General features: G+C 70.1%; 53 protein-coding genes and 4 pseudogenes (2 of these 57 only partly in view). 23 read left to right on the top strand and 34 right to left on the bottom strand.

Features of this window, described 5'->3' with window-relative positions; translation table 11 throughout:
* Both HCA58_RS09690 and coaD read left to right on the top strand, forming a co-directional pair.
* Nucleotides 1-24 (top strand): annotated as a pseudogene (locus tag HCA58_RS09690) (SAM-dependent methyltransferase); its annotated part reaches 123 nt to the left of the window's first position; the annotation flags it as partial.
* 82 nt (nucleotides 25-106) lie between these two features.
* Complete coding sequence (gene coaD / locus HCA58_RS09685) at nucleotides 107-565, top strand: pantetheine-phosphate adenylyltransferase (protein WP_346775934.1); 459 nt, start codon at nucleotides 107-109, stop codon at nucleotides 563-565.
* Here the strand turns inward: coaD and HCA58_RS24030 are convergent.
* A complete protein-coding gene (locus HCA58_RS24030) occupies nucleotides 454-771 on the bottom strand; it encodes a S24 family peptidase (RefSeq protein ID WP_346775933.1) in 318 nt (105 codons plus the stop codon). The two genes, coaD and HCA58_RS24030, sit on opposite strands and share 112 nt — an antisense overlap.
* A 401-nt stretch (nucleotides 772-1172) precedes the next feature.
* Here HCA58_RS24030 and HCA58_RS09680 point away from each other — a divergent pair.
* A pseudogene (locus HCA58_RS09680) lies at nucleotides 1173-1631 on the top strand (DUF4158 domain-containing protein); the annotation flags it as partial.
* Nucleotides 1632-1720: 89 nt separating this feature from the next.
* On the top strand, nucleotides 1721-1861 hold the full coding sequence (locus HCA58_RS09675) for a hypothetical protein (RefSeq protein WP_169597426.1): 141 nt from the start codon (nucleotides 1721-1723) through the stop codon (nucleotides 1859-1861).
* A gap of 177 nt (nucleotides 1862-2038) precedes the next feature.
* Here HCA58_RS09675 and HCA58_RS09670 read toward each other — a convergent pair whose 3' ends face one another.
* Nucleotides 2039-2653, bottom strand: coding sequence for a TetR family transcriptional regulator (locus HCA58_RS09670; RefSeq protein ID WP_205808138.1), 615 nt, complete (start codon nucleotides 2651-2653; stop codon nucleotides 2039-2041).
* An 85-nt stretch (nucleotides 2654-2738) separates the two neighbouring features.
* Here HCA58_RS09670 and HCA58_RS09665 point away from each other — a divergent pair, with 85 nt between their 5' ends.
* The 6 genes and pseudogenes from HCA58_RS09665 to HCA58_RS09635 all read left to right on the top strand — a co-directional run bounded on the left by HCA58_RS09665 (nucleotide 2739) and on the right by HCA58_RS09635 (nucleotide 8904).
* Nucleotides 2739-3680, top strand: coding sequence for an aldo/keto reductase (locus tag HCA58_RS09665; RefSeq protein WP_169597424.1), 942 nt, complete (start codon nucleotides 2739-2741; stop codon nucleotides 3678-3680).
* A gap of 544 nt (nucleotides 3681-4224) precedes the next feature.
* Nucleotides 4225-4764 (top strand): annotated as a pseudogene (locus tag HCA58_RS09660) (class I SAM-dependent methyltransferase); the annotation flags it as partial.
* 177 nt (nucleotides 4765-4941) lie between these two features.
* Nucleotides 4942-5655, top strand: a complete 714-nt coding sequence (locus HCA58_RS09655; protein WP_169597423.1) for a hypothetical protein — start codon at nucleotides 4942-4944, stop codon at nucleotides 5653-5655.
* A gap of 65 nt (nucleotides 5656-5720) precedes the next feature.
* Nucleotides 5721-6371 carry a LysE family translocator gene (locus tag HCA58_RS09650; RefSeq protein WP_169597422.1) on the top strand — a complete coding sequence of 217 codons (651 nt, stop codon included), beginning with the start codon at nucleotides 5721-5723 and terminating at the stop codon, nucleotides 6369-6371.
* A 723-nt stretch (nucleotides 6372-7094) separates the two neighbouring features.
* The gene (locus tag HCA58_RS09640) at nucleotides 7095-8252 is read left to right on the top strand and encodes a hypothetical protein (RefSeq protein ID WP_169597421.1); all 1158 of its coding nucleotides are present in this window, start codon (nucleotides 7095-7097) and stop codon (nucleotides 8250-8252) included.
* A gap of 310 nt (nucleotides 8253-8562) precedes the next feature.
* Entirely contained in the window at nucleotides 8563-8904 is a 342-nt protein-coding gene (locus HCA58_RS09635; RefSeq protein ID WP_169597420.1) for an RNA polymerase-binding protein RbpA, read from the top strand.
* Nucleotides 8905-8958: 54 nt separating this feature from the next.
* On the opposite strand, the gene HCA58_RS09630 is transcribed toward HCA58_RS09635, so the two are convergent.
* From HCA58_RS09630 to HCA58_RS09590, 9 genes are all read right to left on the bottom strand, one after another.
* The gene (locus tag HCA58_RS09630) at nucleotides 8959-9471 is read right to left on the bottom strand and encodes an FxsA family protein (RefSeq protein ID WP_169597419.1); all 513 of its coding nucleotides are present in this window, start codon (nucleotides 9469-9471) and stop codon (nucleotides 8959-8961) included.
* A 102-nt stretch (nucleotides 9472-9573) separates the two neighbouring features.
* The gene (locus HCA58_RS09625) at nucleotides 9574-10371 is read right to left on the bottom strand and encodes a polyprenol monophosphomannose synthase (protein ID WP_169597418.1); all 798 of its coding nucleotides are present in this window, start codon (nucleotides 10369-10371) and stop codon (nucleotides 9574-9576) included.
* A 10-nt stretch (nucleotides 10372-10381) separates the two neighbouring features.
* A complete protein-coding gene (gene lnt, locus HCA58_RS09620; RefSeq protein ID WP_346775939.1) occupies nucleotides 10382-11992 on the bottom strand; it encodes an apolipoprotein N-acyltransferase in 1611 nt (536 codons plus the stop codon).
* A 535-nt stretch (nucleotides 11993-12527) separates the two neighbouring features.
* Entirely contained in the window at nucleotides 12528-13859 is a 1332-nt protein-coding gene (locus HCA58_RS09615; protein WP_169597417.1) for a glutamate mutase L, read from the bottom strand.
* The gene (locus HCA58_RS09610; protein WP_169597416.1) at nucleotides 13856-14248 is read right to left on the bottom strand and encodes a hotdog domain-containing protein; all 393 of its coding nucleotides are present in this window, start codon (nucleotides 14246-14248) and stop codon (nucleotides 13856-13858) included. Before HCA58_RS09610 ends, HCA58_RS09615 begins: the two co-directional genes overlap by 4 nt.
* Nucleotides 14245-14997: an OAM dimerization domain-containing protein gene (locus HCA58_RS09605; protein WP_169597415.1), complete on the bottom strand. Its 753-nt coding sequence runs from the start codon at nucleotides 14995-14997 to the stop codon at nucleotides 14245-14247. Before HCA58_RS09605 ends, HCA58_RS09610 begins: the two co-directional genes overlap by 4 nt.
* The gene (locus HCA58_RS09600; RefSeq protein WP_169597414.1) at nucleotides 14994-16553 is read right to left on the bottom strand and encodes a lysine 5,6-aminomutase subunit alpha; all 1560 of its coding nucleotides are present in this window, start codon (nucleotides 16551-16553) and stop codon (nucleotides 14994-14996) included. The genes HCA58_RS09605 and HCA58_RS09600 overlap by 4 nt, the downstream gene beginning before the upstream one ends.
* On the bottom strand, nucleotides 16550-18118 hold the full coding sequence (locus HCA58_RS09595) for an amidohydrolase family protein (protein WP_169597413.1): 1569 nt from the start codon (nucleotides 18116-18118) through the stop codon (nucleotides 16550-16552). Before HCA58_RS09595 ends, HCA58_RS09600 begins: the two co-directional genes overlap by 4 nt.
* 4 nt (nucleotides 18119-18122) lie before the next feature.
* Nucleotides 18123-19232, bottom strand: a complete 1110-nt coding sequence (locus HCA58_RS09590) for a zinc-binding alcohol dehydrogenase (protein ID WP_205808133.1) — start codon at nucleotides 19230-19232, stop codon at nucleotides 18123-18125.
* A gap of 92 nt (nucleotides 19233-19324) precedes the next feature.
* On the opposite strand from HCA58_RS09590, the gene HCA58_RS09585 reads away from it, so the two are divergent.
* Nucleotides 19325-20728: a lysine 2,3-aminomutase gene (locus HCA58_RS09585; RefSeq protein ID WP_169597411.1), complete on the top strand. Its 1404-nt coding sequence runs from the start codon at nucleotides 19325-19327 to the stop codon at nucleotides 20726-20728.
* Nucleotides 20729-20821: 93 nt separating this feature from the next.
* On the opposite strand, the gene HCA58_RS09580 is transcribed toward HCA58_RS09585, so the two are convergent.
* The 5 genes from HCA58_RS09580 to HCA58_RS09560 all read right to left on the bottom strand — a co-directional run bounded on the left by HCA58_RS09580 (nucleotide 20822) and on the right by HCA58_RS09560 (nucleotide 26330).
* Nucleotides 20822-21016 (bottom strand): CsbD family protein, encoded by a 195-nt coding sequence (locus tag HCA58_RS09580; protein WP_169597410.1) that lies wholly within the window; start codon nucleotides 21014-21016, stop codon nucleotides 20822-20824.
* Between the two features lie 209 nt (nucleotides 21017-21225).
* Nucleotides 21226-22893 (bottom strand): CDP-glycerol glycerophosphotransferase family protein, encoded by a 1668-nt coding sequence (locus HCA58_RS24025; protein ID WP_169597409.1) that lies wholly within the window; start codon nucleotides 22891-22893, stop codon nucleotides 21226-21228.
* 38 nt (nucleotides 22894-22931) lie between these two features.
* A complete protein-coding gene (locus tag HCA58_RS09570; protein ID WP_169597408.1) occupies nucleotides 22932-24386 on the bottom strand; it encodes a polysaccharide pyruvyl transferase family protein in 1455 nt (484 codons plus the stop codon).
* 205 nt (nucleotides 24387-24591) lie between these two features.
* Complete coding sequence (locus HCA58_RS09565; protein ID WP_346775932.1) at nucleotides 24592-25101, bottom strand: Lrp/AsnC family transcriptional regulator; 510 nt, start codon at nucleotides 25099-25101, stop codon at nucleotides 24592-24594.
* An 86-nt stretch (nucleotides 25102-25187) separates the two neighbouring features.
* The gene (locus tag HCA58_RS09560) at nucleotides 25188-26330 is read right to left on the bottom strand and encodes an acyl-CoA dehydrogenase family protein (protein WP_169597407.1); all 1143 of its coding nucleotides are present in this window, start codon (nucleotides 26328-26330) and stop codon (nucleotides 25188-25190) included.
* A 272-nt stretch (nucleotides 26331-26602) separates the two neighbouring features.
* Here HCA58_RS09560 and HCA58_RS09555 point away from each other — a divergent pair, with 272 nt between their 5' ends.
* Together HCA58_RS09555 and HCA58_RS09550 are read left to right on the top strand one after the other, a co-directional pair.
* Nucleotides 26603-27511, top strand: coding sequence for a 5'-3' exonuclease (locus HCA58_RS09555; protein ID WP_205808198.1), 909 nt, complete (start codon nucleotides 26603-26605; stop codon nucleotides 27509-27511).
* A 116-nt stretch (nucleotides 27512-27627) separates the two neighbouring features.
* Nucleotides 27628-28644 (top strand): LacI family DNA-binding transcriptional regulator, encoded by a 1017-nt coding sequence (locus HCA58_RS09550; RefSeq protein ID WP_169597482.1) that lies wholly within the window; start codon nucleotides 27628-27630, stop codon nucleotides 28642-28644.
* A 51-nt stretch (nucleotides 28645-28695) separates the two neighbouring features.
* Here the strand turns inward: HCA58_RS09550 and HCA58_RS09545 are convergent, their stop codons facing one another.
* From HCA58_RS09545 to HCA58_RS09525, 4 genes are all read right to left on the bottom strand, one after another.
* Nucleotides 28696-29328, bottom strand: a complete 633-nt coding sequence (locus HCA58_RS09545; protein WP_346775931.1) for a GNAT family N-acetyltransferase — start codon at nucleotides 29326-29328, stop codon at nucleotides 28696-28698.
* 14 nt (nucleotides 29329-29342) lie between these two features.
* On the bottom strand, nucleotides 29343-30839 hold the full coding sequence (locus tag HCA58_RS09540) for an APC family permease (RefSeq protein WP_169597405.1): 1497 nt from the start codon (nucleotides 30837-30839) through the stop codon (nucleotides 29343-29345).
* A gap of 82 nt (nucleotides 30840-30921) precedes the next feature.
* Complete coding sequence (locus HCA58_RS09535) at nucleotides 30922-31893, bottom strand: GPP34 family phosphoprotein (RefSeq protein WP_240955796.1); 972 nt, start codon at nucleotides 31891-31893, stop codon at nucleotides 30922-30924.
* Nucleotides 31890-32162 (bottom strand): hypothetical protein, encoded by a 273-nt coding sequence (locus HCA58_RS09525; protein ID WP_169597404.1) that lies wholly within the window; start codon nucleotides 32160-32162, stop codon nucleotides 31890-31892. Before HCA58_RS09525 ends, HCA58_RS09535 begins: the two co-directional genes overlap by 4 nt.
* A 459-nt stretch (nucleotides 32163-32621) precedes the next feature.
* On the opposite strand from HCA58_RS09525, the gene HCA58_RS09520 reads away from it, so the two are divergent.
* Nucleotides 32622-33521: a helix-turn-helix transcriptional regulator gene (locus HCA58_RS09520; RefSeq protein ID WP_346775930.1), complete on the top strand. Its 900-nt coding sequence runs from the start codon at nucleotides 32622-32624 to the stop codon at nucleotides 33519-33521.
* Nucleotides 33514-33705, top strand: coding sequence for a DUF397 domain-containing protein (locus tag HCA58_RS09515; RefSeq protein WP_166488997.1), 192 nt, complete (start codon nucleotides 33514-33516; stop codon nucleotides 33703-33705). The genes HCA58_RS09520 and HCA58_RS09515 overlap by 8 nt, the downstream gene beginning before the upstream one ends.
* 113 nt (nucleotides 33706-33818) lie before the next feature.
* On the opposite strand, the gene HCA58_RS09510 is transcribed toward HCA58_RS09515, so the two are convergent.
* The gene (locus HCA58_RS09510; RefSeq protein WP_169597402.1) at nucleotides 33819-34757 is read right to left on the bottom strand and encodes an alpha/beta hydrolase; all 939 of its coding nucleotides are present in this window, start codon (nucleotides 34755-34757) and stop codon (nucleotides 33819-33821) included.
* A 118-nt stretch (nucleotides 34758-34875) separates the two neighbouring features.
* Between HCA58_RS09510 and HCA58_RS09505 the strand changes: the two genes are divergently transcribed.
* On the top strand, nucleotides 34876-35787 hold the full coding sequence (locus HCA58_RS09505) for a WYL domain-containing protein (protein ID WP_346775929.1): 912 nt from the start codon (nucleotides 34876-34878) through the stop codon (nucleotides 35785-35787).
* Between the two features lie 42 nt (nucleotides 35788-35829).
* Here HCA58_RS09505 and HCA58_RS24020 read toward each other — a convergent pair whose 3' ends face one another.
* The 6 genes from HCA58_RS24020 to HCA58_RS09475 all read right to left on the bottom strand — a co-directional run bounded on the left by HCA58_RS24020 (nucleotide 35830) and on the right by HCA58_RS09475 (nucleotide 44071).
* Nucleotides 35830-37533 (bottom strand): NAD-binding protein, encoded by a 1704-nt coding sequence (locus tag HCA58_RS24020; protein WP_169597400.1) that lies wholly within the window; start codon nucleotides 37531-37533, stop codon nucleotides 35830-35832.
* Between the two features lie 132 nt (nucleotides 37534-37665).
* Nucleotides 37666-39462 carry an IucA/IucC family siderophore biosynthesis protein gene (locus HCA58_RS09495; protein WP_169597399.1) on the bottom strand — a complete coding sequence of 599 codons (1797 nt, stop codon included), beginning with the start codon at nucleotides 39460-39462 and terminating at the stop codon, nucleotides 37666-37668.
* Nucleotides 39449-40060: a GNAT family N-acetyltransferase gene (locus tag HCA58_RS09490; protein ID WP_169597398.1), complete on the bottom strand. Its 612-nt coding sequence runs from the start codon at nucleotides 40058-40060 to the stop codon at nucleotides 39449-39451. Before HCA58_RS09490 ends, HCA58_RS09495 begins: the two co-directional genes overlap by 14 nt.
* Nucleotides 40057-41337: a SidA/IucD/PvdA family monooxygenase gene (locus HCA58_RS09485; protein ID WP_169597479.1), complete on the bottom strand. Its 1281-nt coding sequence runs from the start codon at nucleotides 41335-41337 to the stop codon at nucleotides 40057-40059. The genes HCA58_RS09490 and HCA58_RS09485 overlap by 4 nt, the downstream gene beginning before the upstream one ends.
* Before the next feature lie 35 nt (nucleotides 41338-41372).
* Nucleotides 41373-42923, bottom strand: a complete 1551-nt coding sequence (locus HCA58_RS09480; RefSeq protein WP_169597397.1) for an aspartate aminotransferase family protein — start codon at nucleotides 42921-42923, stop codon at nucleotides 41373-41375.
* A gap of 119 nt (nucleotides 42924-43042) precedes the next feature.
* Entirely contained in the window at nucleotides 43043-44071 is a 1029-nt protein-coding gene (locus HCA58_RS09475; RefSeq protein WP_169597396.1) for an ABC transporter substrate-binding protein, read from the bottom strand.
* Nucleotides 44072-44290: 219 nt separating this feature from the next.
* On the opposite strand from HCA58_RS09475, the gene HCA58_RS09470 reads away from it, so the two are divergent.
* From HCA58_RS09470 to HCA58_RS09450, 5 genes are all read left to right on the top strand, one after another.
* Entirely contained in the window at nucleotides 44291-45250 is a 960-nt protein-coding gene (locus HCA58_RS09470; RefSeq protein ID WP_240955886.1) for an iron chelate uptake ABC transporter family permease subunit, read from the top strand.
* Nucleotides 45247-46269, top strand: a complete 1023-nt coding sequence (locus HCA58_RS09465; protein WP_169597395.1) for an iron chelate uptake ABC transporter family permease subunit — start codon at nucleotides 45247-45249, stop codon at nucleotides 46267-46269. The genes HCA58_RS09470 and HCA58_RS09465 overlap by 4 nt, the downstream gene beginning before the upstream one ends.
* 77 nt (nucleotides 46270-46346) lie before the next feature.
* Nucleotides 46347-47156 carry an ABC transporter ATP-binding protein gene (locus HCA58_RS09460; protein WP_169597394.1) on the top strand — a complete coding sequence of 270 codons (810 nt, stop codon included), beginning with the start codon at nucleotides 46347-46349 and terminating at the stop codon, nucleotides 47154-47156.
* Entirely contained in the window at nucleotides 47153-49195 is a 2043-nt protein-coding gene (locus HCA58_RS09455) for a penicillin acylase family protein (protein ID WP_169597393.1), read from the top strand. The genes HCA58_RS09460 and HCA58_RS09455 overlap by 4 nt, the downstream gene beginning before the upstream one ends.
* Entirely contained in the window at nucleotides 49188-49796 is a 609-nt protein-coding gene (locus HCA58_RS09450) for a GNAT family N-acetyltransferase (protein ID WP_169597392.1), read from the top strand. The genes HCA58_RS09455 and HCA58_RS09450 overlap by 8 nt, the downstream gene beginning before the upstream one ends.
* Here the strand turns inward: HCA58_RS09450 and HCA58_RS09445 are convergent.
* The 7 genes from HCA58_RS09445 to HCA58_RS09415 form a co-directional block, all read right to left on the bottom strand.
* The gene (locus HCA58_RS09445) at nucleotides 49763-50470 is read right to left on the bottom strand and encodes a dihydrofolate reductase family protein (protein WP_169597391.1); all 708 of its coding nucleotides are present in this window, start codon (nucleotides 50468-50470) and stop codon (nucleotides 49763-49765) included. The two genes, HCA58_RS09450 and HCA58_RS09445, sit on opposite strands and share 34 nt — an antisense overlap.
* Nucleotides 50467-51108, bottom strand: a complete 642-nt coding sequence (ribA, locus tag HCA58_RS09440; protein WP_169597390.1) for a GTP cyclohydrolase II — start codon at nucleotides 51106-51108, stop codon at nucleotides 50467-50469. The genes HCA58_RS09445 and ribA overlap by 4 nt, the downstream gene beginning before the upstream one ends.
* A gap of 11 nt (nucleotides 51109-51119) precedes the next feature.
* Nucleotides 51120-52058 (bottom strand): lysylphosphatidylglycerol synthase domain-containing protein, encoded by a 939-nt coding sequence (locus HCA58_RS09435; protein ID WP_169597477.1) that lies wholly within the window; start codon nucleotides 52056-52058, stop codon nucleotides 51120-51122.
* A gap of 94 nt (nucleotides 52059-52152) precedes the next feature.
* Complete coding sequence (locus HCA58_RS09430; RefSeq protein ID WP_169597389.1) at nucleotides 52153-52977, bottom strand: class I SAM-dependent methyltransferase; 825 nt, start codon at nucleotides 52975-52977, stop codon at nucleotides 52153-52155.
* Nucleotides 52974-54020 carry a glycosyltransferase family 4 protein gene (locus HCA58_RS09425; RefSeq protein WP_346775938.1) on the bottom strand — a complete coding sequence of 349 codons (1047 nt, stop codon included), beginning with the start codon at nucleotides 54018-54020 and terminating at the stop codon, nucleotides 52974-52976. Before HCA58_RS09425 ends, HCA58_RS09430 begins: the two co-directional genes overlap by 4 nt.
* Nucleotides 54010-54444 carry a 6-carboxytetrahydropterin synthase gene (locus HCA58_RS09420; RefSeq protein ID WP_169597388.1) on the bottom strand — a complete coding sequence of 145 codons (435 nt, stop codon included), beginning with the start codon at nucleotides 54442-54444 and terminating at the stop codon, nucleotides 54010-54012. The genes HCA58_RS09425 and HCA58_RS09420 overlap by 11 nt, the downstream gene beginning before the upstream one ends.
* Before the next feature lie 3 nt (nucleotides 54445-54447).
* Complete coding sequence (locus HCA58_RS09415; protein WP_169597387.1) at nucleotides 54448-55428, bottom strand: zinc-binding alcohol dehydrogenase; 981 nt, start codon at nucleotides 55426-55428, stop codon at nucleotides 54448-54450.
* Between the two features lie 95 nt (nucleotides 55429-55523).
* On the opposite strand from HCA58_RS09415, the pseudogene HCA58_RS09410 reads away from it, so the two are divergent.
* Nucleotides 55524-56213 (top strand): annotated as a pseudogene (locus tag HCA58_RS09410) (CDP-alcohol phosphatidyltransferase family protein); the annotation flags it as partial.
* Nucleotides 56214-56359: 146 nt separating this feature from the next.
* A protein-coding gene (locus tag HCA58_RS09405) for a sulfatase-like hydrolase/transferase (protein WP_205808129.1) crosses the window boundary here: on the top strand, nucleotides 56360-57450 show its 5' portion. 754 nt of this gene lie beyond the right edge of the window; 1091 of the gene's 1845 nt are visible here — the first part of the coding sequence; the start codon lies at nucleotides 56360-56362; its stop codon lies off the right edge, out of view.

The raw sequence follows: 57450 nt of genomic DNA, 5'->3' as shown, positions 1-57450 counted from the left end.
CTGGACCTTTTCGTCCTCACCTGAGCAGCAACAAGACCTTGAGAAGATCACAGACAATCGTGGCAATGTGGTTGGGGTCGCGGTGACTGCTACATCGGATCGTGGAGTGGCGCCCGTACGCGTCTCGTTGGCGGTTTATCCAGGCACGTTCGATCCGTTCACCCCGGGACACCGCGACCTGGTGGCCCGCGCTCGGGTGTTGTTCGATCGGATCATCGTGTTGCTGGCGGTGAACGCCGACAAGCAACCAACCGCCGGGGCCACGGCCAGGGCCGTGCAGGTGCGCGACGTGATGCCGGCAGCCTGGAACAACGTCGAAGTGGACACCTGGGCCGGCCTGACCACTGCCTACTGCCTACGCCGCAGCGCCACGGTCATCGTCCGCGGCGTACGCACGGCCGCGGACCTTGGCTACGAGTACCAGCTCGCCGCGATGAACGAGCAACTCGGCATTCAGACCATCTGGTTGCCGACCCGTCCGCACCTGGCCGCCATTTCATCCACGGCCGCACGCGCACACCGATCGGCACAGTCGGCCCGCCGGTCGCATGACGCTGAGAATTGAGGCTCAGCTACCGTGACCGATCCGTCCACCACGACGACGTCCCCGTCTGCGATGCCAGCTTCGACCATTGAGTCTCCGCGGACATGCAGCGCGAACAGCTTCCGTGGCCGACGAGCTTCCTGGGCAGGGTCAGGATCACGGCCAAGATCTGTCGTTGACGAGGACTCAAGCCCCGGCAGGCCCGGAGGCGGCCCCAAGGTTGTCATCCTCGGACGACACCCCCGCGTTCGATCAGATGCGCCAATCGGCCCGCGTCGCCAGTACGGCCTATCAGGACGTCACCCCCGAGTCCGGTTCACTCAAGCAGCCGTCACCCCCAGCTTCACTGGGTGGGGTCGCAGATAGTCGGGCCCGCAACTCCAGCTTCAGCGGATGTCCTAGATCAACTGAGACGGGGCACGAGCGGCCAACACCCGAACACACAATAACAGTCATTATGATGTGCGAACGATATGTCCGCTTCATCCGAGATATTTATCGGATTATCGTTGGCGGTAATCCGATAAATATCTCTGTCTGGGGCGAGGAACAGGATCGCGGAAACTGGTAGGCCCTTGAGGACCAACGCTCGGGAATGCCCCGTTAGGCAAGATCGGCTCTGGTGGAGATGGCGCGGTTGCGGTCGTTCCCGGAGATCGGCCGGGTGGAGTTGATCCGGCATTTCATGCTCACGGACGCGGGCGAGGCGTTCCTGCGCAAGTTCCGGACGGGCCGCAACGTGCTCGGCGCGGCGGTCCAGCTGTGCGCGTTGCCGTGGCTGGGCTACGTCCCGGATGACGTGAGCTCGGTGCCGGCCGCCGCGGTGGGCCGGCTGTCGCAGCGCTTGGGCGTGCCGATGGGTGAGCTGCGTGACTACGGCGCCCGCAGCCCGACCCGTACCGAGCATCTGCTCTCCGAGCGGCGTCGCGCCGAGCTGGACCTGCTGCTGGTGTCGGACGCCTATCTGGGGCGTACCCCGCTGGCGTGGCTGGGGGTGGGGCCGACGTCGTCGAGCCCGGCAGCGGTTAAGGCGGAGCCGGAGAAGCTGGCGTACCTGCGCCGGCTCGACGCGCACACCCTCGATCTGTAACGCCATCGTGTGCTGGTCGACCGAATACCACGGACTGGGCGTCGCCGCGCTACGCCGGACCGGCCGCGAGGTCGACGACGAGGTATTTGGCCCACATCTGGCCGACTCACCACGAGAACGTGCACTTCTACGGCACCCACTCAGTCGACATCGACGGCGAACTCGCCCAGCTCGACGCCGACGGGTACCGCCCGCTGCGCTGCGGCGCTCTGCCCTCCTTGGACTGATCGGCGATGGCGGCCGGTGATGTCAAAACACCAGCGGTGGCGTCGCGTTTTCCGATGGTCCGGTGGCGGTGGCCACCCAGACCAGCAGCGAGGGTGCGTCGCTGACGAACTGGGCGGAGCGGTTCGTCGAGGCCGTCTGGCAGCGGCTATGACCCGACGAGACGCAGCCACCGATTTCTAGGCGCCCGGTCCTGCGGTGTTGGGTGATAGCTCGGCGAAGGTGAGCGCCAGTAGGTGGCCGGCCGATCGGGTCTCCGATTCCTCGGCCCAGGTGGCCAGCGCGATGTCCCAGCAGGCCAGGCTCGCCTGGATGATCGTCCGTGCGCGAAGCGTTGTGTTCTGCCCGGGCAGACGGGCGGCGATCAGCGGGGTGAGCATCGCCTCCCACTGCAGGTGCTTTTCCATGTTGCGGGCCCTCAGCGAGGGTGTGCTGCCAAGAACCCGCAACCTCCGCTTCATTCGTGCGTCCAGTTCCCCGAACTGCCCCAGCAGGGCTTCGTAGGCAGTCTGCAGGCACTGCCACACCGGTTCATCGTCCGGGCGGGTGGCGACCACCTCTCGGACGAGTTCGCCCCAGGGGGTCGAGTCGCCCAGGACGGCGTCCTCCTTGGCGGGGAAGTAGCGGTGGAAGCTGCGTGCGGAGATGCCGACGGTCTGCGCTATGTCCTCGACGGTGACCGCGTCGAAGCCGCGTTCCGCGGACAGGTCGACGGCCACATCGCTGATGCTGTTGCGCACCGCGTCACGGGTGATGTCCCGCAACCCTTTTGGCTGCCGCGTCTTCTCGACCATGGCATGCATCATAGCGCGCCATAGTTGACAGGATCTGACAGATTAGGCGTACAGTGTCATCTACGACGCCACGAAGGAGCCACTCATGGAGCAGCGTTCACTGGGCCGGCAGGGCCTCACCACCTCGGCCATCGGCTACGGCTCGATGGGCACCAAGATGGCCTACGGCCACAGCGATGACACCGCCTCCATCGCTGCCATCCGGCACGCCGTCGAGCTCGGAGTCACCCACTTCGACACCGCCGAGCTCTACGGCTGGGGCGAGGGCGAGAAACTCCTGGGCGCCGCCCTGGCACCGTTCCGCGACAAGGTCACCATCGGCACGAAGTTCGGCTGGACCAAGGAGTTCGGGTTCAACTCCCGACCCGACCACATCCGCGAGGTCATCGATGCCAGCCTGGTCAACCTCGGGGTGGAAACCATCGACGTGCTGTACCAGCACGTCGACGACCCGGCGGTGCCGATCGAAGACGTCGTCGAGGTCATGGCTGAGTACGTGGCCGCGGGCAAGGCTAAGTACCTGGGCCTGTCCAACACCAGCGCCGAGAACATCCGCCGCGCCCACGCCGTGCACCCCATCTCGGTGATGCAAGCCGAGTACTCCATCTTCTCCCGGGAGTCCGAGGCGCTGTTCCCGGTGCTGGACGAGCTGGGCATCGGCCTGGTGGCCTACTCACCGCTGGCCCGCGGGTTCCTCAGCGGAGCCGTCAAGCCCGGCGACGGCTACGGGGACGGCGACATGCGCGGGGCGGCCCCGTGGTGGGCGCCGGAGAACTTCGACGCGAACATCGCGATCACCGAGCAGCTGACGGAACTGGCGACCAGCAAGGGAGCCACCCTGTCCCAGCTGTCACTGGCCTGGCTGCTCGCTCGCCGCGAGGACGTCGTCCCCATCCCCGGCTCGCGCAGCACCGAGCGCGTCGCCCAGAACACCGCGGCGGCCGACCTCAAGCTGACCGAGGCGGACATGGCGCGCATCCAGGAGATCGCACCCGACGGCGGTATCGGTGGCCGGGTCACCTTCTGAGCGAGACGAGTTGCGTCCCCACGCCACAGGCGTGGGGACGCAACTCGGGGTGGCCTGCCCTCCCGGGCGCGAGGCAGTGTCACGGGCGATGCTCAAGCGGTGAGGCGATAGCCGGGCGCCATCACCAGCCGGCGCTGCGGCTGCCCAGAAACCTCAGGTTGAGGAGTTGACCAGGTGAGGGCCTAGGTCAACTGCTTACCGTCGTCTTGTACCCGAAGGCCACGAGCCTGCCGTGGTCCCATGCCGCCACAGACACGGACAAGCCTCCTCCTGGTTCTCAAAAACGGTCCATTCTGAGAAGAGATCCGGCATCCGGCCCGGTGCCGCCGATCCGGGCCGGATCCGTTCTCAAAACCCGTTCTCACGCAAGAGTGTCGCGGCGTGGTTCTGAGAAATGTTTACGCGAGCATTCCGGGCATGGTTGGTGCACTGTTTCACCTTCACGTTGTCCGCCCACGAGCAGAGCCCAAGGCCGGGGGCAGCAGTGAGAGGAAGGCGACGTTGCGCGCGGACGAATCCGGGGCAGATGCATACGCATGGTTGGGAACTGGTGGCGACCGGCGGTGCGGGGCCGGTCGCGGACGTCGGTTGCGGACCAGGCCACGTGACCGCCCACCTCCGGAACCTCGGCGTGGCGGTGTTCGGCATCGAGCTGTCCCCCGCGATGATCGACATTGCTCGGCGGAACCATCCCGACCTGTGATTCGAGGTGGGCACGATGACCGATCTGCAACTCGCCGACGGCTCGGTCGGTGGGCTGCTCTCCTTCTGGTCTCTGATCCACGTCCCGGACGACACGATCCCCACGGTGTTGGACCACTTCCGGCGGGTCCTGCGGCCCGGGGCACCCCTACTGCTCGGCTTCCACGTCGGAGACGGCTCCCACCTGAAGACACAGGGCTACGGGGGCCACCCGATGCGGTTGTACGTCCACCATCGACAACCCGACCAGGTGGCCGCGTGGCTGCGGGAGGCCGGGTTCACCGTCCTACTGCTCGATAGCGATCAGAGCCGTCCTGGGGCAGTCCTCATCGCCCACCACGCCGAGGTGGCACCACCGGTCGTCTCCGACCCGCCCGGCTGAGGACCCTGAGCCTGCGGGAGGTGCCCATCGTTGCCGAGCCCGTGAGAGTCGCGCCGCAGCCGCCCGGGTCGAGCCTGCACTACGACACCGCACCCGGGAGCCCTTAGGGGCTACCGGGCGGCACGTTCCGGGTTTTCACCGGTCGTACCCGCCTCCGACCGATGGAAGCATCAGCGCATGGCTACTTCGCGGGGGGTAAAGCGGTGGCGTCAACTCACCGTCTGGTTACACGTGATCACCTCGGTCGGCTGGATGGCGCAGGCGCTGACCATCTGCGTGCTTCTGACCACTAGCCTCACCACTGACGACCGAGGCGTCGCGATTGGCAGCACGGAGGCGGCCGAGCTGCTCGACATGCGGCTGCTGGCACCGATGGCGAACGCCTCGGCGTTCACCGGCTTCATGCTGGCCGCCGCCACGCCCTGGGGGTTCTTCCGGCACTGGTGGGTGCTGACCAAGTTCGCGGTCACCCTGGTACAGCTGTACCTGGGCATCTTCGTCCTCTCCGACGCACTGCAGGCCTCGACGGCGGCTGCGGTGGCGGGTACAACCGGTCCGACCCTGGCCCTGGCTTTCGGTTCCGCCTGTATGGCCGGTGCCATCGCCTTCCAGGCTTGGCTGTCGGTGGCGAAGCCCTGGTCAACCACACGGTTGGCGGTTGGGCGGGGCCGCGCCCGGGCGCCCCGAACTGCACCAGTCTGGGTGTTCGTCACCACGGTCTGCGGCGGCATCTTCGACATCGCCGTCGCCTTGCTGCTCGGGCACCCCGCTCCGCTGCTCTCTCTGAGCATCCTTGGTACCTGGCTGGTGCTGCGTCGCCGAGCCGAGCGGCGGGGACATGACCGCGACGGTCGACGAGAGTCCCGTTCCGAACCAGCCCTAGGGGCGTGAGCCAGAAGCGAGCGAGCGGCTGGATGCCCTAGGCTCGGACGCACGGTGGGACGGGGGTCACGGGCATGGTCAGTACGGCGGGAATCGTCGGCATCGCGTTGGTCGCTCTCGGCATGGTGCTGACACCGGGGCCGAACATGGTCTACCTGGTGTCGCGGTCGGTGACCCAGGGCCGACGGGCCGGGCTGATCTCGCTGCTCGGGGTCGCTGTCGGCTTCGCGGTGTACCTGGCGGCGGCGGTCGCCGGCATCGCCACCGTGTTCATGCTGGTGCCGGCGCTCTACACGGCGGTCAAGCTGGCCGGCGCGGCGTACCTGCTGTGGCTCGCGTGGCTGGCGTTGCGCCCGGGCGGGCAGTCGCCGTTCAACCCGGCGCCGCTGCCACCGGATCCAGCCCGCCGACTGTTCACCATGGGTCTGGTCACCAACCTGCTCAACCCGAAAATCGCCATCCTGTACGTGTCGCTGTTGCCGCAGTTCATCGACCCGGCGCGCGGCAACGTCGCCGGGCAGAGCCTACTGCTGGGGCTGACCCAGATCGCCGTGGCGCTGACGGTGAACGCGTTGATCGTGCTCACCGCCGGTGGCATCGCCGGTTTCCTCAGCCGGCGGCCGCTGTGGCTGCGCGTACAGCGGATGCTGATGGGCACAGTGCTGGCGGCGATGGCGGTGCGGATCGCCGCCGACCGTTCCCGCGCAGCCGTCGTCGCCGGCTGAACGCGGCCGTTCGTCAGCCGCCGGTGGGAGGTGTCGTCGGGACGGGTGGACAGGTACCAGGCGGTGCCGACACCGCACCGATGCCGGGTGACGGCCGTCCAGACTTCGACATGGACAGATCAACTCGAGTTGGAACAACGCCGGCCGTCGGTGACCACCAGGTGACTCGGCACCAGCCCGGGGAAGATCAGGAACGTGAGCAGGAAGTAGAAGAGCAGGCCACGACGGGCCACCGACCCGGTCGCGGATCAAGGTCACCGCTCGTCGCGACCCTTTCGATAAGAAACCACGAGCCATCCGAGGAACCCGATCAGCAGAAGAGTCACGACAACGACACTGACCTGCCATGGCTTCATAGCCCGGAAACGTATCGAACCTCGCGAGCGTTACGGGGGCATGCCTGTCACCTACAACGCCGACGCCGCGCACACCCTGCCGGCGGGGGTGCCCATCGAGTCGCTGGGGCAGGGGCGGCCCGGTCTGTTGCCGGCGCCGCGGCCAGGGCTGCCGCGCGGGCCGGGTCACCGTCGAGGAGCTGGTCTGGCGACCCGGCGCGGTACGGGTCCGGCTGGTCTCGGCGGTGTCACGTCGTCTGCGGGTCCGCAGCCCGTACGGCGCGACGATCCGGCAGGTGCCGGCCGGGAAACCGATCGAGGTGTCGTTTCCCGGGTAGGGTCGTGACCTCACCGGCGTCGCGCGCCGGCGCACTAGACTGCCCGCTCGATGGACGTTGAGTCGACTGCCGCCACCGACACCCGCCCCTGCGCCCACTGCGGGCGTGACGTGCCGCAGCGGGCCGGCGCGGGCCGCCCGTTCCGGTACTGCCGGGACAACGACGGTGCCTGCCAGCGGGCCTCCCGCAACAGCCGTATGCGGCACCGCAACGCGCCGGGCCTGCCCGGGCAGGTGGCCCGCACCTGGGAGGCGGTGGACCGGCTCGACCAGATCGTCACCACCTTGACCGAGGCGTTGCATGCCGAGCTGTCCCCGGCCGGGGTGCAGCGGCAACTGTCGCAGCTACGCGCGGAGACCGCCGGGGAGATCGCCGCGGCGCAGACCGAACGCGACGAGGCGTTGCGGGCCGCCGAGGACGCCGCGGCCCAGGCCGAACGGCAGCGTCGGCTGGCTGATGCGGCGTCGGTCGAACGCGACGCCGCACGCGACGAGGCCGCCCGTGCGACCGAGCTGGCCGAATCGGCCGCGACCCGGGCGCAGGATGCGCAGCGGGCCGGTGACGACGCCCGGCGGGAGGCCGCCGCCGCGCAGGCGTTGCGGGCCCGGGCCGAGGCGGACCGGGACGCCGAACACGCCCAGCTGACCTCGGTGCGGGCGGACTTGGCCGCCGAACGCCGTCGCGGCGCTGACTTGACCGCTGAACGCGACGCCGCCCGTACCGAGGCGACAGCGGCCGCCGACCGGGCTGCGGTGGCCCTCGCCGAGGCTGACCGGCTGCGCGCCGAGACGGACCAGGCGCGGGCTGCGGCTGAGCGGGCGCACGCGCTGGCCGAGCAGGCCAGAGCGGAGAGGGAGCAGGCCCGGTCGCAGGCCGAGCAGGCCCGGTCGCAGGTGGCGCAGTACCGGTCGCAGGCCGAACGGGCCGAACAGGTGCGGGCGCAGGCCGAGGCCGACCGCGAGCACGCCCGGGCGCAGGCCCGGCAGTCCGGTGAGCAGCGCGACGCTCTGACCACACGTGTCGACCGGCTGGGCGAGGAACTGACCGGCCTGCGGGCGACGCTCGCCGCCGCCGAAAGTCAGGTGAGTGAGTTGACCGTACGCCTCCGCGCCACCGAGGCCGACCGCGACGACGCCCGCGAACGGGTGGCGCAACTCGCCGCCAAGGTCGCCGACCTGGCCACCGCCCTCACCCGCACCACCCCCTGACCACCACGCCAGCGGCGTCTCGCAGTGGTGGCACCCGAGCAATCCGCCTCCGGCGGACCACGGCACCGACGGGTGCCGGCCCGCCGTGGCGCCGCAGGACCACCACGGCCGGTTACCATGCCCGTTGGCGGTGACCGCCCGCTGAGACGACCGGGCCGCGACGACCCCCGCCGGGCAGACGTCATGGCCGGCTACCCTGGACTGCGCACCTGGGTGTACGGGGTCGCCGAGGCGCGCTCCCGGGAATGACCCGGCGCAGACGGACCGTTACACCGATAGGACCTGCACCACCGAAGAGGGGAAGTCGATCATGGGCGAGCGTATGCTGCGCGGAAGCCGGCTGGGCGCGGTCAGCTACGAATCCGACCGCAACACGGAGCTCGCGCCGCGGCAGACCCGCGAGTACCTGTGCGCCAAGGGTCACCAGTTCGAGGTGCCGTTCGCCGTCGACGCCGAGGTGCCGACCACCTGGGAATGCAAGTTCGACGGAGCGGTGGCCCGCCTCGTCGACGGCAGCGAACCGGAGCAGAAGAAAGCCAAGCCGCCGCGCACCCACTGGGACATGCTGCTGGAGCGACGGTCCATCGCCGAACTGGAGGACATCCTCGCCGAACGGCTCCAGGAGGTCCGTACCCGTCGCGGTCGCGCCTGACCCGTCACGTCCACGGCGCCCCGGGAAGCCTCCCGGGGCGCCGTTTCGCGTGCGTCAGCGCGGCTCCACGATCTCACCCTCGATGGCCTCACCGTCGGCCGTCGCACGGGACACCGGCTGCTGCGGGGCCGGCGGCGGCCCGCCCCGGTACACCCGCACCCGACGGGGACCGAAAAGGTCACCGGCGGCCATGGACGACACCCGCCGCTCCGCGGCCCGCTGCACCCCACCCCGGGTCACCCGCCGCACCGGCGGCACCAACAGCAACACCCCGACCAGGCCGCTGACCAGCCCCGGCGTCGCCAGCAGCAACGCACCGAACAACCCCACCAACCCGTCGGTCACCTGCCGGCCCGGCGGCCGACCCGACTGCGCGGCCTCCCGGAAACCCCGCCACGCCCGCATACCCTCCCGGCGCAGCAACACCAGACCCAGCAGCGAGGCCGCGAACACCAGCAGCGCCGCCACACCGAACCCGAGCGCCCGACCCACCACCACGAACACGACGATCTCCGCGGCCACCGACACCAGCAGAGCCAACGGTACGAACCTCAATGCCCGGCGCATCTCACCCCAACCGCCTCACGGCGCCTCATCGTCTCGGCCCGCCCCGCAGCGCGGCCGTGCGTCCAGCATGACACGCCGCCGCTCAAGAGGGGTCCGTGCCGCTCAGGGCCACCGCGCCTGCCCGGCCGTGGCCGCACGCAACCCACGCCGCACCGCCGTACGCCGATCACGTACCGCCCAGCCGGTGATCCGCCACAACGCCTCGACGACGATCAGCGGGCTCATCTTGCTGGCCCCACGCTCCCGTTCGGCGAACGTGATCGGCACCTCCACGATCCGCGCACCCGCGCGATGCGCCAGCCGCGACAACTCCACCTGAAACGAATACCCCTGCGAACACACCGAATCCAGATCCACGGCGTCGAGCACCCCGGCCCGGTAGACCCGGTAACCGCCGGTGGCGTCGACGACCGGCATCCCCAACGCCAACCGCGCATACAGGTTGCCGCACCGCGACAACAGCAACCGCCGCAGCGGCCAGTTCACCACCCGGGCACCCCGGGTCCACCGCGACCCGATCACCACGTCGGCGTCCCGGGCCGCCACCAGCAACGCCGGCAAATCCTCCGGGGCGTGGGAGCCGTCGGCGTCCATCTCCACCACCGCGTCGAAGCCACGCCGCCGCGCCCACGCGAACCCCGCCAGGTACGCCGCGCCGAGCCCCTGCTTACCCTCCCGGTGCAGCACGTGCACCCGCCGATCCGCACCGGCGATACCCTCAACGATCATCCCCGTGCCATCGGGACTGTTGTCGTCGGCGACGAGGATCTCCACCCGCGGCGCGGCCTGACGAACCCGCCGCACGATCGCCGCCACGTTCTCAGCCTCGTTGTAGGTGGGAATCACCACCAGCACCCGACCCACGCCAGGCACCCCCGACATCACCGTCTCCTCCACCACCGTCGCCCCCTCACTCCAGGTCGGCGGCCACCCGGTCGGTCAGCTGGACGGCCGGCGACGCAGCACCACGCCGACGAGCCCGGCCACGTAACACCGCCGCCCCGACCAGCGCGGCGACCGCCAACCCGGCCAGCACCACCTCCGGCAGCACCCCGACCCGGGTGGCCAGTGTGCGTCCCTCGGTCAGCGGCAGCTGCCGCACCACGACCGCGCGGGTGTTGAACCCGGTGGCGTCGCTTACCCGCCCGTCCGGGGCAACGAACCCGGACACCCCGACCGTGGAGGCCATCAACGCGGCCCGGCCGTGCTCGACCGCCCGCAACCGCACCATGGCCAACTGCTGACGCGCCTCGGCCTCGTCGAAAGTGGCGTTGTTGGTCTGCACCACCAGCAGCTGCGCCCCACCGACAACGGTGTCACGGACCAGCCCGTCGTAGGCGACCTCGAAGCAGATCACATCCCCCAGCACCGCCGGCCCACCATCGACCACCCCCGCCTCGGTGCCGGCCACGAAGTCGGCCCGCACCCGGTCGACCTGGTCGCTGACCATCCGGGCGATCCGGCGCAGCGGCACATACTCGGCGAACGGCACCGGATGACGCTTGACGTACAGCTGCTCCAGGTCCGGGCCGCTACCCGGACGCCACAACAGCCCCGCGTTGCGTACCTGCCCCCGCTCCGGACCGGACAACACGGCACCGACCAGGATCGGCACCCCGATCGCATCCGCGGCGGCGGAAATCCGCTCCCCAGCCGACACATCACGCAGCGGGTCGATGTCGCTGGAATTCTCCGGCCACACCACCAGATCCGGTCGGGGGCGCGCCCCGGCGGCCACCTCACCGGCCAACGCCACGGTGGCCTCGACGTGGTTGTCGAGCACAGCCTGCCGCTGGGCGTTGAAATCCAACCCCAGCCGCGGCACATTGCCCTGCACGATCGCCACCGTCACCCTCGCCGTGTCACGGGCCGTGGCCACCGGCACCAGCAACCCACCGGCGAGCAGCACCACCACCGCCGCCGCACACCCCGCCGCGGGCATCCACCACCGGCCACCGCCACCGCGTCGGCACGCAACCATCCACCAGGCCCCCGCGGCCAGCAGCCCACCAGCCACCGCCACCGCGAACGTCACCAACGGTGCACCACCCACCGCGGCCAGCCGCAACAGCGGCGAATCGTCCTGCCCGAACGCCAACCGCCCCCACGGGAACCCACCGAACGGCGTCCGGTCACGCAACGCCTCCTGCCCCACCCACAGCACCCCGGTCAGCGCCGGCCACACCACCGGGAACCGGTCGGCCAGCGGCGACACCCACGCCGTGGCCATCCCCAACACCGCCAGGTAGCCGGCCTGCAACAACGACAGCAACACCCACGGCAGATAACCGGTGTGCAGGTTCGTCCAGGCCAGCAACGGCGCGAACAGCGTCAGACCAGTCAGGAAACCCACACCGGCACCAGCCCGCAGCCGCCGCCGGTGGGACGCGGCGGCCAACAACGCCACCCCGACCGGCGCCAACGGCCACCACCCGTACGGCGGAAAAGCCAGCAGCAACGCCACACCAGCGGCCACCGCCATGGCCACGGCCACCGGCAGGCGCACCGGCCCCGACGGCACCAGAGCAGACGGCGGCGCACTGGACCCTGCGGCACGGTCCACGGTCGTCACGGGCGGGTCGGACGCGATCACCCGCCGAAGGCTACCCGCCCACCCAACGGCCACCACACACGCGTACCCACACGAAGTCGGGGCGCGGCGTACGCCGCGCCCCGATGCTCCCAGGCCCCTCCCGGCCGGTGCGGCGGAATGCGACACGCCGACCTTCGGACCGACCCGACGATGACTGGCTGCCCTCGCCTGACCGTTGTCTACTGGCCGTGCACCCCATCCTGCCCGTACACCGGTAACCGCGGCCGGTTCGCGCCGCCCCGCCGACCCCCGCCCGCTGGACCTGGCCGCCGCGACTGCACATGCACCGTGTCGCTCGGCCAGCGGACGAAGGGACGAAGCGAACAACAGCCGCTTCCCGTGGTAGGACTCAAAGACGGTACGTGGCCCACCCCCGACCTTGTCAACCCGCCCCCGACGAGTCGTCTCCCCGACCCCGGCGTGTCGTGGCCGCACACCGCGACGGCACGCCCCGCCACCCCGGTCAACCGAGCAGCGACCGCAGCAACCCCCGAGCCGCCGCCCCGTGCTCCTCCGCAAGCAACCCGGCCGCAGCGAGCACATAGTCGGAATCCACCACCGGCCGGGCCGCCCGCGGCAACGCCCACCCACCGGCATGATCGGTCAACACCGCCGCCAACACCCCGGCCGTCTCCGTGCCCGGAGCATGCCGCAGCACCCCACCCGAACCGACCAGCAGCTGCACATCCCGCAGATCCCGACCAGCCCGCTCACCCGTACCCACCCCACGGGCGTGCCGGCGCAACGCCACCGTCGCCGCCAACGCCGCGATCCGCGCATCGACAGCCCGACCAGCGGCATCGACCGGCAGGAAACCAGGATCCGCAGCCCGCACCGCAGCCTCCGCCGCCAACCCGTCAACCGTCCCCGCCGGGACGAGACGTTCCTCGACAGCCGCCCGGACCACCCCCGGTGCGCTCCACCGCACCCCCAGATCCCCCTCGACCGTCCGCGCCCGCCACAGCTCACCGGCCACCTCCCGGCCCGGCCCCGTTGCCCGCTCATCCGGCGTGAGCACCGAATACACATCCGTGGTCGCCCCACCCACGTCGACCACCACCAAGTCACCACCGGCCACGTCGGCGAGCACCTCCACCCCCGACAGCACCGCATCCGGCGTCGCCGCCCGCACCAACCGGGTGAACCGGGCCCCCCTCGACAACCCCTTACCGCCGATCACGTGCCGGAGGAACACCTGCCGGATCGCCGACCGCGCCGACACCGGCGCCAACACCCCGATGCGGGGCAGCACATTGTCGGCCACCGTCACCGGCACCCCCGCCCCGACCAACAACCCGTGCAGGTCGGCACGGACATCGACGTTGCCCGCCAACACCACCGGCACCCGCCACCGGGCCCGCGCCAACCGCTCCGCGTTGTGCGTGAGAGTGTCGGCGTCCCCGCCGTCGGTGCCACCCACCAGCAGCACCACGTCCGGGCGGGCCGCCCGCAACGCCGTCAACTCCGCCCGGCCCAGCCGCCCCGCCGCCACATGCACCACGTCCGCCCCCGCCGACAGCCCCACCCGCCGCCCCGCCTGCGCGGTCACCAACGGCTCGTAACCGATCACCGCCAGCCGCAACCCACCGCCCGCCGACGAACACACGAACCACGGCACCTCACCCGCGCCGATCCCCCGGCAGGCCACAGCCACCGCCGCGTCCAGGCCGTGCAGCACATCCGAACCCACAGAAGTCGGTGCCGCTGCCGCCGACACCAGCCCACCACCATCGAGGTCGACCACCGCCACCTTCGTGTACGTCGACCCCACGTCGGCGCAGACCGCGACGTTCACCCCGCAGCAGGCACGACCACCGTGCCCGTCGCCGTCACTGCCACCAACGGCTCCGCCAACACCTCCGCCGCCGACCCACCCCGATCCGGGCGCCCCCGACACACCACCCGGGCCTCGAAATCGATGGTGCGGCTGCGTGAACCCACCCGCGTCACCGTCGCCACCACCTCCACCACGTCACCCGCCCGCACCGGCGCCACGAACTGCACATCCGAATACGACGCGAACAACCCCTCGTCACCATCGGTACGGATACACACCTCGGTGGCCACATCCCCGAACAGACCCAACGCGTACGCCCCGTCGACGAGATCACCCGCATAGTGCGCGTGCGCGTACGACACGTACCGCCGATGCGTCACCGTCACCCCCAACCGCCGATCAGTCATGCCGCCCGCACCTTCCTACCCGTGATCAACGCGTGGACCAGATAGGACGCCACCTCACCCGGGGTCGTACCCCTACCGAAGATCCGGTCCACCCCCAACTCGGCCGCCTGCGACTCGTCGAACCGCGGCCCACCCACGATCAGCAACGGTCGCCGACCCACCGGCATCGCCTCCCGGAACGCCGCAGACATCTCCCGCGTGTTGTGCAGATGCGCATCCCGCTGCGTCACCACCTGCGACACCAACACCGCATCCGCCCGCGCCCCCCGCGCCGCGTCCACCAACTCCGGCACACTGACCTGCGCACCCAGATTCGTCACCGACAACTCCCGGTAGTACTCCAGGCCCTTCTCCCCCGCGATGCCCTTCACATTCAGGATCGCGTCGATACCCACCGTGTGCGCATCCGTGCCGATACACGCCCCCACCACCGACAACTTCCGCCGCAACCGACGCTTCACGACCGCGTTGACCTCCTTGGCGCTCAACAGCGGAAAATCACGCTCCACCACCCGCACCGCAGCCAGGTCCACCAGATGGTTCACCCGCCCGTACACCACGAAGAACGTGAACCCGTCACCGATCGGCTTCGCGTGCACCAGCAACGCCGGATCGATACCCATCCGGTTCGCCAACTGCACCGCCGCACCCTCGGCCCGCTTGTCATGCGGCACCGGCAACGTGAACGACACCTGCACCATGCCGTCACCGGTGGTGTCCCCGTACGGCCGCACGACACCGCCGGTCACGCCGACCGCTCCAGAATCTCCGCCGCCGGGTTGTAGTAGCCCGCCTCGTGCCGAGCCACCCCGTCCAGCCCCCTACCCCGATCCGGTGGCCGCTTCATGATCCCGAACGTCCCCTCGGCGATCGCCGACAACAACGACTGATCCCCGATCCGCTCCAACAACTCGACCGCCTCACCCAACACCCGGTTCGCCCGCTGCTGAATGAACCCACCCGGCGCCGGCACGAAATCCTCGTGCAACCCACCCGCCGCCCCCAACACGTACCGCACATTCTGCAAAGCAATGTCCCGATCCGACAACCACGGCGTCACCACCGCCTCCGTCATCATCCCCACCAGCAGAATCCCCTGCCCGGTCAACGCACCAACCAGATTGAAGAACCCATCCAACAGATTCCCCCGGAACACGTCACCGGTCATATGCTTCGTCGGCGGCATCCACTTCAACGGCGCATCCGGAAACAACTCCCGCGCCAACAGCGCATGCGCCAACTCCAGCCGCAACGACTCCGGCACCTCCGGACTGATCTCGAAAGCGTGCCCCAGCCCCAACTGCCAGTCCGCCAACCCCGCCTCATGCGCGAAATACTCGTTGAGCAACTGCGACACCGTCACCGTGTGCGCCTCGTCAACCGCATCAGCAGTCGTCAGATAATTATCCTCACCAGTATTGATGATGATCCCCGCCCGCGCATGCACCTGCCGCGAAAACCGCTGATCCACGAACGTCCGAACCGGATTGATGTCCCGAAACAAAATCCCGTACATCGAATCGTTGAGCATCATGTCCAGCCGCTCCAGGCCCGCCAGCGTCGCCATCTCCGGCATACACAACCCCGACGCATAATTCGTCAGCCGCACATACCGACCCAACTCCCTCGACGACACATCCAACGCCGCCCGCATCAACCGGAAGTTCTCCTGCGTCGCATACGTACCAGCAAAACCCTCCCGCGTCGCCCCCTCCGGCACAAAATCCAACAACGACTGCCCCGTCGACCGGATCACCGCGATCACATCCGCACCCGCCCGCGCCGCCGCCTGCGCCTGCGGAATGTCCTCGTAAATATCCCCCGTCGCCACAATCAGATAGATCCACGGCCGGCGCACCGGATCCCCGTACCGCTTCACCAACCGATCCCGCTCGGCCCGCCGCCGATCGATACGCCGAACCCCGGCACCCACCGCGACACGCGCCGCCCGCCGCGCCACCGTCGCCGCCCGACCCGACGGCACCTCGAACCGCACCGACCCCGCCGCCGCCTTCTGCGCCAGCAACGTCACATCCGTCAACTGCTCCCGCGCCAGAGCATCGAACACCGGCAACGCCACCCCGTGACCCAACCCGACATCCGACGCCACCGCCTCCACCAGCCGATTCACCCACGGAATACCATCCGGGTCCGCACCGGCCACCCCAGCCAGCCGCAACACCGCCCGCTCCACCGACACCGTCGTATGGCTACGCGCCAACTCCACCACCGGCCGCCCGGCCCGCCGCGCCAACTCCCGCGCCCGCGCCACCAACACCGGATCCAGATCAAGCTTCCCGGTCACACGGACCCTTCCTCATAGATCACCTCGCCACGCAGCACCGTGCGCCGACACACCGGCAACGGCGTCGGATCATCCGCACCACGCGCCTCCGAATCCTCGGCCTGCAACACCGGCAGCCCCCGCTCCACCCCCGCCGGCGTCGACCACACCGCGAACGTCGCCGGCGCACCCAACGCCAACACCCCCTCACTGTCCCGATGCACCGCCCGCCAACCACCCCGCGTATGCGCCGCGAACGCCGCCCGCACACTCATCCGCTGCACCGGCGAATGATGCGCCACCGCCGCCCGCACAGAACCCCACGGATCCAACGGCGTCACCGGCGAATCCGACCCGAACGCCAACGCCACCCCGACCCCATGCATCGCACCCATCGGATTCGACGCCAACGACCGCGCCAACCCCAACCGCGTCTCGTACATCCGGCCCGCGCCACCCCACAACCGGTCGAACGCCGGCTGCATCGACGCCACCACCCCGAACTCCACGAACCCGGCGATCAACCGCCGATCCACAATCTCCGCATGCTCCACCCGATGCCGCGCCGCCCGCAGCCGCTCCGTACCCAACCGCCGCGCCGCCCCCGCGAAACCCTCCAGCACCGTCGACACCGCCGCATCACCGATCGCATGGAACCCGCCCTGCATCCCGTGCACCGCACAATCCAACAGATGGTCACGCACCTGGTCCGCGCTCAGGTACCCGTGACCACACCCGTCACCATCGGCGTACGGCTGCGACAGATGCGCCGTCCGCGAACCCAACGCACCATCAGCGAACAGATCACCACCGGCACCCACCGCGCCCAACTCCCGCGCCCGCGCCGCACCACCCAACTCACCCCAGTACCCGTACACCTCCGGCACCCCCACACCGGACAGCGCCAACAGCCCGACGAAATCCTCCTCGTCGGAAATTTCCGGCCCACCACACTCGTGCACCGCCGCGATCCCCACCGACGCCGCATACCCCAACGCCACCCGCTGCGCCGCCACCCGCTGCGCCCGCGACACCGACGCCCGCGCCACCGCCCGCACCACATGGTGCGCATCCCGCCGCAGCCAACCCGAACCGTCGTACCCCGACGCAACCACCACCTCCGGACACGCCGCCAGCAACGCCTCCGACACCAACGCCGAATGAATCGACGCCTGCGACAGGTACACCCGCCGCCCGCCGGCCGCCCGCCCCAACTGCCCGGCAGACGGCGGCTGCGCCACCGACCACCTCGACTCGTCCCACCCGTGCCCCAGCACCACCGCGTCCGCAGGCAGCTGCGCCGCGTACGCCGACACCCCGTCCAACAGCTCACCGGCCGAACGCACCCCGGACAGATCCAGCCCGGACAACACCAACCCGGTGTCACTGACATGCACGTGCGCGTCCACGAAAGCCGGCGTCACCAACGCACCGTCCAACTCCACCACCCGATCAGCCGGCGGAGCGTCAGCATCCGAACCCAGCCACACGATCCGCCCGTCACGGACCAGCAACGCCGTCGCGGACGGATCCGCCGGGCAGTGCAGCACACCGGCGCGGTACAACGTCGAGGGGTTCTCAGTCATAGCCTCAGTCTGCCGCCAGCCGGGCCTCGAACAGCCCGCGCACCCCTGGCTCACCCCGCAGCAGATCCAACGCCAGCTCCGCGTGCCCCGGCACGTACCCGTTCCCGACAAGCATCGTCACGTCCGCCGCCAGCCCCTCCGCACCCAACGCCGCCGCCGCGAAACTCGTCGCCATCGAGAAGAAGACCACGGTGCCGCCGTCCGTGGTCGCCAGCACCGCGCCGTGCTCACAGCCCGGCACGTCCACACACACCACCGTCACGTCCGCCGGCCCTCCCAGCGCCGCAGCCACCGCCGTCGACAACGCCACCGGATCACGGGCATCGGCCACCGCCACCACGTCGGCAAGCCCCGCCGCCACCAGCGCGTCACGCTCCGCGTCCACCGGCACCACCCCGACCGTCCGGCCCGCACCCGCCCGCCGCGCCGCCGCCAGCGACAACGAACCACTCTTACCCGCACCGCCGAGTACCGCCACCGCCACCGGCCGGGTATCCCCCTCCGCTGCCCGCCCGGCCACGTACCGGGACACCACCCGGGACGTCAGCGCCGGCGCACCACACACGTCGAGCACCGCCAGCGACAGCACCGGATCCAGATCCGCCGGCAGCACCGCCGCGACCGACCGGGCGAACAGGATCGCCCACCCCTCGCACGGCACCTGCTCGCTGCGCCCGTCCCAGCCGGCCAACCCATCGGTGATCACCAGCGGCGTCAACGTCAGCGACACCAGGGTGGCCACCCGCTCGCCGACCCCGAGTCCCAACGGCGACCGCCGACCAGCCTGCTCGACCGTGCCGATCAGCATGCCGCCCGATCCCGTCACCGGGTTCTGCATCTTGCCCCGGGTGGCGATGATGTCGAGCACCTCAGCACGGACCGCGTCACCGTCGCCGCCGTGCTTGACGGACAGCTGCCGGAAACTCGCGGCGTCGAGGTTCAGCCGCTCCACCCGGATCCGGACCTCGTTCGGCGCGATCTCCGGACGCGCGTCGAGCCGCCAAGCCGCCTGCGGCAACACGCCTGCGGGCTCCAGGACCCGGTGCAGCCCTACCGGTGATGTCACACGAACCTCCCCTGTCCGACCGCCTGAAGCCCCGCCTTCAACTCGCATGACGGGAAAACTTACGGCAGACTAATTTCTCAACCGGAATTTTTCCAGTAGCCTTCGGTGCGCTGACCACCAGACCGACCACAGGAGGGGCCGTGACTCAGACCCGACCGCCGGTGCAAACCATCCCGGCGCCCCCGCCGGCCCCCACCACCCGCACCGACCAGCCCTACGAGTACCGCCGCAGCCTGCTCGCCGAGCCCGACTGGACCCGCTTCCCCGGCTGGCGTGACGTCACCCGCGACCAGTGGGAGAGCGCCCAGTGGCAACGCGTCAACTGCGTCAAGAACATCAAGCAACTGCGCACCGTGCTCGGCACCACCGTCGACGACACGTTCTACGCCGACCTGGAAGCCGACCAGAACGCCCTGGCCACCATGTCCATGCTGGTGACCCCACAAATGATCAACACGATGGTGCCGTTCGCCGAGTTGACCACCGATGCGCTGCTCGCCGACCCGATCCGGCGCTACATGATCCCGGTCGCCTCCGACCGACGCACCGACTGGCCGTCACACCCCTACGCCACCCGCGACTCCCTGCACGAACACGACATGTGGGTGGCCGAGGGCCTCACCCACCGCTACCCCACGAAGGTCCTTGCCGAACTACTCTCCACCTGTCCCCAGTACTGCGGACACTGCACCCGCATGGACCTGGTCGGCAACTCCACCCCTACGGTGGACAAGCTCAAACTGACCCTCAAGCCCGTCGACCGCTACGACGCCCACATCGGCTACCTGCGGGCCCACCCCGGCGTACGCGACGTCGTCGTCTCCGGCGGTGACGTGGCGAACGTGCCGTGGCGCAACCTTGAGTCGTACCTGATGCGCCTACTGGAGATCGAAACCATCCGCGACATCCGCCTCGCCACCAAGGCACTCATGGGCCTACCCCAGCACTGGCTGCAAGCCGACGTCGTCGAAGGACTGGAACGGGTCGCGCGTACCGCCGCACGTCGTGGCGTCAACCTCGCCATCCACACCCACGTCAACCACGCCCAGTCGCTCACCCCATTGGTCGCCCGGGCCGCGCAGACCGCTCTCGACCTGGGCGTGCGGGACGTACGCAACCAGGGTGTGCTGATGCGCGGGGTCAACGCCACAAGCACCGACCTGCTCGACCTCTGCTTCGCGCTACAGGGCGAAGCAGGCATCTTGCCCTACTACTTCTACATGTGCGACATGATCCCGAACGCCGAGCACTGGCGGGTCCCGGTATGGCACGCCCAGCAACTCCAGCACGACATCATGGGCTACCTGCCCGGGTACGCCACCCCGCGGATCGTCTGTGACGTGCCGTTCGTCGGCAAACGATGGGTGCACATGGTCACCGACTACGACCGGGAACGCGGCATCTCCTACTGGACGAAGAACTACCGCACCTCCATCGAGTCGGCCGACCTTGAGGCGCTGAGCAAGCGCTACGCCTACTACGACCCGATCGACACCCTCCCCGAGGAGGGTCGGCAGTGGTGGCGCGTCCACCGCGACGCCTGACCAGCCGGGCTCCTGTCCCACCTGACGCGCGCCACACCGCGAAGCGGCCCGCCGGATCGATCCGGCGGGCCGCTTCGTTCCGCTTTCAGGCGGTCACTTCGTGAAGGCGTCCTTCGCGTTGCGCCCGGCCGCCTTCGTGTCCTCACCGGCCTGACGGGCACGGGCGTCGCTCTGCTGGCTGGCGCCCTCGGCCCGCATGCGTTCGTTGTCGGTCATGTCGCCGATCCGCTCTCTCGCGGCACCACTCAGTTCCTCGACCTTGTTCTTCGCCTTGTCGGTGAAGCTCATGTCGCCTCCCTGCCTCTTTCGGCGATGGAGCGACACGATCTGCGGCGCTCCATCGGTGGTGTCCCCCGGTGCGGCGTGGTGAAACGGTGGGCGGGGAGGTGGGGCACACCCGCTAATGCGTCCTAGGACACTAGGGTCAGGCCCGCAACGGCACCGGCTCCGGTCGGCACGAAGCCGGGCCCGGAGCCGGTACGCACAATCCGCTGGGCTCAGAGGTAACTCGACGCCTCGTCCAGGAAACGCTGCGCGTAACGATCCGACGGAATGTCGCCGAGATAATACTTCTTGATGTCCTGCCGGGTGGAGGCCAACGGGTCAGCACCGAGGAAGTCGTCGAGGACCGCGCCGAGCCCCTTCACCTGCCCACCGTGGGCGTCGATGACGTAGCTGGCCCGCCCCAACGGAAACTCGTCGGTGAAGGTGACCGCCGGGGTCGACACAGCCACCATCGCGAAGGGCTTCTCCGAGTACAGGTAGTCGGCAACCACACTCGACACGTCCGACACCATTGCGTCCGACGCGTTGAAACAGTCCATCACCGACATCTTCACCTCGGCCTGTCTGCCGAACACGTGGGGCCGCCCACTGGTCCGATGGTCCTCGGCCAACAGCGCCTTGATCCGCTCACACTCGCGACCCAGTGCCGCCGACCGGTGACTGTACGGGTGCGGCCGGAACACGATGCTGCACCCGCGCTCCACCAGCGCCTGGACGATGTCGTAGCCGACGTGCAGTGACGAGTAGTTCGAGTCGGCGTAGAAACCCGCCCACGTCGGCGCGTAGAGCACCCGGGGGTTGGTGATCGAGGCGATCGGCTTGGCTGCCACCGCCACGTTCTCCACCTGGGGTCGCCCGACGACGCTGAACATCTCCACCGGCATCTTCACCCCGTTGGCCGCGAAACGGTCGATCGCGGCCTGACCGGCGACGAAGTTCTTGTCGTACATCCGGAAGACCGGGTTGTGACTCGGCACCTTGTCGCTGTCACCGTGGTTGAGCTGGATGTGTGTCAGGTTCGTGTACCGCAGGAGATGGTTGTTCTTCGTCGCGGTGTTCACGTAGAAGGCGGCCCGCATCGACGGGGTGACCACGGCGTCCATGTCCTCCAGCGCGGTCCGCAGCACCACCGGAGCCTTGGTCAGTGCCGCCACCTCGTTGAAGTTGGCCTCACCGCGCACCAGCACGAAGAACTTCCGACCGAGCCGCTCCAGATAGGGCAGCCACATCGCGATCTGGTACGCGGTGCCGGCCGGCGCGGTCCAGTGCACCACGAACGCCGGTTCGTAGGCGGTGAGCGCCTTGGAGAGGTTCCGTTCGCTGGTCCGCCTCGCCCGGACCCGGCCCACTGCCTGCCACAGGGTGAACAACGACAGGCCGAGCGCCGCCGCCGACACCACTGCGGCGATCACCCCCGGGATGCCGGCGAAGGCACAGACGAGCACCACAGGCACCACGGCACCGTTGACGAGTACCGCGCGGCTCGTGTTCGGGCGCCGGTACGGTTGGGTGCCGATGCCCGGGAGATTGGCCGTCACCGGGTACGCGGCGCGGGCGATGAACCCCATCGGGGTTTCGCTGAGCACCGCCAGACCGGCCAGGGCCACGCCGACAGCGAGCCCGGGATCGACGCCGTCGTGCACGGTGCCGAGCAGATACGCGCCGGCGAGCAGCAGGACGCGCGGCACCGCGGCCTTCGAGGGCGACACCGCTTTCACCCGCAGCGCGTCACGCCACGTCCACGCCAGCAGCCCGACTGCCAGCAGGGCCGGCGGCAACGCCCACAGTCGGGAACCGCCCACCGCCGCCAGCAGCAGCACGGCGAGGGCCGCCACGTCGATCGACGTGGCGAGGAGGCGCCCTCCCGACTTCGACGCCACCCATGCCCCCGGTCGGGACGTCTTCGGACCCGCCGTCGTCACCGCCGGCCCCCCGTGGACAACGGGTTGATCCGCAGCACCCGACCCATCCGGCCCCGCCAGCTCGCCAGCGACTCCCGATGCACCTTGAGTTCCTTCTCCAACTCGGCTACCCGCTCCTCAAGCGTCCTCGCTCCGCGCGGTTCGCGGAACGGTGGTTCGAAATCGTAGGCACGGCGCTCCAGATCACCCTCGTGTCCCTGCCGCAGCCAGCGCAGCCGGGACATCACCTGGCGTCGCCCGATGACGTCCGAGGCCATCAGCGTGTGCACCGGGCCGGGGAACGGGGCGGCGGCGAGCGCCTTGTCGTAGGCCGGGTTGGCCTTGCCCGGCTGGAACACGTGCTCCAGGTCGTTGTGCTCGAGGAACCGCACGTAGGTGTCGAAGGTCTCGGCCTGACGCGTCCCGAAGACGTCGAAGTCCGCTTCCTCGTAGAGCCGCTGCGCGTCGACATCCGGCGGCAGCTCGGAGTAGAGACGGTACGGGATGCCGTGGTACTCGGAGAGTTCGACGGTGCGGGAATCGTGCGCCAACACCACCGACGGCGTGCCCGCCAGCACGCCTGCGACGTTGCCGTGGATACGGGTGCCGAAGGCGAAGTGCTGCTCGGCCATGAACTCGGTCCAGGTCGAGGCGTCCACGAAGAACCGCATCCGGTCGCTCTCGTAGAGCGGATGATCGGTGTGGATGGGCATCCGCTTGTTGGGGACCTTGGCCGGGTTCTCACCCCACAGCATGAGCGCCAGTCGCTGATGCTGCTGCGGCACGATGACACTGTTCGGGTACCGGAGGGTGTTCGCCTCGACCAGCCGGTCGACCCCCTTCACCTTCGGCGTGTACGAGATGGCGATCGGACTGTCGTCGGCCAGCCGGTCCACCTTGCGTACCAGTGGTCCCAGGGGCCCGTTGCCGAACATCGACGGGCAGCCGATCACCCGCACGTGCTCGTCGCCGAAACCGAGGTACTTCAACATGCGGGCCGTGTACTCGCCGCGTACGCCGATTGAGGCCGACCGGTCGAGGACGGCTCGGGTGAACCGCGTGACGATCTTCTTGTAGTCGTCGGGAAGCGAGTCGAACTCGGTGCCGTACGGCAGCTGCGCGCCGATGCCGACCACGGTGACCGGGATCTTCAACCGTTCGATGACCTTGGCGAGGCGTTCCAGGTGCGGCAGGAAGGTGTCCCGGTAGGAATTCGCCATCGGCAGGACGAACCGGTCGAACTCCTCGTTGGTCCGGCTGACGTAGGTGCCCAGGTGCACCGGACGTTCGTGAACGTAGGAGTTGGCGACGAGCTCGGCGCCGGGGACGCTCAGGACCCGGAACACCGCGCTGTAAAACAGCATGTTCCCAGAGTTTGATCCGAAGACACCCAACCGAGAGGTGGACAGGCTTTGCTCGTGGGACAGCACGGTCAACGGGCTCTTGCCGGCGCGGATGAGAATGCGTGTCATGAGCGGACTCCGGCCGCCATCTGGCGGGAACGCGATCGCATCGAGCGGTACATCTCATCCTCCCCTTCGAGACACGCGAGGCGACCGGACGCGGGCGGTGGAAGCCGGCCCTGCGTCCCGGTCATGATCCGGGTCTCGCTTCCGCCGAATCAGGGATGGATCCTAGCCCCGTCTCCTGGGCCGCGGCGGCACCGGGTATTTCGGGTCAGTCCGCCGGTGAGCCCGCCGCCGGAGGCGTCACCCCACGGGTGCGAGGCGGTGTTGCCGGGCCGGGAAGGACCTTCGGCGGGCGGTGCTCGTACGGGGTGGACAGCACCACCGTGGTGCGGGTGGTGACGTTGGCGGCGGTCCTTATCTCCTGGAGCACCCGCTCCAGGTCGACCGGCCCGGCCACCCGCACCAGCAGCAGGTAGAAGTCCTCCCCCGCCACCGAGTAGCACGAATCGATCTCCGGCAGGTGCGCCAGCCGTTCCGGTGCGTCGTCGGGCTGCGACGGATCGAACGGGCGGATCGCGACGAACGCCGTCAGTGGCAGGTCCAGCGCCTCGAAGGAGACCCGCGCGGCATAGCCCTTGATCACTCCTCGTTGTTCCAGCCGGCGTACCCGCTGGTGCACCGCCGAGACCGACAGGCCGACCTTCTCCGCCAGGTCGGTGTACGACAGCCGGCCGTCCGTGGTCAGCGCCACCACGATGGCGCGGTCGATCTCCTCCACGGCGTGCAACCTACCGGGTACGAGCGGTTGACGCGACCGGCCATCCCGCTGACTGTCGCTTTCTGCGCGGACCTGATCGCCTACGGTCAGCCCTTAGCCAGTGCCCGGGAGATCACCAGCCGTTGGATCTGGTTGGTTCCCTCCACGATCTGCAGCACCTTCGCCTCCCGCAGGTACCGCTCGACCGGGTGGTCGGCGACGAAACCCGCGCCGCCGAGAACCTGTACCGCGTCGACGGTCACCCGCATCGCCACGTCCGTGGCGAACAGTTTCGCCTTGGCCGCCTCGATCGAGTACGGCCGTCCCGCGTCCCGTAACCGGGCCGCCGTCAGTGTCAACGCCCGCGCCGCGGAGATCTGGGTGGCCAGGTCGGCCAGGGTGAACCCGAGCCCCTGGAAGTCGATGACCGACCGGCCGAACTGTTCACGTTGCCGGGCGTAGGCCACCGCGTAGTCCAGCGCCGCCTGGGCGAGCCCGACCGCGCAGGCGGCGATACCCAGCCGCCCGGAGTCCAGAGCGGACATGGCGATGGTGAAGCCGGCTCCCTCGCCGCCGATCAACCGGTCGGCGGGCACCCGGGCGTCGTCGAGGACGAGCTGCGCCACCGGGGAGGAGCGCAACCCCATGGTGCGTTCGGCGGCCTGCGGGTGGATGCCCGGTGTGGCGCGGTCGGCGAGCAGGCAGGAGATGCCCTTCGGGCCCGGGCCGCCGGTACGGCAGAAGATGTTGTAGAAGTCGGCCACCTGCGCGTGGGTGATCCACGCTTTGGTGCCGGTGACGACGTAACCGTCTCCGGCACGTACCGCTCTGGTGGTCATTGCCGCGGCGTCCGAACCTCCCTGCGGCTCCGACAGGCAGTACGCCCCGATCAGCTCACCGCCGATCATGTCGGGTAGCAGCTTGCGCTGTTCCTCGCTGCCGAACGTGGCGACCGGGTGGCAGGACAGGGTGTGCACACTCACCGCCTCGGCGACCGCCAACCAGCGGCCGGCCAGGATCTCCAGCACCTGGAGGTACACCTCGTAGGGCTGTGCGGCACCGCCGTACTCCTGCGGGTAGGGCAGACCGAGCAGGCCCGCGCGGCCCAACGTGCGCAGCACCTCGCGGGGAAACTCGGCCCGTTGCTCGTACTCGACGACTTTCGGCGCGAGTTCCCGGTCGGCCAGTTCGGTGGTCAAGTCCAGCAGGTCGCGAGCCTCTTCGGTGGGCAGGATCCGGTCGACAGTCATAGCGCGGTGAGCTCCGTGGGGTGGTGTTGAGCCGTCGTACGCCGTCCGTCGTGCGGACGTCGGTGTCCTCGATGCGGGCGCCGTGGGGCCCGGCCAGGTAGCTGCCCGGTTCGCCGGAGAAGGCCGTCACGGCAGCCAGCGGCCGGTCGTCGCGGCGGATGCAGCTCCCCGAACCCCACACCGTCAGCTTAACGGTCGTTTGGCCATGTCGTGCGCCGGGAACGTCGGTGCGGTGTGCCAGGCTGTCGGACGTGACAGCGCAGACCCCGATCATGCTCGTCGACGCGCCCAGTCTCTACTTCCGGGCGTACTTCGGCATTCCCGAGTCCGCCGCGAAGACCGCCGACGGGCAACCGGTGAACGCGGTGCGCGGGTTCCTCGACATGCTCGCCAACCTGGTGCGCACCCGCCGGCCGGGGCGGATGGTGTGCGCGATGGACCACGACTGGCGGCCCGACTGGCGGGTCGCGCTGCTGCCGTCGTACAAGGCGCACCGGGTGGCACCCGAGGGCGGCGAGGTGGTACCGGACACGCTTTCACCGCAGGTGCCGATGATTCTGGAGATGCTCGACGCGCTGGGGGTGGCCGTGGTCGGCGCGACCGGCTACGAGGCCGACGACGTGTTGGGCACCCTCTCGGTGACCGAGCCCGGCCCGGTGGAGGTGGTCTCCGGTGACCGCGACCTGTTCCAGCTGATCGACGACGCCCGGCGGGTGCGGCTGCTCTACGTCGGGCGTGGGGTGGCCAAGTTGGAGGACTGCGACGACGACGCCGTGCGGGCTCGCTACGGCGTGCCGGCCAACCGGTACGCCGAGTTCGCCGCGCTGCGCGGTGACCCGTCCGACGGGCTGCCCGGCGTGGCTGGCGTCGGTGAGAAGACCGCCGCCCGGCTGGTCGACAGGTACGGCGACATCGCCGGCATCCTCGCCGCTCTGGACGATCCGGCCGCCGGCTTCGCACCCGGGTTGCGCACCAGGCTCGACGCCGCCCGGGGCTACCTCGCGGTGGCGCCGAGGGTCGTCAAGGTCGCCCTGGACGTGCCGCTGCCACCGCTGTCCACCGAGCTACCGGTGTCGCCGGCCGACCCGCGACGACTGCTCGACCTGGCCGACCGGTGGAACCTGGCCGGTGCCACCCGACGGCTGGTCGACGCGCTAGCCGCCCGCACCACGGCGGGCTGACCGGCGCCACGGCGGGCGATCTGGCCACAGGTCGCCCGCGCAGTGCGCCACCGTGCTGGGGTACGGTGTCGCTGGCCGCCACGACAGCGGTCGGCGCGGCGGGTGAGGGGGCGGTAGTGGCGACGCTGTCCGATGTGGCCCGGCGGGCCGGTGTCTCACCCGCCACCGCATCCCGTGTGATCAACGGCAGCAGCAAGCCCGTCACCGAGGAACTGCGGGAGCGGGTACTCCAGGCCGTCGCCGACCTGGAGTACGTTCCCAACGCCCACGCCCAACTGCTGGCTCGCTCTCATCGCGGTGTCGTCGGGGTGATCGTGCACGACGTCTCCGACCCGTACTTCTCGGAGATCACCCGGGGTCTGCAACGGGTCGCCACCGATCAGGGCCGGCTGTTGATGATCTGCAACAGCTACCGCGATCCCGAGCGGGAGTTGGAGTACGTCGAGCTGCTGCGGGGTCATCAGGTGGCCGCCATCATCCTCGCCGGCTCCGGCTATCACGACGCCGACTTCACCCGGCTGCTCAACGGCAAACTCGCCGCGTACGAGGCCACCGGTGGGCGGGTCGCGGTGATCGGCCGCCACGAGCACACCGGCGACGCGGTGATGCCCGACAACCGGGGCGGCGCCGAACTGCTCGGGCGGGAGCTGTGCCGCCTCGGCCACGAACGCATCGGGGTGGTGGCCGGGCCCCGGGTGCTCACCACCACCACCGACCGGCTCACCGGGCTACGCGCGGCACTCGCCGACCACGACCAGGAGTTACCGGAACACCGCATCCGGTACGCCGGCTTCGACCGCGACGGTGGCGCCGAGGCCACCGCCGCGCTGCTCGACGCCGAACCGGGGCTGACCGCGATCGCGGCGCTCAACGACACCATGGCCATCGGGGCGTTGGCGCTGTTGCGTGCCCGTGCGGTCGCGGTACCGCAGCAGGTGAGCGTCTTCGGCTTCGACGACTTGCCGATCTCCCGTGACGTCACCCCGCCGCTGACCACGGTCCGACTCCCCCTGGTCGAGTTGGGTGCCCGGGCGATGGCGCTGGCGCTGGATCCGGGAGCCGCCGTCGCTCGGGTCGAGAAACTGTCCGCCGAGCTGATCCGCCGCGACAGCGCCGGTCCCGCCCGACCGTGACATGCCGGCCCGGTTCCGGTGCGCCACGACGTGACCTCGGAACCGGGCAGGTCAGTAGCGTCCCGGGCGTGGGAGCCGACTTCGCTCGCCGGTGACATCGGCGGCTGCACGGCACATGGGCCAGATCGCGGGTCCGTCGGAGGCGAGGCCGACCGTGCGGCCGGTGGTGTATCCGTGGCGGAGGTAGAGCCCCCGGTTACGCGGATTGCTGGCTTCGAGGTGTGCCGGCGCGCCGAGCTGGTCGAGTCGACCGTGTCCGTGGTTGAGCAGGGCGGTGCCGAGGCCCTGGTTCTGCCGGGTCGGGTCGACGGCGAGGTAGGCGAGATAGTGGTGCGGCCGATCCGGATGACACCCCTCGATCGCTTCCTCCAGCAGCAGGAACTTCGGCGCGTACGCCCCTGCTATCCGGTCGAGCGCGGCGGGCCGGTCGGGCCTGGCGGGTACCGCCTCCCGGCGGTGGTACCAGATGGCGACGGCGGTCTGGCCACCGGTGGTGTGTACCTCGCCGTGGTCGAGTCCGTGGTAGAACGCGTCGCGGAAATACCGGTAGTAGACGGTGCGCCGGTCCCCCGGATCCGGGATGAGCCAGTCGGCGAGCGGACCGTCGTGGAACGCCTCGGCGAGGACGGCGATCAGTGGGCCGGCGTCGGTGCGGGTGGCCGGGCGCACGAGGTGACGGAACACGATGTATCCCCTCTTCAGGCGGGTTGACGGACGGTGTCGGGGGTTCGTAGCGGTCCGGCGGTGTCGCTGTCGGCACCGAGCCCGATCGCCGCGTACCGGTGTGGATCGATGGTGCGCAGGATCAGTGCCCACGCGATGCCGAGCAGTGCCGCGGCGGCGTACGCGGCGGGGAACGCCCAGCGCAGCGGCGAGTCCGGGGCCACGCCGAGGAGGGTGTCGAACTCGCGCAGGGTGACGGTGAGGATCCCGCCGAGCGCGAGCGCGGCGATTCCCGGTGCGATCGTCGACCGCCATGGTCCTTCGGTGTGGGTGGTGCGGGTGAAGAAGCCGATGACGGCGGCGGAGGTGGCGGTCATCAGGGCCAGGACGCCGAGGCCGCCGGTGACGGTGATCCAGAAGAACAGGTGCACGATCGGGTCCGCCCCCGCCAGGGCGTAGCCGACAAGCACGGCGAAGGCGAGCCCGCTCTGGGCGAGGGAGCCGGCCTTGGGTGCGCCGGTACGGCGGCTGGTGCGACCGAACACGGCCGCAAGCACGCGTTCGCGGCCGAGGGCGAACAGGTACCGGGCGACGGTGTGGTGGAAGGAGAGCAGGGCGGCGAACAGGCTGGTGATGAAGAGGACCCGGGCGACGGTGATGACGCTCTGGTGCAGGTAGGGCGCCACCAGGTTGAAGATCAGGTCGGTGCCGTCGGCGCGGGCCGCCGCCACGATGCGGTCGGGGCCGGTGGCCACGGACATCGCCCACGCGGACAGTCCGTACAGCAGGCCGGTCACGGCGACGGCGATGTAGGTGGCGCGGGCGATGGTGCGGCGCGGGTCTTTGGTTTCCTCCGAGAACACGACGGTGCCTTCGAAGCCGACGAATCCGGTGATCGCGGTGACCAGCGCGGCGCCGATGCCGGCGGCGAACACGTGGGAGGGGGCGAGGGTGTCGAAGGAGACGGTGCCGTCGGCGGGGTGGGTGAGCATGATGGCGTCGAAGGTCAACGCGACGACGCATTCGACGACGAGGACGACGGCGAGAACCTTGCCGTTGAGGTCGATCCGCGCGACCCCGAGCACCGTGACGACGGCCCAGACGGCGAGGGCGCACATCCACCAGGTGAGCTGCCAGCCGTACCGGTCGTCGAGGAACTGCGCGGTGACCGCCCCGGCCCCGCCGTACAGGCCGATCTGCATCGCGTTGTAGGCGAGCAGCGCGACCATGGCTGCGCCGACGCCGGCGGGGCGGCCGAGTCCGCGGGTGACGTAGGTGTAGAAGGCGCCCGCGTTGACGATCCGCCGGGACATGGCCACGTAGCCGACCGCGAACAACGCCAACACGGCCGCCACGAGCAGGTATGCGACGGGGATGCCGGTGACACCGGTGACCGCGTACCCGGTGGTCGCGCCACCGGCGACGACGGTCAGCGGTGCGGCGGCGGCGATGACGAAGAACACCACCGACGGGATACCGAGCCGCCCTCTGGCGAGGACAGCGCAGACGGTGTCGGTTCTGGTGTGGGACATCGGTTCTCTTTCTGCGCGAGGGTGACAGGTTTCGGCGACAGCCCGGTGCGTCCGCTCCGGGCCGACGGTGACGTGGTGCCGCTCAGCTGGTGCGGTGACTGAGCACGGTGCGGTGACTCAGCACGGTGCCGCCGACGACGGCCCGGAGATCCGCGAACAGGTCCCGCAAGGCTGGTGGTGCCTTGTCGACCTGCTCGTGCAGGAAGGCCCGGGTGGGTGCGCCGACGAGCAGGATCGGGGAGAGCTGGGTGTGTACGGCCAGGCCGGCGAGCGCCACGTCGAAGCTGTTGAGCTGCTGGCGGTCACGTAGGTGGCAGGAGAGCCGGGCCCAGGAGCATGCTGCCCGGTTCATGTCCGTCGGCACGTACACGGTGCGGTGCCGTAACCACCGACCGACCTGTTCGGGCCGCACCAGCCCGAGCTGCCACATGCGGGTTGCCACCTGCTGGTAGGCGGTGGCGGCGAGGAACGACAGCCAGGTGCGGGTCGCGCTGTGGCGCGGCTCGGCCACGAGACGGTCGAGGACGAGGTGTTGCAGCCAGTCCGTTGGCGGCGCGGTGTCGACGACCCGCACCTGCCGGCCGGCGACGACGATCCGGCCCGCCTGGTGCAGCTCGACGAGCAGCGCGGCGGCCAGTCCGTACGCCGTCGCCGACTCGAACAGCCGCGGACGGCCGGTCTGGTCGTCGTGGGCCAGGTAGAAGAATTCGTCGGCGAGACGGGCAGCGGTCTGCGGGGTGGCGCTGCCGACGGCCCGTACCGCCGGGCGTGGTTCCGGGTGGCGGTGCAGGTGTGCGGTGTGCCCGCCGTCGTGCGCTCTGTCGGTTGCCTGCGGCGCGCGGGGCTCGGCCGGTTCGTCGGCGGGGAACCCGAGCTGACGCAGCAGGCGCCGACCGCCCGGGTGGCAGCCCAACTCGACGACCGCCCAGGTGTACTGCCCGCACCCACCGTGACGGCAGTGGAAGCAGGTGCCGCCGGATCGGTGCTGCAGTACGGTGCGCCGGGCCGACTCGAACCGGTCCACGACCCGGTCGCTCTCCTCGGTGCCGGTCATGACGCCTGCTGTCCACCGGACAGGGCGGCCACCGCGACCCGCACCTCCATGCAGGGTGGATGCCGGTCGACGTGCGGGTATCCACACTCCGGCCGGTGCCCCAGCACCCACACCCATTCGTCCGCCCGGTTCGGCAGTTCCCGAACACTGGTCACGGTGACCGTGATGGCGGTGCCCGGGGTGAGATCCCGTCCGTACGACCAGTCGCCTGGGGCGAGCCGCAGCAACGTCCCCGTCGCCACCTCCGGTACCGGCTGAGGTGTCCTCATCACCGTGCTGCTCCTGTTGACCATTGACGAGATCGCTGGTTGTCGAACGGGGTGTGGGCGTCGGGCGGGACGGACCACGTGAGGCGCACTGTCGTTCACCTTCCTGCTGGGGGTGCGCGGTCGGGCCCTCCCCGGCACGGACCGCGCACCTCGACCGGTGGGGCGGAGAAAACTCGTACATTTCTCAGCAGGACACATCCGTCCTTAACGGACGGTCGTTAGTCGTCCTGTCACGACGGTGTGGCTCGCACCGATGCGGGAGCGAACCTGCTGAACGTCATCGTCTGGCTGCGGTACGGAAGGATGCAATGAAGCAGCGTGAATAAAATCATGAAAGGGTTTGCATATTAGCCCCACTCCGATGACATTTGCCCAGGTCAGGGCGACAGGAAAGAGAAAGTGATCTAGTAGTCCATCGTTTGTATGCTGCTGTTTGGCAAAGTGGTGATAGGAGGCTCCGTGTCCGACACGGACGGATCGGCCCTGTTGCGGCGAAGGATCGGCCGCAAGATGGCTGCCCTGCGCAAGGAGACCGGGATGAGCCAGGAGAAGGCTGCCGTGCTCCTGCAGCGCAGCCCCGCAACCATCCACCGCATCGAAGCCGGCGACCCCCGCGTCAAGTTCCGCGACATCGAGATCAAGGCGATGTGCGAGCTGTACGAGGCCAGCGCCGAGGACCGCAACGAGCTGCTCGCCCTCTCCGGCGAGACCCGCACCAGCGGCGCGAGTGCCTGGTGGCACGATTACACGAACACCCGCCTACCGAGCTGGTTCGGCCTTTTCGTCAGGCTGGAAAGCAGCGCGGAACGGATTCACAAGTACGAGCCGGAAGCCGTGCCCGGACTTCTTCAGACCCGTGAATACGCCAGGGAAGTGACCGGTGTACCACACGGACTCATCGACAGGCAGGAGGTCGAGCGGCAAGTCGACTTTCGGATGGAACGTCAACGCCTGCTCGCCAGCCCTCGGCCACCGCACCTCGCAATCGTCCTGAGCGAGGCGGTCATCCGTCGGGCCGTCGGTGGGCCAGAGATCATGGGCGCTCAACTTCAACATCTCCTCGACGTCACCCGCTCGCCCAGCGTGAGGCTGCGGATTCTGCCGTTCGAGGTCGGTGTACATGGCGGCATGACGTCCGCGTTCACCATCTTGGAGTTTCCGCCCGTGCCCGGCACGTCGGAACCACTCGAACCACCACTGGTCTACGTCGACAGTCTCACCGGCGCGCTCTACCTCGACAAGGGGACCGAGGTGGCTGCCTACAAGCTGGCCTGGGACGACGTGACCTCACGAGCACTCGACGAGACGTCGTCGAGGAAGCTGATCACCGCAACGATGGAGGCATTCACCCGTGGCTGACACGACGACTGTCAAGTGGCGCACCAGCAGCCGCAGCGGCAACCAGGGCGACTGCGTCGAGGTCGCCGACACACTGCCCGGCGGCGGCGTCGGCGTCCGCGACAGCAAGGACCCCGACGGCCCCGTCCTGACCTTCGACCCCTCGTCCTGGGCCACCTTCACCACCGCCCTACGCACCCGCTAGACAGACGGTCCCACCCCTGAGTCGATGGTGGCCGCCACCCCAGCGACCACCATCAACTCCACCAACCAGACACAGTCCGCCGACCTGTCGAGCTGACCCGTCTGGGGATGCAGCTAGGCGGCGCCCCGCCGGTCCAACCACTTCAGGATCGCTTCGGTCGTCTCCTTCGGCTTCTCCTGCTGAATCCAATGGCCGCAGTCCAGCGTGACCACGTCCACGTTCGGCACGAACTCCGTGAGCCTTGGTGCCCTCGCCACCATGTCGCGGTCGCCGTAGATCATGAGGGTGGGCTGACGGACGATCGGGTCGACGTCCGCCAGCAGGTGCCAGTTACGGTCCAGGTTCCGGTACCAGTTGATTCCGCCCGTGAACCCGGTGGACTCGAAGGCGGACACGAAGACGGCCAGGTCGCTGTCACTCATGACGGGCTCACCGGACGGGGCCACCGCTCTGGCAATGTTGATCATCACATTGCCGGGTTGCGGCTCCGCGGGAGGCAGGTTCTTCCGGTACAGGTTCCGCAGGAACCGAGCCGGGTTCTCCTCGAACACAGCGTCCGCGACACCCGGCTGCCGGTTGAAATGTACGAGATAGAAGTCGGGGCCGAACGCAGCCTCCAGGAACTCGGTCCACGGCATCTCTCCGCGCTGCTGGTAGGGCACGCTCAGCGCCACCACGCCGTTGACCCGGTGCGGATGCAGCAAGGTCAGGCCCCAGACGACGAACGCGCCCCAGTCATGGCCGACGAAGGTGGCATCCTCGTAGCCGTAGTGATCGAGGAGCGCGACCAGGTCACCCGACAGGTGGGCGACGTCGTAGTCCGTCACTTCGTCGGGGCGGGACGAGTTGCCGTACCCCCGCTGGTTCGGGACGATGACGTGGTACCCCGCCGCGGCCAGGGCCGGCATCTGATACCGCCAGGAGTAGGCGTGTTCCGGCCAGCCGTGACAGAGCACGATCGGGTTACCCGCGTGCTGCCGACCGGCCTCGAAGACTTCTAGTTCCACACCGTTGACCGCGATGCGGGTGGGCTCAGGAAAATCGAACGTCATACCGGCATCCTGCCGACCGATACCGGTCACCTCCTGACCGGGTTTCCGTGGCAGTGTTGTCCGGGTGCGAGCCGACCGGCTGATGGCCATCCTCCTTCTACTGCAACACCGTGGACAGGTGACCGCACCGGAGGTCGCTCGGGAGCTGGAGATCTCCGAGCGCACCGCCCGCCGCGACCTGGACGCCCTGGGAACGGCCGGTGTGCCGGTCTACTCCGTGCAGGGCCGAGGTGGCGGCTGGCGACTCGTCGGCGGCGCCCGTACCGACCTGTCCGGGTTGACCGCCGGTGAGGCCCGCGCCCTGTTCCTGGCCGCCGGCCCGGCCTCGTCTGTCACTCCGGCCGTCAAAGCGGCGCTACGCAAGCTCGTCCACGCCCTGCCGGAGCCGTTCCGGGCGCAGGCCGAGGCGGCAGCGTCGTCGCTCGTCATGGACCCGCAACGGTGGGGATCGAGCCGCGTCGAGCCCCGACTGCCCTGCTTCCTCGACCAACTCCAGGACGCGGTGATCCGCGGCGTCCAGGTCCGCCTCGGCTACGTCGACCGTGAACGCACCGAAACCGAGCGGACCGTCCACCCGCTCGGCATCGTCGCCAAGGGCCCGTCGTGGTACCTCGTCGCCAACACCGAAACCGGCCGGCGGACCTTCCGCATCGACCGCGTGTCGTCCGTCGACCCGACCACCGAGCCCGTGCACCGGCTCGACGACTTCGACCTCGCCCAGAGCTGGCGCGAGATCGCCGACGAGGTCGAACGCAAACGAACACCCCTTGAGGCTCGTGCCCTCTGTGCGCCCCACAGGATCGGTGTACTCCGGCTGGGGTTCGGCGCTCGACTCGAAGTGGGGGGATCCGCGAGCGACGGCCGGATCGAGGTCGTCATCCGCGGCAACGACGCACGCAAACTCGCGGGCGAGCTTGCCGGGCTCGTCGACTACCTCGAGGTCACCGACCCGCCCGAGGTGCGAACCCAGCTGGCCGCGATCGGCGACACGCTCGTCGCACGCTACGGCTCACAGCGATGTGATTCGTAGCGCGAAAGGATGCGGCACGTCGCTACTCGCCGGCAGCGCTCGTCATTCGTGCGGCACGATATGCCGCAGCGCGTCGGGACGGGCCGCCGCCTCCGCCATCAGCCGGGCCAGCCCGGCCCGGGTCGCCACCACCGTGACCTTCTCACCAGGACGCAGCCGCCGCCCGTCCGCGACAGTGGCCGGCAGCTGACTGCCGACCCGGTTGGTCAACCGCAACAGCCATGCCTCGCCCGGCCGGCGTAGGTCACCGGCGGTCAACCGGGACAGTATCGAACGCTCCCCGATCGTCGTCTCAGCGACCAACAACACCCGCCGCGCCACCGGAATCGCCTCCAACTCGTGACCGAGCATCCGGGCTGCGAAGAACGGAACAGCGAGGTAGCTGACGCTGCGGGAGATGGTCAGATCGAAGGCCCGCTGCACCTGGTCGGCGAAGTCACCGTCGAACAGCCGCAACACCACCCGCAGGTCCGCGCGGACGGCACGGCCCACCAACGCGGTCTCCAGATTGGTCACGTCGTCCGAGGTGAGCACGACCAGAGCCCGGCTGGTCGGCAGCGAGGCGGCGAGCAACGTCTCCCGACGACTCGCATCCCCGATGATCAACGGGATTCGCAGTTCCCGTACCGCTGACACACCACGCGCCTCCGAGGACCGGTCGATAGCGATCACGTCGACCCCGAGCCCGTGCAGGCCCTCGACCACGTGACTGCCGACCCCGCCCAGACCGACCACGACGACGTGCCCGCTGGCCCGCCTCGGTAGTGAGCCGTCCGCCACCTCCAGTCGTACCTTGATGACAGCGTCCACCACCGCACCGGTGAGGAACGGAATCAGGGCGATGCTGGCGACGGTGAGGACCACCAGAGTGGCCTTCTCCACTCCGGTGGCGGTCGGCTCGACATCGGCACCTCCCAGGGTGGCGAGAACCGCATCGAAGAACGCCTGCGACCAGGTGGTGCCCGGCCGGCTCAGCGCGAGCACGGCCGCCGCACCCAGCAGGAGACCGGAGAAGATGCCGAGGACAAGGCGGATCCGCCGCCAGACCCGCCCCGCGATCGTTCCCAGCGGATAGCCGTGACTCATCGGACGGCGGCGGGACGCCTCCGGCCGCCAGGGCGCCACCGCGGCGAGCACCAGGTCAGCGGCCTGTTGCTGCGCCGGCAGCACCTCCGGCTCCTCGCCGTACCCGGTGATCGCCAGACCGCAGACCACCTCGTCCTCGCGCACCTCGTGACGACCCGCGACGAACATGGTGCCGTCACGGAGGCCATGTCGGGGAGTCGCCTGGCCGACGGCCGCCGAGACGAACGCCGGCGCGGCCAACGCCCCGTCGGACAGAACGGTGCAGTAAGGCAGCTGGTTGAGCCCCTGACTCAGGCTGGTGTTGAACATCCGCACCACGATCCGCAGCGTCGGATGCAGATCGTGGGCCTGCAAAGCGGCCTCGATGTTGGCCACGTCGTTGCGGTCTACCAGGGCCAGCGCGTCGGCCGACCCCACCTGGGCCGCCTGGTAGGCGTCGACGTCCGGACGCTCCGCCAGGATGATCCGTACGCCGGGCAGCCGGGCGATCCGACGGCCGTAGCGGGATGTCCGCGACCGAAGGATGACGGTGACCTGGCCCGAGTGCCGGTTCGTCAGTTCGTCGGCGAGCCGGTAGGCCAGACTGTCGTCGCCGCAGATGACGAAGCGGCGCTGTTCCGGATCCGGCTGGACTGGTGGCCCAGCCTCCGCGACCTCCACGCCGACGAGCGTATAGCGGCCCCACCATCCCGGTAACCGGCACCGGGCCGTAGCCGCGGCCACGGTTCCAGCCGGCGTAGCGAACTGCCAGCGGAGGCACACCGGCACGGTCCGGACCGCAGCCGCCGCAGGTCAGGACGGTACGAACCGGGCGAGCGGGTTGGCCAGGGCACCCACCAGTTGCAGAGCGGCCGACGGATCGGACAGATCGACCATCTGCTGGTTGTCGCGCAGCTGTAGCCGGTTGAGGCAGGACAGCGCGAACTCGGGCGCGAACAGGTCGTAACGGGCCAGCCGATCAGCCAGGTGGGGAACCTGGGCGGCGTACTCGGTGGCGCAGTCGGCCACGGCCCGCCAGAACTCCTCCTCACCGATGACGCCCTGCTCGGCCAGGGTCGCGCCGAGGAAACGGAAGAAGCAGTCGAAGACATCCGTGAAGATCGACAGTAGCTTCATGTCCTCCGGGATGTCGGCCCGGATCCGTTCGACCGTCGGTGGCAGCGGCACCTCGGCGCTCATCACCACGATCTCCTCGGCGATGTCCTTGAAGATCACCCGCTCGACGATCCCGTCGCGCAACACCAGGATGACGTTCTCGCCGTGCGGCATGAACGCCAGGTCGTAGGCGTAGAAGGCGTGCAGCAGCGGAGTCAGGTAGGCGTTCAGGTATCGGCGTAGCCACTGCTCCGGAGCCAGCCCGGAGGCGGCGATCAGCTCAGCGGCGAACGACCGGCCGTCCGCGTCGACGTGCAGCAGCGCCGCCATGGTGGCCAGTCGCTGGCCCGGCGCGAGACCCGGCACCGGGCTTTCCCGCCACAGCGCGGCGAGCATCTTACGGTACGGAGAGTAGCGGTCGGTGGCGGCCTCGTACTGGCGGTGCCGGTAGCCGACGGCCGCCCGCTCCCGGATGATCGTCAGCCCGGTGGCACGGAACACGTCGTCGCCGTCGATCAGGTCGGCCAGCCAGTCGTTGATGGCCGGGGTCGCCTCCATGTACGCGGCCGACAACCCACGCATGAAGCCCATGTTCAGCACGGACAGGGCGGTCTTGACGTAGTGCCGCTCGGGGTGGCTGACGTTGAAGAAGGTACGGATGGACTGCTGGGCGAGGTACTCGTCGGGTCCCTCACCCAGGCAGACCAGCCGATGCCGCGCCACCTCACCGGCGAAGGTGACCGACAGCTTGTTCCACCACTGCCACGGGTGCACCGGGATCAGCTGGTAGTCGGCGAGATCCAGGCCCAGCCCGGCCATCGACTCGGCGAACCGGGCGAGGGTGGCCTCGCCCAGTTCGATGCGCAGCAGCGCCTCCCGGTCCAGGTCGGTGGCGCAGGTGAAGGTGGCGTGGTCGCGGTGCGCGGCGAGCCAGATCAGCCGCACCGGATGGGCCGCCTCGGGGGCATACCGGTGGTACTCGTCGGTGCCGAAGCCGAGTCGCCCGTTGTTGGCGACGAAACAGGGATGTCCCTCCGTCATCGACGTCTCGATGGTCTGAAAGTCGGCGTCGACGAGTTTCGCCGCGCTCGGCAGTGCGCGGTCCAGCTTGTACGCGATGCCCGCCAAAGTGGAGTTGATCTCTTCGAGATAGACCGGTAGGACCCGGTCGGTGAGTCCGAGCGCGTCGCGCAGATCGAGACAGAGATCGACCGCGTCGAGTGGCAACAGCTCGCCGTCGCGGTGCCGGGTGATGCTCGCCGGGTCGACATCCCAGTGCTCCAGGGTCATCACCCGCGCCGCGAAGCGGTAGCGGACAGCGCCGGAAACGATGGTGTACCAGCGGCGCCCCGTCGCGTCGGCGGCCGTACCCTCCGGTTCGGGGACGAGCAGACGCTCGTGGGTGAACTCCGCGAGCGCCTTACGCACCAGCAGTCGGTTGGCCCGTTCCCAGGTCTGCGGGCGCAGATGGGCCACCGGGTCATGCGTGGTCACGGTGGTGCTCCTTCGCTTCGGTGGACGTCTCGGTGCCGGCGTCGGTGGCGGCTCGGAACCGTTGCCGGGTGCAGATGCTCAGCAGGGCCTCCTTCTCCGGTTTACGGATCGGTCCCACCACCTCGAAGCCGACCCGTGCGTTGAGCCCGTGCACGGCGGTGTTACGCACGTCCGGCTCGACCACCACCCGTTCCGTGGTGGGATCGGCGAAGAGCCACGCCATCACGGTGGTGATGACGGCCCCGGTGAAGCCGGACACCGGCGTGTCGGTGGGGGCGCAGAGGAAATGCATGCCCACGTCACCGGGTCGGGCGTCGTGCAGCCCCACCAGTTCGACGTAGGCCGGGTCGTACCGTTCGGCGAGGAACGCCGGCTCGCCACGCCACAACCCCAGGTACGCCTCATGGTGCGGATGGTCGGCGATGCGCTGGTACTCGCTGACCACAGCCTCCACATCGGCGTCAGACATCAGCCAGAAGGCCGCCTTGGGGTGGGTCACCCAGCGGTGCAGCAGTGGCGCGTCGGCAGCCACGTCGAGCGTACGCAGTGCGAACTCGCCGAGGCGCCGGTCGTGGCGGACGAACACCGGGTCGGTCACCCCGCCACCCCGAAGTCCTGAAAAGTGATCGACTTCTCGATCGGGTACGCCTCGCGGCCGAGTAGTTCCCGGATGATCCAGCTGTTGCGGTACGGGCCCATACCCAGATCAGGTGAGGTGATGCTGTGGGTGTGGGTGCCGCCGTTCTGCAGGAACACCCCCCGCCCGGAGGTGTCGACGCTGTAGTTACGGGCGACGTCGAGCCGGCCGTGGTCGTCGAAGCGCAGCCGGTGCCGGATCGGCTCCAGGAACGTCGGCACCTCGTACCGGTAACCGGTGGCCAGCACCAGACCTTCGGTGTCCAGGGTGAAGTCCCGTTCCTGCTCGACGTGGCGCAGCCGCAGCGTGTGCACACCGGTGTCCCCGTCGTGGGTCACGCCGGTCAGCTCGGTGTTGGTCAGCAGGCGGGTGTTGACCGGGCCGTCGATGCTGCTGGCGTAGAGCAGGTCGTAGATGTCGTTCACCAGATCCGCGGAGATGCCCTTGAACAGGCCCTTCTGCTCTGCCTCCAACCGGTAACGGGTGGGCTCGGGCAGCGCGTGGAAATAGTCCACGTAGTCCGGTGAGGTCATCTCCAGCGTGAGCTTCGTGTACTCCAGCGGGAAGAACCGTGGCGAGCGGGTCACCCAGTTCAGCTGGTAGCCGTGGGTGCCGATCTCCCCGAGCAGGTCGTGGTAGATCTCGGCAGCGCTCTGTCCACTACCGACGACGGTGACGCTGCGCTTGGTCCTCAGCGCGTCGCGGTGTTCCAGGTACCGCGAGTTGTGCACGGCGTCGGACGCCAGGTCGGCGCACGCGGCGGGCAGGTGGGGCGGGGTGCCGGTGCCGAGCACCAGGTGCCGGGCCCGGTGGGTGACGGTGTCACCGTCGACGGTGGCGGTCACCACGTACCAGTCGTCGGTCGGGTCGTACTCGACGGCGGTGACCCGGTGACCGAAGCGCAGGTTGGGCAGCTTGGCAGCAGCCCAACGGCAGTACGCGTCGTATTCGGCCCGCAGCGGGAAGAAGCTCTCCCGAATGTAGAACGGGTAGAGCCGGCCGATCTCCTTGAGGTAGCTGAGGAACGAGAAGGGCGAGGTGGGGTCGGCGAGGGTGACCAGGTCGGCCAGGAACGGTGTCTGCAACCGGGACGACTCCAGCAGCATCCCGGGATGCCAGGAAACGTCGTCGCGGGCTTCCAGGAAAAGTCCATCGAGTTCGGCGATGGGCGCGGTCAGGCAGGCCAGACCGAGGTTGTACGGCCCGAGGCCGATCCCGATGACGTCGTAGCTCTCCATCCGGCCCTCCAGGCTCGGGTTGTCAGGTGGCATCGTCAGCCGACCGGGCAGGTCAGATCGGCGGCAGGCGAGCCGGTGTGCTCGTGGACGTGACGGCCGGCGTGCTCGGCGATCAGGTCCAGCACGTACGCGACGTCGGCGGTGGAGGTCGCCGGATTGAGCACCGTGAACTTGAGGTACTGCCGGCCGTCGACCCTGGTGCCGGCGACCACGGCGAGGCCGGAGGCGGCAAGGGCTTCCCGAGCGCGCAGGTTGGCGGCGTCGGCCAGCTCCCGACCTGGTCCGGTCGGTCTCCAGCGGAACACCACCGTGCTCAGTTGCGACCGGGTGAGCACCTCGAACCGCGGGTCGGCGGCAACCAGCTCCCACGCCTGCGCAGCCCGGTCGCAGACCTCGTCGAAGAGTTCACCGACAGCGTCGGGCCCCATCACCCGCAACGTCATCCAGAGCTTCAGCGCGTCGAAACGCCGGGTGGTCTGCAGGCTCTTGTCGACCTGGTTGGGGATGCGCTGGGCCACCATCCGGGCCGGGTTGAGGTAGTCGGCGTGCCAGGTGGCGTGCCGCAGCGTACTGCGTTGCCGGACCAGCAACGCACTGGAACTGACCGGCTGAAAGAAGGACTTGTGATAGTCCACGGTCACCGAGTCGGCACGTTCGATGCCGTCGAGCAGGTGCCGGCGGGTGGGCGAGACCAGCAGCCCGCACCCGTACGCGGCGTCCACGTGCAGCCACGTCCCGGAAGTGGCGCACACCTCTGCGATCTCGTCGAGCGGATCGATGGTGCCGAAGTCGGTGGTGCCGGCGGTGGCCACCACCGCCATCACGGTCAGGCCGGCGCGCCGGCAGCGGGCGATCTCGTGCCGGACCGCACCGGGACGCATCCGCCGGTCCGGGCCGGTCTCCACCACCACGACCGCCTCCGGGGCCAAGCCGAGTAGTTTGGCGGCCTTCTGGACGCTGAAGTGGCCAGCCGCCGAGGCGATGATCCGCAACTGGGGTAGCAGGATCCGCCGGTCGGCCGGGGTCGCGGCGGTCAGGGCCTCCTCGCGGGCCAACAGCAGGGCGTGCAGGTTCGACTGGGTGCCACCGCTGGTGAACACCCCGTCGGCGGCCGGTCCGAGACCGATCCGGTCGGCGGTCCACTCGATGAGTCGACGTTCGATGAGGGTACCCCCGGCGCTCTGGTCCCAGGTGTCCATCGAGGAGTTGACGGCGCTGAGGACCGCCTCGCCGAGCAGCGCCGGAATCACCACCGGGCAGTTGAGGTGGGCCAGGTAGCGGGGGTGGTGGAACCACACGGCGTCGCGCAGGTAGACATCCTCCAACTCGTCGAGCGCCGCGGTGGTGTCGCCCAGTGGCCGGTCGAGGTCGATCGCCGCCACCTCGGGTGCGAGTTCGTCCGGGCGTACGCCGGTGAAGGGTCCGGTCACCGCGGCCATCCGACGGGCCACCCGATCGGTGCCGTCAGCCACCGCCCGGCGGTACTGCTCCACGGTGTCGTCGTTGAGCAGGTGCGCCCGGGCGGGTGTGTGCCGCAGCGTCGGGTGGGTCGGCGTTGCCTCGGTGGTGTGCACCGGCAGGGTCATGGATGTGTCCTCCACGCTCGGCGGTTCGGTTGTCGGGCAGCCGGAGCCCGCCGCACGACGAATGGGCGGCGGGTGAACTCGGTGTTAAGTGGTGACGGGCGACAGCCGGCCCGGTGACGTCAGGTCAGCTTCTTCGCTGCCCGGATCGCCTGGGCGAGGTTCTCCAGCAGCGGAGCCGCCCCGGCGTACGAGAAGCGGGGCACCGCGTCCCAGGGTGCGACCTGACCGGCCTGCACGGCGGGCAGCTCCTTCCAGGTGGGCTTGGCGGCCAGGTCGGTGGGTTGCAGAGCGGTGCTGCGGTTGTCCAGCAGGATCAGGTCGGCGGGGAACTTGCCGGCGTTCTCCCAGCTCAGTGCCTCGAAGTAGTCGCCGGCCTCCAGCTTGGTCGGCACGACGAGGTCGACACCGAGTTCGGCGAAGTACAGCAGGTCGGTGCTGATCTTCGGGTTGGAGACGTAGAACAGGTCGGGGCTGCCCGAGGCAGCCATCACCTTGATGCCCGGGTTGGCCGCCACCGCCTGGCGTACCGACTCGGCGGCTGCCTCGAACCGCGCCTTGGCGTCGGTCACCTTCGCCGCCGACAGGTCGGCGCCGAGGGACTCGGCGAGCTGGGCGTACCGTTCGATCGGCTTGGTCATCGGTACCCGGGCGGTGGTGATGGTCGCCACAGGTGCCAGCGGCAGGATCTTGTCCTGGCTCTCGTCGGGCACGTACCAGTAGGCGCCCGGGTCGTACATGTGGGTGACGAGCAGCTCCGGGCGCAGGGCGGCGTACTTCTCGACGCTGAACTCGCCCCAGACGTTGCCGAGGATCTCCACACTCTCCACATCGAGGTCGCCGGCCTGGGTGTCGGCGCTGCCGTCGGCCTTCTTCGTCTCGCCGAACACGCCGACGATCTCGCGGCCGAGCCCGAAATCGACGAGCGCCGCAGCGGAGCCGGTGAAGGCGACCACCCGCTCGGGGCGAGCGTCGGCGGTGACCTGCTCCGGGCGGTCATCGGTGAACGACCAGGGTCCGGAGGTGGTCTCGGTGCTGGTCGCGGCGTCGTCGTCGGTGCCGCAGCCGACGAGCACGGCGGCCATGGCGGCACCACCGGCAGCGAGCAGGCCCCGGCGGGAGAGGCGACGGACGGAGGTGTGGTCAGACATGCGTGTTGTCTTTCAGTCAGGGTCACGAAACCATGGACAGCCGGGGTTAGGCTAACCTAACCTAACCTCCCGCTTAGACTCGGCTCCTGTCAAGTCCTGACGGCGTTTCGCACCACACTGGAGTCCGCCCTGTCCGTCATCGATACGCCACAACGTGTCACGCCGCACGACGCGAAGGCAACCACGCACCACCGGACAGCCCTACGCGCCAGCGGCCTCCTGGCCGCCGCGCTCGCCCTGCTCACTGTCGCGGTGGTCAGCATCGCCGTCGGCGCGAAACCCATCCCCGTCACCGACGTGTGGCAGGCCCTGACCCACCACAACGCCACCGAACACGTGGTGGTCCGGCAACTCCGCCTACCCCGTACGCTGCTCGGGCTGCTGGCCGGCGTCGCGCTCGGCGTCGCCGGCGCCGCCATGCAAGCCCTCACCCGCAACCCGCTGGCCGACCCCGGTCTGCTCGGCATCAACTCCGGCGCCGCCGCCGCCATCGCCACCGCCACCGCCCTACTCGGCATCGGTGGCGGCACCGGGCAGGTGTGGTTCGCCCTGATCGGTGCCGCCACCGTCACCATCGGGGTGTACGCCGTCGGCGGTGGCCGGGCAGCCACCCCGGCACGCCTGGCACTGGCCGGCGCGGCACTCAACGCGGCGCTCTACTCGTACGTCAGCGCGCTGATGCTGCTCGACTCGGCCGGGCTGGAACGGCTCCGCTTCTGGACAGTCGGGTCGCTGGCCAGCGCCGACACCGGCACGGCGCTGCGGGTCACCCCGTTCATCGCCGTCGGACTGCTGGTCGCGCTGGCCACCGCCCGGCCGCTCAACGCGCTCGCCCTCGGCGACGACGCCGCGCATGCCCTGGGGGCCCGGCCGGCCGTGACCCGGGCCGCTGCGATCATCGCCATCACGCTGCTCTGCGGCGCCGCCACCGCCGCCTGCGGGCCGATCGTCTTCGTAGGACTGCTCGTGCCGCACCTGGTCCGCGCCCTCACCGGCCCCGACCTGCGCTGGATGATGCCCTACTGCGCACTGCTCGCCCCGGTGCTCCTGCTCGGCTCCGACGTGCTCGGCCGGGTCCTCGGCCGACCCGGTGAACTTCAAGTCGGCCTGATCACCGCAATCGTCGGCGGCCCACTGTTCCTGTCCCTCGTCACCAGGAGAAGGACGGCCCGCTCATGATCGTGATCCGTGTTCGCGGCCGGCTCTCCGGCCGCCTGCACCCCCGCGTCCTCGCCGTCGGCACAGCCTGCGTCCTGCTCACCACAGGCGTCGGCGTGCTGGCCATCGGACACGGCGACTATCCGATGTCACCAGCCGACGTCCTGCGCACGCTCACCGGCGGTGGCACCGCCGCCGAAGAGTTCATCGTCACCCAGTTGCGGCTACCCAGACTGGTCACCGGCCTGGCCGTGGGTACCGCCCTCGGCCTGGCCGGTGCGGTTTTCCAGGCGCTGGTCCGTAACCCGCTCGGCAGCCCCGACATGCTCGGCTTCACCCAGGGCGCGGCGACCGGGGCGCTCGTCGTGGTCGCCGTCGGCGGCAGCAGCGCCGCCCTGTCCGGCTCCGCGGCACTCGGCGGTGTCATGACCGGTCTGCTCATCTACCTCGTCGCCTGGCGGCGCGGTGTACACGGCTACCGGCTGGTCCTGGTCGGCATCGGAACGTCAGCCATCCTCACCGGCGTCAACGGCTACCTGCTGACCAGGGTGCCGCTGATGAGCGCGTCACGGGCGATGCTCTGGCTCACCGGCAGCCTCGACGGTCGCGGCTGGTCCGACGCCGCGCCGCTGCTGACCGCCCTCGCGGTCCTGGTACCGACCCTGCTGGCCTGCGCCCCAGCGCTGCGGATGACCGAGCTGGGCGACGACGCGGCAAGCGGACTGGGAGTGGACGTACACCGGCTGCGGATGCTGCTGCTCACCGGGGCCGTGCTGCTGGTGGCCCTGTCCGCAGCCGCCGCCGGACCGGTGCCGTTCGTGGCGCTCACCGCCCCGCACCTCGCCCGACGGCTCACCCGGGCCCCCGGAGTCACCCTGCTGCCGGCAGCCGCCATCGGCGCGCTGATCACCGTCGCCGCCGACCAACTCGCGCTGCATGCCCTCCCCGGCCAACTACCGGTCGGCGTGGTGACCGGCGTGATCGGCGGCGGCTACCTGGTGTGGCTACTGGCCACCGAACGTCGGGCGGGTCGACTGTGACACCCCGCCAGGCCGACGCAACGGACCGGAGAACCGTGCCCGCCCCGACCACGACACCCGAGAACGGAGCAACAACCATGTCGACCTCCCGGCTCGGTGGCGACGGGCTACGGCTCGCCTACGACCGACGAGTCGTCGCCCAGAATCTGACCGTCGCCGTACCCGACAACTCGTTCACGGTCATCATCGGGCCGAACGCGTGCGGCAAGTCCACCCTGCTGCGCGCGTTGTCACGGCTGCTGAAACCGGCCGCCGGAGCCGTCCTGCTCGACGGGACGAACATCCACCGGCTCGCGGCACGCTCCGTGGCCCGTACCCTCGGGCTGCTGCCCCAGTCACCGACAGCCCCGGACGGCATCGCCGTGGCCGAACTGGTTGCCCGGGGCCGCTACCCACACCAGGGGCTGCTGCGGCAGTGGTCACCCGACGACGAGCGGATCGTCGCCGAGTCGATGGCCGCCACCGGTGTCGACGACCTCGCCGACCGGCTGGTCGACGAACTCTCCGGCGGCCAACGGCAACGGGTCTGGCTGGCCATGGCGCTGGCCCAACAGACCCCCCTACTGCTGTTGGACGAACCGACCACGTACCTCGACATCGCCCACCAGATCGAGGTGCTCGACCTGTGCGCGCGGCTGCACGAGGAGCAGGGCCGCACACTGGTCGCGGTGCTGCACGACCTCAACCACGCCGCCCGCTACGCCACCCACCTGATCGCGATGCGCGGTGGACGTGTGGTGGCCGCCGGTGAACCCCGCCGGATCGTCACCGCCGAACTGGTCGAGGAGGTCTTCGGCCTGCCCTGCCGGGTCATCGACGACCCGGAGACCGGGACGCCGCTCGTCATCCCGGCGGCCCGCGTCCGAGCCGGTACGGTGGTGCGGTGAACGCCCGCCGCTACCGCGACGACTACGGCGTTCCGCACCTGCGCGCCGCCGACCACCTGTCGCTGGCCTTCGCCCAAGGAGAAGTCACCGCCCTGGACCGAGCCTGGCAGATCGAGGTGGAACGGCACCGCTCCCAGGGCACCTCCGCCTCCTTCCTCGGCATCGAGGCGGTGGGCTGGGACAGCTTCGCCCGGCGGGCCCGGCTCGACGACACGGCCCGCCGGTGCCACGCCGCCCTCGATCCGGCCACCGCCGAATGGGTCGGGCGCTACGTCGCCGGCGTGAACGCCGCACTGACCGCCGGCGCGGCACGGGCACCGGAGTTCGCCGCCACCGGCCTTCGACCGGGCAGCTGGCAACCGTGGACACCGCTGGCGATCTGGCTCGGTCACCACGTGCTCTTCGCCGGATTCGGCACCAAACTGTGGCGCGACCACGTGAGGCGTCAGCTCGGCCCACAGACAGCCAACCTGTTCGCCACCGACAGCCACGTCACCTCGGGCAGCAACGGTTGGTTGCTCGCCGCCGAACGCACCGCCACCGGCGCCGCCCTGATCGCCGGTGACCCGCACCGGTTCATCGAGGCACCCGGCATCTACCAGCAGATCCGCCTGGCCTGCCCGGAATACGACGTGCTCGGCTTCGCGGTACCCGGAGTTCCCGGCATCCCGCACTTCGGACACACCGGCGGCGTCGCCTGGGCGATCACCAACGCGATGGCCGACTACCAGGACGGGTACGCCGAGCGGCTACGCCGCCAGGGCGACCTGGTCGAGGCGTACGGGCCGGACGGGTGGCGGCCCACGCAACGACAGGTCGAGACCATCGAGGTCGCCGGCGCCGAAGCGGTCGAGGTCGAAGTCATCGAAACCGACCGGGGTCCACTGATCTCCGGTGGGCCCGACGACGACCCCGACGTCACGGTCAGCCTGCGGTATCCGCCCCGCGTCCTCGGTGAGCTGGGCTTCAGTGCCCTACCGGCACTGCTGCGGGCACGCACCGTCGACGACATCGACACGGCACTCGACCGCTGGGTCGAGCCGGTCAACGTGGTCCTCGCGGCCGACACGGCCGGTGGGCTGCTGCACCGGGTCGCCGGCCGGGTGCCCCGACGCCACCCGGACAACGGGCTGCGGGTCGTTCCCGGCTGGGACGCGAGCCACACCTGGCACGGCTGGCACACGATGCCGAGAGCCGCGGTCGACCAGGTGGCGGTGATGGCCAACGCGCGGGGCATCGCCACCCCGCTCGGTGTGGAGTTCGCGCCACCATACCGGGCCGACCGGATCCGCCAGCTGCTGGACACCGCCGGTGACTGGCGGGCCGAGCAACAGGCGGCGGTGCACACCGACACGTACCTGGCCGCCGCCGAACCGCTACTGGCGCTGCTCGCCACACTCGACGGCCTCGACCCGGCCGCCACCACACTGCGCGACCGCCTGCTGAGCTGGGACCGGCGGATGGCCGCCGACAGTGTCGACGCCGCCGCCTTCGCCGACCTACGGACCGCCGTGACGCGCCGGCTCGCCACGCATCCCGCGCTGGCTGCCCTGGCCGAACCACCCGCCTACCCGCAGGTGCTCCGGCCCTGGCTGATCCTGCTGTCCCGGGTCGGGTACGCGCTGGCCGTGTTACTGCACGCCGAGCTACCCGGACTGGACCAGGCCGCCCTGCTCCGCGACGCCCTCACGGAGGTGGCCGCAGCCGGTGACACCCACCGCTGGGGTGAGCGGCACCGGCTCGCGCCGTGGCGGGCACTGCCCGAACCGGGCGCGCCGCCGGGTCCGCAGCTCGACGGCGACCACGACTGTGTACTCGCCACCTCGAGCGTCCCCGGGGTCACCGACCTGTGCCTGCGCGGACCGTCGGCCCGCTACGTGTGGGACCTGGCCCGGCGCGACGACAGCCGCTGGGTGGTGCCGCTCGGCGCCACCGGCGACGGTCCGCACCGCGACGATCAGCTGCCGCTGTGGGTACGCGGCCACCTGATCCAGACCACCTGTGACTGGGCCCGGTTGACCGAGGAGAACCATGATTGACCCGCACCGCCACGAACGCCACGTGACCGGGTTCGGTCTCGTCACGTTCCGGCCGGTCGACCCGGACGCCGACGCCGACGTGATCCACTCGTGGGTCAGCCAGGAGCGGGCCAAGTTCTGGGGAATGCGCGACGCCGACCGGGAACGGGTCGCCGACATCTACCGCTACGTGGATTCGCTCTCCACCCACCACGCCTACCTCACGCTCCGCGACGGGCACCCGGTGGCACTGTTCCAGACCTACGAGCCGGAGCACGACCCGATCGGCACGTGTTACCCGGTACGCCCCGGCGACCACGGTGGTCACCTGCTGATCGGCACCCCGGTACGACCCGAACCCGGCTTCACCGGGGTGCTGCTGGCCGAGTTCGTCGCGTTCGTCTTCGCCGACCGCAGCCGGCTACGGCTGGTGATGGAGCCGGACGCCCGCAACGACAAGGCGATCAACCGGCTGCGACGAACCGGTTTCGTCGACGGCCCGCTGGTCGACCTGCCCGACAAACGCGCCCGGCTGATGTTCCTCGACCGCGCCACCCAGCCCCTTCTCCCGGGCCGGGACGGCGGTACTCAAGCCAGGTCGCAGCGTTCGGACAGCGCGTAGCGGATGAGCACCACGTCACCGATCTGGCGCGCCTGGACCACCTTCGCCCGTCGACCCGGATGCCACGGGAAACGACCCTCACCGACGAACCGTGGCGCCCTCCGGTCCCCCACGAAGAACGGCGCCACCACCAGGTGCAACTCGTCGGCGAGACCGGCTGCGAGGAACTGACCGTGCACACCCGCACCGCCCTCGACCAGCAGCCGACCGACACCCCGCCCGGCGAGGTCGGCGAGTATCCGCGCCAAGTCGACCGGATCACCGGCGTCGACCACGCTCGCCAGCTCACCCAGCCGGTGCCGGGTCTTCTCGACCGCCCCGCTGGAACTGTAGACGATCCGCTCGGTGTCGCCGACGGTGAACAGCTGGGCGTCCGGCCCCAGGTCGCCGCAACCGGTCAGGGTCACCCGGATCGGCGACGCCGGCAGACCGCGGGCGACCCGCTCCGCTTGGCGCCGTTCGCACCGGACCAGCAACCGTGGGTCGTCCCGGCGGACGGTGCCGGCGCCGACCAGGATCGCGTCGCAGCCGGCGCGGACCTCGTCGACCCGATCGAGATCCGCGTCGTTCGACAGCATCAGCCGCTCGTCGGTGGCGTCGTCGATGTAACCGTCGATCGAGGTGGCGCAGCTGAGCAGTACGTACGGCCTGGCCGCTGCGAGCGGACCGGTCACCGGACGAAGGGAAGGTCGGTGGCGCGGGCCGCCCGGCTCGCCTTCGCCGCGAGGTAGTCGGCGTTGGCCGGGGACAGGAACACCCCGGTGGGCACCTGCTCGGTCACGGTCAGCCCCAGCCGCCCCAACTGCTCGGTCTTCTCTGGGTTGTTACTCAACACCGCGAACGGGCCGACACCGAGCGCGGCGAGCATCTGCGCCGCCACGGTGTAGTCACGTTCGTCCTCGGCGTGACCGAGCGCGACGTTGGCCTCGAAGGTGTCCAGCCCCGCGTCCTGCAACGCGTACGCGTCGAGCTTGGCGTACAGCCCGATACCCCGGCCTTCCTGGCGCAGGTACAGCAGGTACCCACCGACGTCGGCGATGCGCTGCACCGCCTCCCGCAACTGTGGTCCGCAGTCGCAGCGCTGGCTGCCGAACACGTCACCGGTGAGACATTCGCTGTGTGGCCGGACCAGTGGCACGTCACCGCCGCGTTCCGCCGCGTCGGTGACGCCGAGGGCGAAAGCGAGATGCTCCCGACCGTCGACCAGGCCGTCGAAGGTGAACAGCCGGGCCGTGGTGGCGTAGCCGTCGGGAAACCGCAGCGGCACCGTGACCTGTGTCCGGATGGTGGCGACAGGCAGTGATTCGGACATGGGTCTCCTCGTCATACGGTGGCGGGTACACGGACACGTCGGGCCAGCAGCACCGCGGCTCCGGGCAGGCTCGCGACAAGCACCAGGGCGCCGTACACCGTCGCGGTGGCAACCCCCTCGGCGGCGGTCAGGCCGGCGGCGGCGAACGCCCACGCCGCCACCCCCTCGCGGGGGCCGAAGCCGGCGACGTTCGCCGGCACCCCCATCGCGAGCAGGGCAAGCAGGGTCAGCGGCACCAGCAGGCTCAGCGGGGCAGTGGAACCCGCCGTGCGTGCCGCTACCAGGAAGGTCGCGAGGTGCCCGACGACCGCGAGCGCGGAGGCGAGCAGCACCCCGGCCCAGGTACGCCGGGCGAGCAGCCCGGAACGCACGTCCGAGACCGCGGTACCCAACGCGCGGGTCCACCGGGAGGCGCCGGACTGGGGCAGCAGCCGTGCGGCAAGCACCACGGTGACCAGCGCCGCCACCACCACCGCGGTGGCCACCGGAAGGAACGGGCGCACCGGTGACGGGAAGGCGGACAGCAGCACCACCGCGACTCCGATCAGCACCGCCTGCCCGGCCATCCGTTCCCACACCACCGCCCGGATGCCGCGTCCGACGTCACCGACGTCACGGCCGTGCCGCACCGCGCGGTGCACGTCGCCGAGGATCCCGCCCGGCAGGGTCGCGTTGAGGAAGATCGCCCGGTAGCAGTGCGCGACCGCCTCCCGCAGTGGCAGGCGGACGCCGAGGCCACCGGCGACGAGGCTCCACCGCCATGCGGCGCAGACGGTGGTGAGGACACCAATGGCGAGGGCGGCGGCCAGCGCAGGCGCGTCGATCAGCCGGAGCCCGGCCAGGAACGGCCCGGTGCCGAGCCAGCCGAGCAGCCCGACGAGAACGGCCAGTCCGAACGCCAGTCGGGCCCAGCCCCACAACGATCGGCGCGCCGGGGTCACCGTGGGCACGGCACCGCCCGCCTCGTCCCCCACTCGTACCTCCCCGGCGTAACGATCTTCACGATCTTCCTGACTGTACGCACGTAGCTGGCCGGCTGCCGGTTCAACGGTGCAGCGCCAGCAGGTCGACGTGATCGACAATTACCCCGAGCCGACCGGTTTCAGCCTCCGCCCGCCGACGTCGTTCGTAGCCGCCGGTGCGGTCGGTCAGGTCGGGGCATTGCTCACGGGCCGCGTCGAGCCAGCCGGTGAACCACTCCCCCGCCAGGGCCGCCTGATCCGACCCGAGCACCCACGGACTCGGCCGCAGGTGCACGTCCAAGCCGTACCGGGCGAAGGCGGCGGCGCAGGCCTCGACGGCGTCCGGCCCGAGCAGCCGGCGACCGCCGACGCTGCGCCGCTGGTGGGCGTTGAAAGCGGCGGCGATCTCGTCGTCGAGGGGATCGGCCGGAGTCAACCGTACGGTGCCGGTCACCGAGACGAGAAACAGCGTCGGGCAGCCGGCCTCCGCGCAGACGGTGACCAGGCGGTCGAGTTCCACGGCGGTCAGCATGTCGAGCAGGGCCGAGGCGGTGACCAGGGCGGCGTCGGTCAGGTCGGTGTTGGTCAGCCGGGTCAGGTCACCCACACGCGTCTCGACGGTGACCGGCGCGCCGTCGGCGGCGACGGCCGGCATACCGGCACGGGCCCGGGCCAGCAGATCGGGATCCTGGTCGTACAGGATCCAGTGCTGGGCGCCGGGCAGCAACGGGGCCAACCACCGCCCCAACGAGCCGGTCCCGGCGCCGAGGTCGTGCACCACGACGGGGCGACGGTCGGGCAGCGCCACCCGCAACGTGTCGACCAGGTCGGTGGACCGGGCCGCCACGTCGGCGGGTTCCCGCAGGGCGAGCCACTGCGCGAAGTCCGGCGGGAGTTCGATGCTCATGCCGACGCCTCCTTGAGGGCGGTGATGATCCGGGTGACGGTGCCGCTCCAGTCGGCGAGGGTGTCACGTCGCGTGACGGCGGCCTGCCGCAGATGCGCACGCAGGGTCGCGTCGTCGAGCCAACGGCGCAGCTCCGCGGCGAGCGCTGCCGGGTCGTCGGCAGGCACCAGCAACCCCGGCCGGTCGCCCCCCACGGTATGCCCCAGAGTGTCGGGAAGCCCACCGACGGCGGTGGTGAGCACCGGCACGCCGCGGGCCAACGCCTCGGTGACCACCATGCCGTACGTCTCACCGCGCGACGGGTGCACCAGCAGGTCGGCGCCGGCGTACGCGGCGTCGAGACGGTCACCGGACAACGGCCCGACCAGCTGGACGCGCTCGCCGAGCCGACCGGCGTCGATCCGCGCCCGCAGCCGGTCGACGAACTCCGGTTCCCGGTGCAGGGGTCCGACACAGGTCAGGGTCCACCGCCGGTCGGTCAGCATGGTGAGCGCCTCGACCAGCACGTCGTGCCCCTTGTGCCGGGCGACCGCCGCGACGCACAGCAGGGCCGAGCCGGTCACCGAAGCGGATGCCGGTGATGCCGGGTCCACCCCGGGCGGCGCCACGTACACCCGGCCGGCGGGCAGCGCGTACCGCCGCAGCAGCGTGTCGCGGGTCCAGGAACTGGTGGCCACCACGGCGGTGACCTCGGCGAGCGCCGTGGCCTCGGTGTCGTCGTCCCGGGGCAGGTGCACCAGCGCGACCAGCCGCAGCCGCCCGGAATGGGCGGCGAGGACCTCCGGCACCACCGAGGCGACCAGTCCGTCGACGAGCACCAGCGCGCCGTCCGGCAGCGAGGCCAGCACGCCGGCCAGCACCGCCCGAGCCGTCGGGGCCGGGTGCGGCCAGTCGCCGGTCACGGCATACTCGTGGACCGCCCAGCCGGCGGCGGCGAGCCCGGCGCAGATCCGCCGGTCGTAGCCGTTGCCGCCGCTTGGTGACGCAGGGTCGTCGATGTCGCCCGGCAGGATCACGTGCAGGGTCGGCACGTCAGGCGGCACCCGCACCGGCGGTGGTGGTCGGTCCGGGCAACGCCCGCTCGTAGCTGGCCCAGGCCACGTGCGACTCGTGCAGGGTGACGGTGATTGCGGTCAGGCCCCGGGCACCGTCACCGAGCTGGCCGGTGGCCACCCGGTCGGCGAGCCGGTCGGCGATGGTGCGGGCCAGCACCTCGGTGGTGGTGTTCTGCTCGGCGAACGCCGGTTCCTCGTCGAGGTTGCGGTAGTTCAGCTCGCCGAGCACCGCCTTGAGCTGGTCGGTAGCCAGCCCGATGTCGACGACGATGCTGTCGTCGTCGAGGTCCGGGCGGCGGAAGGTGGCGTCGACCACGAAGGTCGCGCCGTGTAGCCGTTGGGCAGGGCCGAAGACCTCACCACGAAAGCTGTGGGCGATCATGATGTGGTCACGGACGGTGACGCTGAACACGGTTCACTCCCCGTCGTAGGTGATGAGATGGCACAGCGCGGGCAGGTCGCCCCCGCTGAGTCGGGCGAGTACGTCGGGCAGTTCCACGAACGGCGAACGGCCGGTGATCAGCGCGTCGAACGCCGGATCGGCGAGCAGGTCCAGGGCGAGCGCCATCCGGTCGGCGTAGCTGCGACTGCCGCGCCGCGCCGGGGCGACCATGCCGACCTGGCTGCTACGGATGGTCAGCCGTCCGGCGTGGAACGCGCCACCGAGAGACAGCTGCACCGGCCGGTCACCGTACCAGCTCAGTTCGAGCAGGGTGCCTTCCGGCGCGAGCAGGTCCAGGCCACGTTGTAGACCTTCGGCGCTGGCGCTGGCGTGCACCACCAGGTCCCGGCCGTCGCTGGCGGTCCCGGGAGTGACGAAGGCGACACCCAGCGCGGCGGCCACCTCGGCACGGGCCGGATCGGTGTCGACAAGCTCCACCCGCACCCCGGGGAAACGGGCCAGCAGAGCGGCCACCGCGCAGCCGACCATGCCGCCGCCGACCACGCTCACCCGGTCGCCGACCAGGGGCGGGGCGTCCCACAGCGCGTTGACGGCGGTCTCCACCGTGCCGGCCAGTACCGCACGGGCCGCCGGTACGGCCGCCGGTACGACGGTGACCGCGTCCGCCGGCACCACGTACGCGCTCTGGTGCGGGTGCAGGCAGAACACCGTACGCCCGAGCAGGTGCGCCGGGCCTTGCTCGACCTCGCCGACGCTGAGGTAGCCGTACTTGACCGGGCCCGGGAAGTCCCCCTCCTGGAACGGGGCGCGCATCGCGGCATACTGGCTGGCCGGCACGCCACCGGTGAACACGAGCGTCTCGGTACCCCGGCTTACCCCGGAGTAGCGGCTACGCACCAGGACCTCGTCGACGCTCGGTTCCCGCAGCTGCACCGGACGGATCTCGCCCACGCCGGGGGTCTGGAGCCAGAAGGCGAGGGCGGTACGCGTCACCGGTTTCTCTCCCTACCTGCGTCCAGACCGAACCGATCCGTCGTATTTTCCGTAGTTCCCTGTCAGGGGTCGTCGATCATAAACACGGAGGCACGGTGTCCACAGTTCGAACTGGTCCGCAAATCGGGCTGAACGTCCAGATCCTCCTGCTGGCGTTCCTTGCCGCGACGGTCGGTCTCGGTGTCACGGGCTGGGTGGCGGGCCTGGCGTACGGGGCGGTGACCTGCGTGGCACTCGTGCGTGGGCTGCGTCACGCGGGTTCGGTCCGACTGGGTCCGGCCGACTGGGTGACGATGGGTCGTGGGGTGCTTGTCGGTGCGGTGACCGCGCTGATCGCCGACGCGCTGATCGGCGGTCGCCCCGCGCCGGTGGCGCTGCTGGTGGCGATGACGGCGGTGGCGCTGGCTCTCGACGCGGTCGACGGCAAGGTGGCCCGCCGCACCGGCACGACGAGTGCCCTCGGTGCCCGTTTCGACATGGAGGTCGACTCGTTCCTGGTGCTGGGGCTGAGCCTCTACGTCGCACCCGCGGTCGGTGCCTGGGTGCTCGCCATCGGCCTGATGCGGTACGTCTTCCTGGTCTCCGGCTGGGTGCTGCCCTGGGTGGACGCGCAGCTGCCACCTCGGTACTGGCGTAAGGTGGTCGCCGCGGTCCAGGGAGTCATGCTCGCGGTCGCCGCCGCCCAGGTGCTGCCCGGGATGCTGACCACGATCATGCTGCTGACCGCGTTGGGCCTGCTCGTCGAGTCGTTCGGCCGGGACGTCAGCTGGCTGTGGCGGCACCGGCAGGTCCGGACCGTGCCGGCCCTGGTGGTGCCGGCGGCACCGACCGTACCGTCGGTGCCGATCGGTAGGCGGCGGGCGGAACGAGTCGACGAGCGCGACCTGTCCGCCAGCCCCGTCCTGTCGCTGCGCTGATCCCGGAGAACCACTTGTCGATAGTCCGCCCGGCGTCCACGCCCCACGCCGACCAGACCCCGAGCCGGGCCACCGGCCCGCACGGCTCCCACGCCGAGGCGGGACCGTCCGAGATCGGTCCTACGCCCGACGACTCCGCGGACGTGACCAGGAGCGACGAGACCGAGATCGACACCGACGAGACCGAGACCGGCGGGCGCGAGACCGGCGAAGGCGAGACCGGGACACCCGCGGGCGACGGCGGGTCCCCGAGTGAGCGTGCCACCCGACGGAGACGGATAGTTTCGCGGGCGGTCACGACGCTCGCCGCGGTGCTGCTGTTCGTCGCCTTCACCCTGCCCAACCGACCGTGGCAGCTGGAGGCCGGCGCGTTCCTGCGGATCCCGTTGGAGGCACTGCTGGTGGCCGCGCTGCTACTCGCGCTACCCGGTCGGCCCCGGCGGTTGGTCGCCACGCTGGCCGGTGGGCTGCTCGGGCTCGTCGCCGTGGTGAAGGTCGGCGACCTGGGCTTCTACTCGTCGCTGGGCCGCCCGTTCGACCTGGTGTTGGACTGGTCACTGCTCGACGAGGCGTTCACCTTCGTGGCCGAGTCGATCGGGCGTCCCGGCGCGATCGCCCTCGCGCTCGGGTTCGGGGTACTGCTGCTGGCCGTGCCGGTGCTGACCGCCCTGTCCGCGGTGCGGGTGTCCGGATCGTTGACCCGGCACCGGTCCGGCAGCACGCGTGCGGTCACCGCGCTCGTGGTGGTCTGGGCGGTGCTCGCCGGCTTCGGGGCGCGGATCGTGCCGGCCATGCCGATGGCCGACACCAACGCCACCATCCTCGTGCAGGAACACGCCGCCGAGGTACGGGATCGGATCTACGACCGGCAGGCGTTCGCCACCGAGGTGGGGGTCGACCCGTTCCGGGACGTGCCCGGCGACCAACTGCTCACCGGGCTACGCGGGAAGAACGTACTCATCGCCTTCGTGGAGAGCTACGGCCGCGACGCGGTCACCGATCCCGATTTCGCCTCCATTCCCCGGCTGCTCGACGAGAGCGCCGACCAGCTGGCCTCGGCCGGGTTCGCCACCCGCAGCGGCTTCCTCACCTCGCCGACCGTCGG

This window comes from Micromonospora sp. HNM0581, assembly GCF_012726175.1.
GTDB lineage: Bacteria > Actinomycetota > Actinomycetes > Mycobacteriales > Micromonosporaceae > Micromonospora.
Note: the sequence above shows the minus strand (reverse complement) of the source record. Positions and strands in the feature narration are given on the sequence as shown.

Bases quoted from the DNA above. Each gene is read 5' to 3' on its own strand.
- HCA58_RS09635 (WP_169597420.1), top strand. From the start codon at position 8,563: ATGGGCGAGCGTATGCTGCGCGGAAGCCGGCTGGGCGCGGTCAGCTAC.
- HCA58_RS09465 (WP_169597395.1), top strand. From the start codon at position 45,247: ATGATCGTGATCCGTGTTCGCGGCCGGCTCTCCGGCCGCCTGCACCCC.
- HCA58_RS09480 (WP_169597397.1), bottom strand. From the start codon at position 42,923: ATGACCCTGCCGGTGCACACCACCGAGGCAACGCCGACCCACCCGACG.
- HCA58_RS09570 (WP_169597408.1), bottom strand. From the start codon at position 24,386: ATGACACGCATTCTCATCCGCGCCGGCAAGAGCCCGTTGACCGTGCTG.
- HCA58_RS09590 (WP_205808133.1), bottom strand. From the start codon at position 19,232: ATGCGAGTTGAAGGCGGGGCTTCAGGCGGTCGGACAGGGGAGGTTCGT.
- HCA58_RS09665 (WP_169597424.1), top strand. From the start codon at position 2,739: ATGGAGCAGCGTTCACTGGGCCGGCAGGGCCTCACCACCTCGGCCATC.
- HCA58_RS09650 (WP_169597422.1), top strand. From the start codon at position 5,721: ATGGTCAGTACGGCGGGAATCGTCGGCATCGCGTTGGTCGCTCTCGGC.
- HCA58_RS09450 (WP_169597392.1), top strand. From the start codon at position 49,188: ATGATTGACCCGCACCGCCACGAACGCCACGTGACCGGGTTCGGTCTC.
- HCA58_RS09670 (WP_205808138.1), bottom strand. From the start codon at position 2,653: ATGGTCGAGAAGACGCGGCAGCCAAAAGGGTTGCGGGACATCACCCGT.
- HCA58_RS09580 (WP_169597410.1), bottom strand. From the start codon at position 21,016: ATGAGCTTCACCGACAAGGCGAAGAACAAGGTCGAGGAACTGAGTGGT.
- HCA58_RS09510 (WP_169597402.1), bottom strand. From the start codon at position 34,757: ATGACGTTCGATTTTCCTGAGCCCACCCGCATCGCGGTCAACGGTGTG.
- HCA58_RS09460 (WP_169597394.1), top strand. From the start codon at position 46,347: ATGTCGACCTCCCGGCTCGGTGGCGACGGGCTACGGCTCGCCTACGAC.
- HCA58_RS09475 (WP_169597396.1), bottom strand. From the start codon at position 44,071: ATGTCTGACCACACCTCCGTCCGTCGCCTCTCCCGCCGGGGCCTGCTC.
- ribA (WP_169597390.1), bottom strand. From the start codon at position 51,108: ATGTCCGAATCACTGCCTGTCGCCACCATCCGGACACAGGTCACGGTG.
- HCA58_RS09560 (WP_169597407.1), bottom strand. From the start codon at position 26,330: ATGACTGTCGACCGGATCCTGCCCACCGAAGAGGCTCGCGACCTGCTG.
- HCA58_RS09535 (WP_240955796.1), bottom strand. From the start codon at position 31,893: ATGACCGGCACCGAGGAGAGCGACCGGGTCGTGGACCGGTTCGAGTCG.
- HCA58_RS09655 (WP_169597423.1), top strand. From the start codon at position 4,942: ATGGCTACTTCGCGGGGGGTAAAGCGGTGGCGTCAACTCACCGTCTGG.
- HCA58_RS09525 (WP_169597404.1), bottom strand. From the start codon at position 32,162: ATGAGGACACCTCAGCCGGTACCGGAGGTGGCGACGGGGACGTTGCTG.
- HCA58_RS09555 (WP_205808198.1), top strand. From the start codon at position 26,603: ATGCTCGTCGACGCGCCCAGTCTCTACTTCCGGGCGTACTTCGGCATT.
- HCA58_RS09595 (WP_169597413.1), bottom strand. From the start codon at position 18,118: ATGACTGAGAACCCCTCGACGTTGTACCGCGCCGGTGTGCTGCACTGC.
- HCA58_RS09430 (WP_169597389.1), bottom strand. From the start codon at position 52,977: ATGAGCATCGAACTCCCGCCGGACTTCGCGCAGTGGCTCGCCCTGCGG.
- HCA58_RS09540 (WP_169597405.1), bottom strand. From the start codon at position 30,839: ATGTCCCACACCAGAACCGACACCGTCTGCGCTGTCCTCGCCAGAGGG.
- HCA58_RS09630 (WP_169597419.1), bottom strand. From the start codon at position 9,471: ATGCGCCGGGCATTGAGGTTCGTACCGTTGGCTCTGCTGGTGTCGGTG.
- HCA58_RS09485 (WP_169597479.1), bottom strand. From the start codon at position 41,337: ATGGAGAGCTACGACGTCATCGGGATCGGCCTCGGGCCGTACAACCTC.
- HCA58_RS09610 (WP_169597416.1), bottom strand. From the start codon at position 14,248: ATGACTGATCGGCGGTTGGGGGTGACGGTGACGCATCGGCGGTACGTG.
- HCA58_RS24030 (WP_346775933.1), bottom strand. From the start codon at position 771: ATGACAACCTTGGGGCCGCCTCCGGGCCTGCCGGGGCTTGAGTCCTCG.
- HCA58_RS09640 (WP_169597421.1), top strand. From the start codon at position 7,095: ATGGACGTTGAGTCGACTGCCGCCACCGACACCCGCCCCTGCGCCCAC.